The sequence below is a fragment of the Pseudomonas sp. IzPS59 genome (assembly GCF_014863505.1).
GTDB lineage: Bacteria > Pseudomonadota > Gammaproteobacteria > Pseudomonadales > Pseudomonadaceae > Aquipseudomonas > Aquipseudomonas kribbensis.
Map to the genome: position 1 here is coordinate 57672 of NZ_CP062251.1, position 54695 is coordinate 112366.

The 54695-nt window shown below is 61.2% G+C and carries 58 protein-coding genes (2 of these 58 cut by a window edge); 23 read left to right on the forward strand and 35 right to left on the reverse strand.

Annotated elements, in window-relative coordinates; all coding sequences use genetic code 11:
• The 7 genes from IF189_RS00260 to IF189_RS00290 all read right to left on the reverse strand — a co-directional run.
• On the reverse strand, nucleotides 1–527 hold the beginning of the coding sequence (locus IF189_RS00260) for an EAL domain-containing protein (RefSeq protein ID WP_085713050.1). The gene continues 1087 nt to the left of window position 1, outside the view; the window shows 527 of its 1614 coding nt (coding positions 1–527); the start codon lies at nucleotides 525–527; its stop codon lies beyond the left edge, outside the window.
• A 74-nt stretch (nucleotides 528–601) separates the two neighbouring features.
• On the reverse strand, nucleotides 602–1381 hold the full coding sequence (locus IF189_RS00265) for an N-acetylmuramoyl-L-alanine amidase (RefSeq protein WP_134828632.1): 780 nt from the start codon (nucleotides 1379–1381) through the stop codon (nucleotides 602–604).
• Nucleotides 1382–1476: 95 nt separating this feature from the next.
• Nucleotides 1477–3573 carry a diguanylate cyclase gene (locus IF189_RS00270; protein WP_134828633.1) on the reverse strand — a complete coding sequence of 699 codons (2097 nt, stop codon included), beginning with the start codon at nucleotides 3571–3573 and terminating at the stop codon, nucleotides 1477–1479.
• Complete coding sequence (locus tag IF189_RS00275) at nucleotides 3570–4448, reverse strand: endonuclease/exonuclease/phosphatase family protein (RefSeq protein ID WP_085713047.1); 879 nt, start codon at nucleotides 4446–4448, stop codon at nucleotides 3570–3572. Before IF189_RS00275 ends, IF189_RS00270 begins: the two co-directional genes overlap by 4 nt.
• 14 nt (nucleotides 4449–4462) lie before the next feature.
• Nucleotides 4463–5104 (reverse strand): thiol:disulfide interchange protein DsbA/DsbL, encoded by a 642-nt coding sequence (locus IF189_RS00280; RefSeq protein ID WP_085713046.1) that lies wholly within the window; start codon nucleotides 5102–5104, stop codon nucleotides 4463–4465.
• A gap of 211 nt (nucleotides 5105–5315) precedes the next feature.
• A complete protein-coding gene (locus IF189_RS00285) occupies nucleotides 5316–5927 on the reverse strand; it encodes a c-type cytochrome (protein ID WP_065260178.1) in 612 nt (203 codons plus the stop codon).
• 32 nt (nucleotides 5928–5959) lie between these two features.
• Nucleotides 5960–6265: a c-type cytochrome gene (locus tag IF189_RS00290; protein WP_085713044.1), complete on the reverse strand. Its 306-nt coding sequence runs from the start codon at nucleotides 6263–6265 to the stop codon at nucleotides 5960–5962.
• A 191-nt stretch (nucleotides 6266–6456) separates the two neighbouring features.
• Between IF189_RS00290 and yihA the strand changes: the two genes are divergently transcribed.
• Complete coding sequence (gene yihA, locus IF189_RS00295) at nucleotides 6457–7107, forward strand: ribosome biogenesis GTP-binding protein YihA/YsxC (RefSeq protein WP_134828635.1); 651 nt, start codon at nucleotides 6457–6459, stop codon at nucleotides 7105–7107.
• A gap of 412 nt (nucleotides 7108–7519) precedes the next feature.
• Here the strand turns inward: yihA and polA are convergent, their stop codons facing one another.
• Nucleotides 7520–10324 carry a DNA polymerase I gene (gene polA / locus IF189_RS00300; RefSeq protein ID WP_134828636.1) on the reverse strand — a complete coding sequence of 935 codons (2805 nt, stop codon included), beginning with the start codon at nucleotides 10322–10324 and terminating at the stop codon, nucleotides 7520–7522.
• Between the two features lie 74 nt (nucleotides 10325–10398).
• Here polA and IF189_RS00305 point away from each other — a divergent pair, with 74 nt between their 5' ends.
• Both IF189_RS00305 and IF189_RS00310 read left to right on the forward strand, forming a co-directional pair.
• Nucleotides 10399–10689 (forward strand): DUF2782 domain-containing protein, encoded by a 291-nt coding sequence (locus tag IF189_RS00305; RefSeq protein ID WP_114880887.1) that lies wholly within the window; start codon nucleotides 10399–10401, stop codon nucleotides 10687–10689.
• 60 nt (nucleotides 10690–10749) lie between these two features.
• A complete protein-coding gene (locus IF189_RS00310; protein ID WP_134828637.1) occupies nucleotides 10750–11703 on the forward strand; it encodes a homoserine kinase in 954 nt (317 codons plus the stop codon).
• Between the two features lie 42 nt (nucleotides 11704–11745).
• Here IF189_RS00310 and IF189_RS00315 read toward each other — a convergent pair whose 3' ends face one another.
• Nucleotides 11746–12675, reverse strand: a complete 930-nt coding sequence (locus IF189_RS00315; RefSeq protein ID WP_085713039.1) for a zinc ABC transporter substrate-binding protein ZnuA — start codon at nucleotides 12673–12675, stop codon at nucleotides 11746–11748.
• A 57-nt stretch (nucleotides 12676–12732) separates the two neighbouring features.
• Here IF189_RS00315 and zur point away from each other — a divergent pair, with 57 nt between their 5' ends.
• The 4 genes from zur to IF189_RS00335 are packed head-to-tail and all read left to right on the forward strand — an operon-like array spanning nucleotide 12733 to nucleotide 15532.
• Nucleotides 12733–13215: a zinc uptake transcriptional repressor Zur gene (zur, locus tag IF189_RS00320; protein WP_011331783.1), complete on the forward strand. Its 483-nt coding sequence runs from the start codon at nucleotides 12733–12735 to the stop codon at nucleotides 13213–13215.
• On the forward strand, nucleotides 13215–14000 hold the full coding sequence (gene znuC / locus IF189_RS00325; RefSeq protein ID WP_065260667.1) for a zinc ABC transporter ATP-binding protein ZnuC: 786 nt from the start codon (nucleotides 13215–13217) through the stop codon (nucleotides 13998–14000). Before zur ends, znuC begins: the two co-directional genes overlap by 1 nt.
• Nucleotides 13993–14781: a zinc ABC transporter permease subunit ZnuB gene (gene znuB / locus IF189_RS00330; RefSeq protein WP_065260666.1), complete on the forward strand. Its 789-nt coding sequence runs from the start codon at nucleotides 13993–13995 to the stop codon at nucleotides 14779–14781. The genes znuC and znuB overlap by 8 nt, the downstream gene beginning before the upstream one ends.
• A 37-nt stretch (nucleotides 14782–14818) precedes the next feature.
• Complete coding sequence (locus tag IF189_RS00335) at nucleotides 14819–15532, forward strand: PA5502 family lipoprotein (RefSeq protein ID WP_192552647.1); 714 nt, start codon at nucleotides 14819–14821, stop codon at nucleotides 15530–15532.
• A gap of 96 nt (nucleotides 15533–15628) precedes the next feature.
• Here IF189_RS00335 and katE read toward each other — a convergent pair whose 3' ends face one another.
• Entirely contained in the window at nucleotides 15629–17770 is a 2142-nt protein-coding gene (gene katE / locus IF189_RS00340) for a catalase HPII (protein ID WP_192552648.1), read from the reverse strand.
• A 260-nt stretch (nucleotides 17771–18030) separates the two neighbouring features.
• Here katE and IF189_RS00345 point away from each other — a divergent pair, with 260 nt between their 5' ends.
• The 3 genes from IF189_RS00345 to IF189_RS00355 all read left to right on the forward strand — a co-directional run bounded on the left by IF189_RS00345 (nucleotide 18031) and on the right by IF189_RS00355 (nucleotide 20560).
• Complete coding sequence (locus IF189_RS00345; protein WP_085713036.1) at nucleotides 18031–19038, forward strand: methionine ABC transporter ATP-binding protein; 1008 nt, start codon at nucleotides 18031–18033, stop codon at nucleotides 19036–19038.
• Entirely contained in the window at nucleotides 19038–19712 is a 675-nt protein-coding gene (locus IF189_RS00350) for a methionine ABC transporter permease (protein WP_065260662.1), read from the forward strand. The genes IF189_RS00345 and IF189_RS00350 overlap by 1 nt, the downstream gene beginning before the upstream one ends.
• A gap of 77 nt (nucleotides 19713–19789) precedes the next feature.
• Nucleotides 19790–20560 (forward strand): MetQ/NlpA family ABC transporter substrate-binding protein, encoded by a 771-nt coding sequence (locus IF189_RS00355; protein ID WP_192552649.1) that lies wholly within the window; start codon nucleotides 19790–19792, stop codon nucleotides 20558–20560.
• A gap of 306 nt (nucleotides 20561–20866) precedes the next feature.
• On the opposite strand, the gene IF189_RS00360 is transcribed toward IF189_RS00355, so the two are convergent.
• Genes IF189_RS00360 through IF189_RS00380 form a run of 5 tightly spaced genes read right to left on the reverse strand, consistent with a single transcriptional unit; the run spans nucleotide 20867 to nucleotide 24775 of the window.
• The gene (locus IF189_RS00360) at nucleotides 20867–21502 is read right to left on the reverse strand and encodes an SCO family protein (RefSeq protein ID WP_085733848.1); all 636 of its coding nucleotides are present in this window, start codon (nucleotides 21500–21502) and stop codon (nucleotides 20867–20869) included.
• Nucleotides 21499–22398, reverse strand: a complete 900-nt coding sequence (cyoE, locus tag IF189_RS00365; protein ID WP_192552650.1) for a heme o synthase — start codon at nucleotides 22396–22398, stop codon at nucleotides 21499–21501. Before cyoE ends, IF189_RS00360 begins: the two co-directional genes overlap by 4 nt.
• The gene (locus tag IF189_RS00370; protein ID WP_192552651.1) at nucleotides 22386–23465 is read right to left on the reverse strand and encodes a COX15/CtaA family protein; all 1080 of its coding nucleotides are present in this window, start codon (nucleotides 23463–23465) and stop codon (nucleotides 22386–22388) included. Before IF189_RS00370 ends, cyoE begins: the two co-directional genes overlap by 13 nt.
• A 10-nt stretch (nucleotides 23466–23475) precedes the next feature.
• On the reverse strand, nucleotides 23476–24069 hold the full coding sequence (locus IF189_RS00375) for a hypothetical protein (RefSeq protein WP_134828641.1): 594 nt from the start codon (nucleotides 24067–24069) through the stop codon (nucleotides 23476–23478).
• On the reverse strand, nucleotides 24035–24775 hold the full coding sequence (locus IF189_RS00380; protein ID WP_134828642.1) for an SURF1 family protein: 741 nt from the start codon (nucleotides 24773–24775) through the stop codon (nucleotides 24035–24037). The genes IF189_RS00375 and IF189_RS00380 overlap by 35 nt, the downstream gene beginning before the upstream one ends.
• A gap of 71 nt (nucleotides 24776–24846) precedes the next feature.
• Between IF189_RS00380 and IF189_RS00385 the strand changes: the two genes are divergently transcribed.
• Nucleotides 24847–25050, forward strand: coding sequence for a twin transmembrane helix small protein (locus IF189_RS00385; RefSeq protein ID WP_065260656.1), 204 nt, complete (start codon nucleotides 24847–24849; stop codon nucleotides 25048–25050).
• 9 nt (nucleotides 25051–25059) lie between these two features.
• On the opposite strand, the gene IF189_RS00390 is transcribed toward IF189_RS00385, so the two are convergent.
• From IF189_RS00390 to coxB, 4 genes are all read right to left on the reverse strand, one after another.
• Nucleotides 25060–25947: a cytochrome c oxidase subunit 3 gene (locus tag IF189_RS00390; RefSeq protein WP_085713030.1), complete on the reverse strand. Its 888-nt coding sequence runs from the start codon at nucleotides 25945–25947 to the stop codon at nucleotides 25060–25062.
• 25 nt (nucleotides 25948–25972) lie between these two features.
• Complete coding sequence (locus tag IF189_RS00395) at nucleotides 25973–26524, reverse strand: cytochrome c oxidase assembly protein (RefSeq protein ID WP_085713029.1); 552 nt, start codon at nucleotides 26522–26524, stop codon at nucleotides 25973–25975.
• A 27-nt stretch (nucleotides 26525–26551) separates the two neighbouring features.
• Complete coding sequence (ctaD, locus tag IF189_RS00400; protein WP_114880897.1) at nucleotides 26552–28138, reverse strand: cytochrome c oxidase subunit I; 1587 nt, start codon at nucleotides 28136–28138, stop codon at nucleotides 26552–26554.
• Nucleotides 28139–28220: 82 nt separating this feature from the next.
• Nucleotides 28221–29348 carry a cytochrome c oxidase subunit II gene (gene coxB / locus IF189_RS00405; protein ID WP_085713027.1) on the reverse strand — a complete coding sequence of 376 codons (1128 nt, stop codon included), beginning with the start codon at nucleotides 29346–29348 and terminating at the stop codon, nucleotides 28221–28223.
• A 369-nt stretch (nucleotides 29349–29717) separates the two neighbouring features.
• Here coxB and IF189_RS00410 point away from each other — a divergent pair, with 369 nt between their 5' ends.
• The gene (locus tag IF189_RS00410; RefSeq protein WP_065260651.1) at nucleotides 29718–30350 is read left to right on the forward strand and encodes a hypothetical protein; all 633 of its coding nucleotides are present in this window, start codon (nucleotides 29718–29720) and stop codon (nucleotides 30348–30350) included.
• A gap of 51 nt (nucleotides 30351–30401) precedes the next feature.
• Here the strand turns inward: IF189_RS00410 and IF189_RS00415 are convergent, their stop codons facing one another.
• From IF189_RS00415 to IF189_RS00425, 3 genes are all read right to left on the reverse strand, one after another.
• Nucleotides 30402–31928: a SulP family inorganic anion transporter gene (locus IF189_RS00415; RefSeq protein ID WP_192552652.1), complete on the reverse strand. Its 1527-nt coding sequence runs from the start codon at nucleotides 31926–31928 to the stop codon at nucleotides 30402–30404.
• Nucleotides 31929–32018: 90 nt separating this feature from the next.
• A complete protein-coding gene (locus IF189_RS00420; protein WP_114880899.1) occupies nucleotides 32019–32750 on the reverse strand; it encodes a carbonic anhydrase in 732 nt (243 codons plus the stop codon).
• A gap of 215 nt (nucleotides 32751–32965) precedes the next feature.
• A complete protein-coding gene (locus tag IF189_RS00425) occupies nucleotides 32966–34024 on the reverse strand; it encodes a PA0069 family radical SAM protein (RefSeq protein WP_134828644.1) in 1059 nt (352 codons plus the stop codon).
• 233 nt (nucleotides 34025–34257) lie between these two features.
• Here IF189_RS00425 and IF189_RS00430 point away from each other — a divergent pair, with 233 nt between their 5' ends.
• Nucleotides 34258–34560: a hypothetical protein gene (locus IF189_RS00430; protein WP_134828645.1), complete on the forward strand. Its 303-nt coding sequence runs from the start codon at nucleotides 34258–34260 to the stop codon at nucleotides 34558–34560.
• A 52-nt stretch (nucleotides 34561–34612) separates the two neighbouring features.
• Here the strand turns inward: IF189_RS00430 and IF189_RS00435 are convergent, their stop codons facing one another.
• The 3 genes from IF189_RS00435 to IF189_RS00445 are packed head-to-tail and all read right to left on the reverse strand — an operon-like array spanning nucleotide 34613 to nucleotide 38460.
• Nucleotides 34613–35914: a c-type cytochrome gene (locus IF189_RS00435; protein WP_192552653.1), complete on the reverse strand. Its 1302-nt coding sequence runs from the start codon at nucleotides 35912–35914 to the stop codon at nucleotides 34613–34615.
• 12 nt (nucleotides 35915–35926) lie between these two features.
• A complete protein-coding gene (locus IF189_RS00440; protein ID WP_192552654.1) occupies nucleotides 35927–37711 on the reverse strand; it encodes a GMC family oxidoreductase in 1785 nt (594 codons plus the stop codon).
• A 2-nt stretch (nucleotides 37712–37713) separates the two neighbouring features.
• Complete coding sequence (locus IF189_RS00445) at nucleotides 37714–38460, reverse strand: gluconate 2-dehydrogenase subunit 3 family protein (protein WP_192552655.1); 747 nt, start codon at nucleotides 38458–38460, stop codon at nucleotides 37714–37716.
• A 298-nt stretch (nucleotides 38461–38758) separates the two neighbouring features.
• Between IF189_RS00445 and IF189_RS00450 the strand changes: the two genes are divergently transcribed.
• Nucleotides 38759–39403: a dual specificity protein phosphatase family protein gene (locus IF189_RS00450; protein WP_085713019.1), complete on the forward strand. Its 645-nt coding sequence runs from the start codon at nucleotides 38759–38761 to the stop codon at nucleotides 39401–39403.
• On the opposite strand, the gene IF189_RS00455 is transcribed toward IF189_RS00450, so the two are convergent.
• The 3 genes from IF189_RS00455 to prlC all read right to left on the reverse strand — a co-directional run bounded on the left by IF189_RS00455 (nucleotide 39390) and on the right by prlC (nucleotide 43892).
• Complete coding sequence (locus tag IF189_RS00455) at nucleotides 39390–41441, reverse strand: M3 family metallopeptidase (RefSeq protein WP_192552656.1); 2052 nt, start codon at nucleotides 41439–41441, stop codon at nucleotides 39390–39392. The two genes, IF189_RS00450 and IF189_RS00455, sit on opposite strands and share 14 nt — an antisense overlap.
• Before the next feature lie 112 nt (nucleotides 41442–41553).
• The gene (locus IF189_RS00460; RefSeq protein WP_134828651.1) at nucleotides 41554–41844 is read right to left on the reverse strand and encodes a YheV family putative zinc ribbon protein; all 291 of its coding nucleotides are present in this window, start codon (nucleotides 41842–41844) and stop codon (nucleotides 41554–41556) included.
• Entirely contained in the window at nucleotides 41841–43892 is a 2052-nt protein-coding gene (gene prlC, locus IF189_RS00465; protein WP_134828652.1) for an oligopeptidase A, read from the reverse strand. The genes IF189_RS00460 and prlC overlap by 4 nt, the downstream gene beginning before the upstream one ends.
• A gap of 88 nt (nucleotides 43893–43980) precedes the next feature.
• Between prlC and IF189_RS00470 the strand changes: the two genes are divergently transcribed.
• A complete protein-coding gene (locus tag IF189_RS00470; protein WP_064379538.1) occupies nucleotides 43981–44526 on the forward strand; it encodes a gamma carbonic anhydrase family protein in 546 nt (181 codons plus the stop codon).
• A gap of 28 nt (nucleotides 44527–44554) precedes the next feature.
• Nucleotides 44555–45205 (forward strand): HAD family hydrolase, encoded by a 651-nt coding sequence (locus IF189_RS00475; protein WP_192552657.1) that lies wholly within the window; start codon nucleotides 44555–44557, stop codon nucleotides 45203–45205.
• A 3-nt stretch (nucleotides 45206–45208) separates the two neighbouring features.
• Here IF189_RS00475 and IF189_RS00480 read toward each other — a convergent pair whose 3' ends face one another.
• Nucleotides 45209–46294 (reverse strand): aminopeptidase, encoded by a 1086-nt coding sequence (locus IF189_RS00480; protein ID WP_192552658.1) that lies wholly within the window; start codon nucleotides 46292–46294, stop codon nucleotides 45209–45211.
• Nucleotides 46295–46353: 59 nt separating this feature from the next.
• On the opposite strand from IF189_RS00480, the gene IF189_RS00485 reads away from it, so the two are divergent.
• Together IF189_RS00485 and IF189_RS00490 are read left to right on the forward strand one after the other, a co-directional pair.
• Nucleotides 46354–46776 (forward strand): hypothetical protein, encoded by a 423-nt coding sequence (locus IF189_RS00485; protein ID WP_192552659.1) that lies wholly within the window; start codon nucleotides 46354–46356, stop codon nucleotides 46774–46776.
• Nucleotides 46777–46816: 40 nt separating this feature from the next.
• Nucleotides 46817–47236 carry a hypothetical protein gene (locus IF189_RS00490; protein WP_085713013.1) on the forward strand — a complete coding sequence of 140 codons (420 nt, stop codon included), beginning with the start codon at nucleotides 46817–46819 and terminating at the stop codon, nucleotides 47234–47236.
• A gap of 6 nt (nucleotides 47237–47242) precedes the next feature.
• Here IF189_RS00490 and IF189_RS00495 read toward each other — a convergent pair whose 3' ends face one another.
• The gene (locus tag IF189_RS00495; RefSeq protein ID WP_085713012.1) at nucleotides 47243–47482 is read right to left on the reverse strand and encodes a DUF1161 domain-containing protein; all 240 of its coding nucleotides are present in this window, start codon (nucleotides 47480–47482) and stop codon (nucleotides 47243–47245) included.
• Nucleotides 47483–47584: 102 nt separating this feature from the next.
• Nucleotides 47585–48016: an OsmC family protein gene (locus IF189_RS00500; protein WP_011331817.1), complete on the reverse strand. Its 432-nt coding sequence runs from the start codon at nucleotides 48014–48016 to the stop codon at nucleotides 47585–47587.
• A gap of 243 nt (nucleotides 48017–48259) precedes the next feature.
• Between IF189_RS00500 and IF189_RS00505 the strand changes: the two genes are divergently transcribed.
• Entirely contained in the window at nucleotides 48260–49261 is a 1002-nt protein-coding gene (locus IF189_RS00505) for an LLM class flavin-dependent oxidoreductase (protein WP_192552660.1), read from the forward strand.
• A gap of 77 nt (nucleotides 49262–49338) precedes the next feature.
• On the opposite strand, the gene IF189_RS00510 is transcribed toward IF189_RS00505, so the two are convergent.
• Nucleotides 49339–49563 carry a DUF1161 domain-containing protein gene (locus IF189_RS00510; protein ID WP_085713011.1) on the reverse strand — a complete coding sequence of 75 codons (225 nt, stop codon included), beginning with the start codon at nucleotides 49561–49563 and terminating at the stop codon, nucleotides 49339–49341.
• A gap of 125 nt (nucleotides 49564–49688) precedes the next feature.
• On the reverse strand, nucleotides 49689–49904 hold the full coding sequence (locus tag IF189_RS00515; RefSeq protein WP_003220389.1) for a dodecin: 216 nt from the start codon (nucleotides 49902–49904) through the stop codon (nucleotides 49689–49691).
• A 156-nt stretch (nucleotides 49905–50060) separates the two neighbouring features.
• Here IF189_RS00515 and IF189_RS00520 point away from each other — a divergent pair, with 156 nt between their 5' ends.
• Nucleotides 50061–50387: a DUF883 family protein gene (locus IF189_RS00520; protein ID WP_007953918.1), complete on the forward strand. Its 327-nt coding sequence runs from the start codon at nucleotides 50061–50063 to the stop codon at nucleotides 50385–50387.
• Here IF189_RS00520 and IF189_RS00525 read toward each other — a convergent pair.
• The gene (locus IF189_RS00525) at nucleotides 50360–51277 is read right to left on the reverse strand and encodes a LysR family transcriptional regulator (protein WP_192552661.1); all 918 of its coding nucleotides are present in this window, start codon (nucleotides 51275–51277) and stop codon (nucleotides 50360–50362) included. The two genes, IF189_RS00520 and IF189_RS00525, sit on opposite strands and share 28 nt — an antisense overlap.
• Nucleotides 51278–51389: 112 nt before the next feature.
• On the opposite strand from IF189_RS00525, the gene trpB reads away from it, so the two are divergent.
• The 3 genes from trpB to IF189_RS00540 all read left to right on the forward strand — a co-directional run bounded on the left by trpB (nucleotide 51390) and on the right by IF189_RS00540 (nucleotide 53998).
• Nucleotides 51390–52622, forward strand: a complete 1233-nt coding sequence (trpB, locus tag IF189_RS00530; protein ID WP_085713009.1) for a tryptophan synthase subunit beta — start codon at nucleotides 51390–51392, stop codon at nucleotides 52620–52622.
• Nucleotides 52622–53434, forward strand: a complete 813-nt coding sequence (trpA, locus tag IF189_RS00535; protein WP_192552662.1) for a tryptophan synthase subunit alpha — start codon at nucleotides 52622–52624, stop codon at nucleotides 53432–53434. Before trpB ends, trpA begins: the two co-directional genes overlap by 1 nt.
• A gap of 120 nt (nucleotides 53435–53554) precedes the next feature.
• Nucleotides 53555–53998, forward strand: coding sequence for an anti-virulence regulator CigR family protein (locus tag IF189_RS00540; protein WP_085713007.1), 444 nt, complete (start codon nucleotides 53555–53557; stop codon nucleotides 53996–53998).
• 70 nt (nucleotides 53999–54068) lie between these two features.
• Here IF189_RS00540 and IF189_RS00545 read toward each other — a convergent pair whose 3' ends face one another.
• Nucleotides 54069–54695 carry the 3' portion of a DUF4105 domain-containing protein gene (locus IF189_RS00545; protein ID WP_134828659.1) on the reverse strand. It continues 1335 nt past the right edge of the window, so only the last 627 of its 1962 coding nucleotides appear in the window; its start codon lies off the right edge, out of view — the gene reads right to left on this strand; it ends in the stop codon at nucleotides 54069–54071.

A 54695-nucleotide genomic window follows, 5' to 3' on the forward strand; every position in this document is an offset into this window, starting at 1 on the left:
GGAGACAGGTCGACCATGTCGGTCAGGTGTCCGCGAGAGGTGGCCACGCGAAAGTTGCCGCGGCCGAGCATCAGCGCCGCGCGGTTTTCATCGGGTTCGGTGGTGGTGTTCAGCCAGTAGCTGTAGGTCGGGCCCTTGATGTCCGGCGGGCGGACGACTGACAGTCCTTCCTGGCGCGGGCGGTTGGAGCAGATGCGCGAGGCATCCATATAGGCGGCTTCATAGACGAAGCGATAGTTGAAGGTCACTTGCTGCAGCGTGGCGATCATTTCGTCATCGCAACTGCGCAATGGCTGGGCTTCCAGATCGTCGAGGCTTTCACGCAACTGGCCGAACAATTGCTCCAGGCGAGCCAGGAAGCGCTCGCCCTGGGCATTCATTTCCTGACTTTCGCTTTGTTCAACCTGATGCATGGCTACGAACAGCCCGCCGGTGATCAACAGGCCTGCACTGAGGACAGCCGCCAGCATCGCCAGAAACCACGGACGATAAAACCAGCTACGCAGCGTCTCTCGGGTAGCAACCATATGGATATCCGAAGAATTACCAATGAGTTATAGCTGCTGATTGCGTTTTCGCCCTGACCGCTGGGCGGGCGTCATTATTTTGTCTGATTCAACACCAACAGCAACGCTGCCGTTTGCGCATCCGGAGCACCGTCGAAGCGGGAAGGGCGGAAGTGCATCTGGAAGGCTGCGAGGACATGGCGGGTCGCCACGTCCAGCTCGCCGTTCTGCGGCGTTGCGTAGCCCAGGCGCGCCAGTTGCGCCTGGAACCAGCTGATGCTCGGCAACTCGACGTCGAATCGCACCTGCTGGCGGGCAACGGCTTGCTCATCTGGCCACAAGCCAAGGCCTTCGGCAGCCAGGCGCTTCCACGGGAACAATGGACCCGGATCCAGCTTGCGCAGCGGTGCGATATCACTGTGACCGATGATGTGGTCCGGGCTGATGCCGTTGCGCTTGCTGATGTCCTTGAGCAGGACGATCAGCGACTGCACCTGGGCTTCGCTGTACGGATACCATACGCGCCCGGTCGGAGTGTCCTTGAAGCCCGGGTTGACGATTTCGATGCCGATGGAGCTTGAGTTGAGCCAGGTACGGCCTTGCCATTCGCTCTCTCCGGCATGCCAGGCACGCAGGTTTTCGTCCATCAGCTTGTAGATCGTGCCGTTCTTGTCGTCGCCGATCAGGTAGTGGCTGCTGACTTCACCGTGGGTCAGCAGTTGCAGTGAACGCTCAAGAGAGGCGGAGGTGTAATGCACGATCACGAATTGCGCGCGGCTGTCGTGATTGGCAGAAGGATGGCTGGTGTCGTAGCGCGGTCCGCTGGCACAACCGGCCAGAATGAGCAGCGACGTGATGAGGGCAAGGAATTTCATGGCAGTACACGCGAGTCAGTAATGCAACAGTGTAACGTACTGACTTGCGTGCGAACGGCGAAAGGGCTGATTTAAATGAAATGGAACAATTGTCTTCAGCCCAGTTCCACCCGGTTGCGACCTGCGTTTTTGGCCCGGTACAACGCCTGATCGGCTCTTTTGAGCACCAGATCGCTGTGTTCTCCCGGCCTGAATGCCGCCAGTCCCATGGAAATGGTGATCGTGACGCGCTCACCCTTGAAGTGGAACGGGCAGGCCTCGATGGACGCGCGCAGGGTTTCCAGCAGTTTGGCGCCGACGGCCGGCGGAGTCGCCGGTAGCAGCAGGACGAACTCCTCGCCGCCGAACCGGGCAATGAAATCGCTGCCGCGCAGGCGCTTGCGCAGCACCGTGGCGATGATCTTCAGCACTTTGTCGCCGGCCAGATGGCCGTAGTTGTCGTTGATCCGCTTGAAGTGATCGAGGTCGAGCATGGCCAGGCTCAGGGTGTTGCCGTGCTGCTGCCACTGGGCGATTTCGTGGTCGAGCCGCTCGCTCCAGGCAGCGCGGTTGGGCAGGCCGGTAAGCGGATCGATCAGGGCTTTCTGGCGCTGCTCTTCAAGGTGCTCGCGGTAGCCAAGGGCTTCCTGCTCCATATGCGCCACCCGTTCGGCCAGGCTCTTCAAGCGTCCGGCTACTTCCTGTTCCCGGGCGTCACGCTGCTTCTGGTGTTGGTCCATCGTGCCGAGCAGGCCTTCGAGGTGGTTTTCCAGAACCTGCTTGAGGTCTTCCAGATCCGCCGCTTCCTGCACGCTGGTCTGCAGGCCATCGACCTGTTCACGGATCTGCGTGTCCATCGCTCGCGCCGCCGAGCTGTTGTCGGCGTGACCTTCGCTGGCAGCCTGCAGGTTGCTCTGGAACGCTTCGAGGCGCTCGTTGAGCTGCTGCAGATAGGCTTCGAACTCGTGCTGACCGCTGTCGGTGATGGCCAGCATCAAGGTCGCCAGATCGTCGAGGATCGGTAGCAGTTCGTACCAGTTGAGGCCGTTTTTCAGCCGGTCGCGCATGGCTTCGGCTTGCGGGCGGTGGCGCTCAGGCAGGGTCAGGTCGTCCAGCAGGCCGATCAGCGTGTCTTCGATGTGCTTGGCCACCGAGCTGTAGGAGGGTTCGGGTGAATCCGGCAGGGCATAGAGAATGTCTTGCTCGGGGTGCTCCGGGTCGATGGCCGCCAGGGCCTGCGCGATGGGCTCGGGCAGGGGCAGGCTGTCGAGGAAGAGCGGAGGCGGGTTGTCGCCGGGGTGGATCAGTTCGTCAGGGTTGATGGCGATCGGTGTCGATGGCGCAAAGACCGGAGGCGGCGTGAAAGATTGCGGCTCGGGTTCTGGCCCGGAGAGTTCCGGTTCGTCGGGAGTCGTAACGACTTCTTTGATGATCCGGGCAGGCTCGAAGGCAGCCACTTCCGGCTCTGCAACAGGCTCGGGTGTTGCTATTGGTGCTGAAGCTTGCAGTGGCGCGACCAGCGGTGCGGCGACCGGTGCTTCACTGACGGCGGTAATGGCTGCCGGTTCGGCGATTGCGGCAGGCGCTTCTGGCATTGGCGCGCTTTCAGGCGCGGCGGGCGGTTGCTCTGGCTGAGCGGCTGGAGTGATCACGGCAGGCTGAGCTACAGGTGCAGGCGTTTCCTCGCTGTCGCGGCTGCCAAACAGGCGTTGTAACAACCCCGGGCGTCCCGGCTCCGCCGGCGTCTCCAGTTGGCTCAGGGCCTTGCCCTGCAAACCGCTGAGTTCGCTCAGCAATAACGGCATTTCCCGGGCCTGACTGACTCGCCCGTCGAGCTGCTTGGCGAATTTCTTCAACGGCTGGGCGACTTCCCGGGGTAGCGGCAGCGCTTGCAACTGAGTGACCAGCGAGTTCAGCGCGGTGCTGACCTGCTCGATCCGGGTTTCACGGCGCTGCTCGGAGTCGAGCACGGCTTTTTCAAGGCGCGGCAACAGGGCGGCAAGGCCGGCATCCATGTCGTCGGTGCGCACCACATCGCGCATTTCCTTCATGCACTGATCGACCACGCGATCGGTGCCTTCCGCCGCGAGCGTGCTACGCACCAGGCCGCGACGCAGCAGGTCGAGCCGGGCGTCCCATCGACGTTCGAGCTTTTCCTGTTGTTCGATGCTTTTGAGGTATTTCTCTTTCCAGCGCTGGGCTTCGTCGCTCATTCAGGCGTTCCGCGAGGGGCAGGACTCAACGCGGGCAATGCATCGGCCGTGAGCGAACCCGGCAGACGAATCTCTACCGCGACGGGCAGGTGATCGGAAATCGGTTGGGCCAGCACTTCGACCTTTTCCAGCGTCAGGGTCGGGCTGAGCAGAATATGGTCCAGGCAGCGCTGCGGGCGCCAGCTGGGGAATGTCGCTTCGAGTTGCGGGGCCAGCAGGCCGAGGTCGCGCAGGGGCGAGTGTTGCAGCAGGTCGCTGGCGTGGGTGTTCATGTCCCCCATCAGCACCTGATGCTTGTAGCCGCCGATCAGCTCGCGGATATAGGCCAGTTGCATGGTGCGTACCCGGGCGCCGAGCGCCAGGTGCATCATCACCACCACCAGCGCCTCGGGACCTTCGCCAAAGCGCACCAGGATCGCCCCGCGACCTTTCGGCCCCGGCAGCGGATGGTCCTCGATCGCCCACGGGCGCAGGCGACTGAGCACGCCGTTGCTGTGCTGGGCCAGTCGGCCGAGGTTGCGATTGAGTTGTTGATACCAGTAGGGGAAGGCGCCGAGATGGGCCAGGTGTTCGACCTGATTGACGTAGCCTGAGCGCAGGCTGCCGCCATCGGCTTCCTGCAGGGCGACCAGATCGAAGTCGCCGAGCAGATTGCCGATCTTCTGCAGATTGCCCGAGCGGCCGGGATGCGGCAGCAGATGCTGCCAGCTGCGGGTCAGGTAGTGCCGATAACGCTCGGTACTGATGCCGACCTGGATATTGAAGCTGAGCAAGCGCAAACGGCTGTCTGCGGGCAGGCCCGTGGATTCCAGGTGATGCTCGTTGACCTGCGGATCATGCAGGCCGACGAGACGTTCGGTTCCCCAGCGGCGCATGGCGATTGCCGCGCTTAGTTGGCGGCTGCCTTGTTGGCCGCTCGCTCTTTGGCGACCAGTTGGTCAGCCAGTTTCAGAGCCTCTTCGGCACCACCGGCAGAGCCGATGTCGAAACGGTATTTGCCGTTGACGATCATGGTTGGAACGCCGGAAATTTCATACTTCTTGGCCAGTTCGCGAGCCTTGACGATCTGGCCCTTGATGGCGAAGGAGTCGAAGGTGGCCAGGAACTTGTCCTTGTCCACGCCCTGGGTGGCGAGGAAGTCGGCCATGTCGTTCTTGTCGGTCAGCTTCTTGTGTTCTTTCTGGATCGCGTTGAACACGGCAGCGTGAACGCTGTGCTCGACGCCCATGGCTTCCAGAGTCAGGAACATCTGACCGTGTGCGTCCCAAGGGCCGCCGAACATGGCAGGAATGCGCACGAAGTTGACGTCGGAAGGCAGTTTTTCAACCCAAGGATTGATCACGGGTTCGAAGGCGTAGCAGTGCGGGCAGCCGTACCAGAACAGCTCCACCACTTCGATCTTGCCAGGCACGGCAACCGGAACCGGATTGCTCAGCTCGACGTACGGGGCAGCAGGTGCTTCGGCAGCCTGGGCGGTCACGCCGAACAGGCTGGCAGCGACGAGAGCGGCGCTGATGATCAGATTACGCATGCTTTACTCCTGGACAATTTTGTTCGCCTCGCGCGGGCTGTTTTCAGACAGATCCTGGCGGGCATGAGTTCTGTAGTGTAACGGCAGCGGCCACAAAAAAGGGCGGCCAAAGCCACCCTTTTTATACTTCATGCAACGGATTAATCGAGCGTTAACGTGGCGGGAGTTGTCCTTCGCGCGCAACGCTCGAATCACCATCGCAGGCCTGGCCTTAGTGCAGGCCTTGAATGTAGCTGGAGACCGCCGCGATGTCCTCGTCGCTCAGTTTGCGAGCGATGGTGCGCATGGTCATGGCATCGCCATCGTTGTTGCGACCGGCTTCTTCCTTGCGGAAGTCGGTCAGCTGTTTGGCGATGTATTGAGCGTGCTGGCCACCCAGGTGCGGGAAGCCGGCGGCGGCATTGCCCGCGCCGTTCGGCGAGTGGCAACCGGTGCAGGCTGGCAGGCCTTTTTCCAGGTTGCCGCCACGGAACAGGGCTTCACCGCGAGCGACGATCTTCGGATCGGCGGCGCCGACGCTGCCTTTCTGGCTGGCGAAATAGGCGGCGATGTCAGAGAGGTCCTGATCGCTCAGGTTGGTCAGCAGGCCGGTCATTTCCAGAACGGTGCGCTTGCCCGACTTGATGTCATGCAGTTGCTTGGTCAGGTAGCGTTCACCCTGGCCGGCCAGTTTCGGAAAGTTTGGCGCCATGCTGTTGCCATCCGGGCCATGGCAGGCCCCGCATACGGCAGCCTTCGCCTGGCCTGCGGCGGCATCGCCTGCAGCATGGGCGAAACCTGAGATTCCCACGGTCAACAGCAGACTCACGATCAGTTTGTTCATCAGCTAATCCAACTACGGCTAAGGGTTAAGAGTTATGGACCGGGTTTACTTCCGCTCATCCAGAGGATGATGGCCTGGTAATCCTCGGCACTGCAGTCCATGCACAAACCACGCGGCGGCATCGCCTTGAAACCCTGGGTTACGTGTTGCACCAGCGTCTCCATACCTTTCGCCAACCTCGGCGTCCAAGCTTCCTGATCGCCTCTTCTGGGCGCCATGGGTAGTTGGCCGGAATGACAGGCACCACAAACACGGTTGTACACGGCTTCCGGATCCTGTGTAGCCTGTGCGCTGTAAAGCGGCATCAGAACTCCGGCAGCCAGCAGCCATTTCGTCATAAAACGACCTTTTCAGGGTTGAGAGCGATCTGCGTTCTGTTGCGCAATCAATGTCTGTCGCTCTCGTGAACTTCATCCTTCGCTGGGACAAAGCACACACAAAATCTGCGGCATTATATACTGGCGTCACTGAAACGGAAGCGACACCGCGTTCCGCGCCCAATCCCGGCGCCGCCCACATCGGAAATCCCATGCAACTCAAGAATCCCATCCTCGGCCTGTGCCAACAGTCCACGTTCATGCTCAGTGCCGCCAAAGTCGATCAGTGCCCCGACGACGAAGGCTTCGAAGTGGCGTTCGCCGGTCGTTCCAACGCCGGTAAATCCAGCGCGCTGAACACCCTGACTCACGCCAGCCTGGCGCGCACCTCGAAAACCCCGGGTCGCACACAGCTGTTGAACTTCTTCAAGCTAGACGATGAACGGCGTCTGGTCGACCTGCCGGGCTACGGTTATGCAAAAGTCCCGATCCCGCTCAAGCAACACTGGCAGCGTCACCTCGAGGCTTACCTCGGTGGCCGCGAGAGTTTGAAGGGGCTGATTCTGATGATGGACATCCGTCATCCAATGACCGACTTCGACCTGCTGATGCTCGACTGGGCCGTTGCGGCCGGCATGCCGATGCACATCCTGCTGACCAAGGCCGACAAGCTGACCTACGGCGCAGCCAAGAACACGCTGCTCAAGGTGCAGTCGGAAATCCGCAAGGGGTGGGGCGATCTGGTGACGATCCAGCTGTTCTCCGCACCAAAACGCATGGGCCTGGAAGAGGCCTACACCAAGCTGGCGGGCTGGATGGAACTGGCAGACAAAGGCGCAGAAGTGGCGACCGAGGCAGAATAAGGGGATTTCAAAACTGTCTGTGGTGCTGCCAGGCAAGGCAAAAGCGGGGCTAAAAAGCGGAGTTTAGGGGACCTAAATGAGCATTTTTAGCCCCGCTTTTAACGCAGTCTGGCGGCGCCACAGCCAGTTTTGGGGCAAAAAAAAGCCCCGGACTTCATATGGGGAGGGAGAAGTTCCGGGGTTCAAGTTCCGAACCGCTAGGGCGGGGTTCAGATATCTGCCAACACTTAACACAACATAGGAGCATCGAAGGGCTTCACCAGCCATTCAGTATCTCTGAGTGGCCTGTCGCAAGATTAGTTCAGATTCTTTTCAAAAAACTTTGGAATAAGCTCAAGAACAATCAGAACTAAGCGCCATTCGATGCCTTTGCCGCGACGTCATGTCGCGGCAAAACCCCGTTCCAGAGGCCTCAGTGGGCCTCGTCCCAGTTGTTGCCAACTCCCACTTCCACCAGCAACGGCACATCCAGCTTCGCCGCTTCACTCATGTGGACGCGAATTTCGTCGCGAACCTGATCCACTAGATCCTCACGAACCTCCAGCACCAGTTCGTCGTGCACCTGCAGGATGACTTTGGCGTCCAGCCCGGAAGCACTCAGCCAGTTGTCCACCGCCACCATGGCTTTTTTGATGATGTCCGCTGCGGTGCCCTGCATCGGCGCGTTGATCGCCGTGCGTTCAGCGGCGGCACGTTCCTGTGGCTTGTTGGAGTTGATGTCCGGCAGGTACAGGCGACGACCGAAGATCGTTTCTACGTAGCCCTGATCCGCTGCCTGCGCGCGCGTGCGATCCATGTATTCGCGAACGCCCGGGTAGCGCGCGAAGTAGGTGTCGATGTAGGCCTTGGCGGTCTTGGTATCGACGCCGATGTCCTTGCCCAGCTTCTGCGCGCCCATGCCGTAGATCAGGCCGAAGTTGATCGCCTTGGCGCCGCGGCGCTGGTCAGACGTCACTTCGTTCAGTTCGACCTTGAATACTTCGGCGGCAGTTGCGGTATGCACGTCCAGATTGTTGCGGAAGGCGTTCATCAGGCCCTCGTCGCGGGACAGGTGGGCCATGATCCGCAGTTCGATCTGCGAGTAGTCCGCCGCCAGCAGTTTGTAGCCTTTCGGCGCGACGAACGCCTGACGGATGCGCCGGCCTTCGGCGGTGCGCACCGGGATGTTCTGCAGGTTCGGATCGCTCGACGACAAGCGGCCGGTCGACGCGACGGCCTGATGGTACGAAGTGTGGATACGCCCGGTGCGCGGGTTGATCTGCTCCGGCAGGCGATCGGTGTAGGTGCTTTTCAGCTTGCTCATGGAACGGTGTTCCATCAGCACTTTCGGCAGGCGGTGATCGTCTTCGGCCAGCTTCGCCAGCACTTCTTCGGCAGTGGACGGCTGGCCCTTGGCGGTCTTCTTCAGAACCGGCAGGCCAAGCTTTTCGTAGAGGATCACGCCCAGTTGTTTCGGCGAGCCCAGGTTGAATTCTTCACCGGCGATCTCGAAGGCTTCACGCTCCAGCGCGACCATCTTGTCGCCCAGCTCGATGCTCTGAACGCCCAGCAGCGCGGCATCGACGAATGCACCCTGACGCTCGATGCGGGCCAGTACCGGCACCAGCGGGATCTCGATGTCGGTCAGTACGCTGGCCAGGCTCGGGATGGCGCTCAGCTTCTCGAACAGCGTCTGATGCAGGCGCAGGGTCACGTCGGCATCTTCGGCGGCGTATGGGCCGGCCTGTTCCAGCGCGATCTGGTCGAAGGTCAGTTGCTTGGCGCCTTTGCCGGCGATGTCCTGGAAACTCACGGTGGTGTGATCCAGGTACTTCTGCGCCAGGCTGTCCATGTCGTGACGGGTGGCGGTGGAGTTGAGCACGTAGGACTCAAGCATCGTGTCGAAGGCGATACCGCGTACGGTGATGCCTTCGTTCTGGTCGCCACCGATGGCGCAGTTGGCCAGGATGTTCATGTCGAACTTGGCGTGCTGGCCGACCTTGAGTTTGTTCGGGTCTTCCAGAATCGGCTTGAGCGCGCGCAACACGGTGTCGCGATCCAGCTGCTCCGGCACGCCGATGTAGGAGTGGGTCAGCGGGATATAGGCCGCTTCGTTGGCCTGCACTGCGAAGGACAGACCGACCAGTTGCGCCTGTTGCGCGTCGACGCCGGTGGTTTCGGTGTCGAAGGCGAACAGCTTGGCGTTCTTCAGTTTTTCCAGCCAGACATCGAAACGGGCCTGATCGAGGATGGTTTCGTACGCGGCCTCGGCCGGAGCGACCGGTGCTTCTTCCGCAGGTGCGCTGAACAGGTCAACGGCTGGCTCAGGCGCAGCAGCGCTGCTCAGCTCCAGACGCTTGGCATCGCGCTCCAGATCGTTGATCCAGCTCTTGAACTCCAGCAGGGTGTAAAGCTCAAGCAGCTTGGCCGGATCTTCCGGGCCCATTTGCAGGTCGTCGAGGCCGATGTCCAGCGGCACGTCGACCTTGATGGTCGCCAGTTGATAGGAGAGGAACGCCATCTCCTTGTGCTCTTCGAGCTTGGCCGGCAGGGTCTTGGCTCCACGAATCGGCAGGGTCGGCACGATGTCGAGCTGCGCGTAGAGCTCGGTCAGGCCGCCGTTGACGCCGACCAGCAGGCCGGACGCGGTTTTCGGCCCGATGCCGGGAACGCCGGGGATGTTGTCGGAAGAATCGCCCATCAAGGCCAGATAATCGATGATCTGCTCCGGAGCGACGCCGAATTTCTCCTTCACGCCCTCCACGTCCATCGAACTACCGGACATGGTGTTGACCAAGGTAATGTGGCCGTCGACCAGTTGCGCCATGTCCTTGTCACCGGTGGAGATGATCACCGGGCGGTTGGCGGCCGCGCTACTGCGGGCCAGGGTGCCGATCACGTCATCGGCCTCGACGCCTTCGACGCACAGCAGCGGGAAACCGAGGGCTTTCACGCTCTGGTGCAGCGGCTCGATCTGCAGGCGCATGTCGTCGGGCATGCTCGGGCGGTTGGCCTTGTATTCGGCGTACATCTCATCGCGAAATGTCCCGCCCTTGGCGTCGAACACCACAGCGAAGGGGCTGTCCGGATACTGCTTGCGCAGGCTCTTGAGCATGTTCAGCACGCCCTTGACCGCACCGGTCGGCAGGCCTTTGGACGTGGTCAGCGGTGGCAGCGCGTGAAAGGCGCGGTACAGGTAAGACGAACCGTCCACCAGGACGAGGGGGGCTTGGCTCATGAGCAGGATCAACCTTTTCGGCGGGTCCGGCGCTAGAATAGCGGGACCGTTGACGACAAAGGGACAAGGTTATCATGCGTACGTTAAATCGCTTGCTGCTGGTCAGTTTGATTGCTGTCTCACCGTTGCCTGCGATCGCGGCGGATGATGCGCCGTCAGCGGAGCCGGAAGTTACCATCCGCACCGAGGGTGACAAAACCATCCAGGAGTACCGGCAGAACGGTTTCCTGTACGCGATCAAGGTGACCAAGAAGGGTTTCCCGCCCTATTTTCTGGTGCGTGCGGACGGTACTGATGCAAACTTCATCCGCTCGGACCAGCCGGATATGCTGATCCCGGCGTGGAAGATTTTCGAGTGGAAGTAGTTTCTTAATTTCAACCGGCGCCGGCTCGATGGCGGCGCCAGAACTGAGCAGTTTTTAACCATGTCTGTGTTCACCCCCCTGGCTCGGCCCGAGCTGGAAACCTTTCTCGCCCCATACGGGCTCGGCCGTCTGCTCGATTTCCAGGGGATCGCCGCCGGCAGCGAAAACACCAACTTCTTCATCAGCATGGAAAAGGGCGAGTTCGTCCTGACCCTGGTCGAGCGCGGCCCGGTGCAGGAAATGCCGTTCTTCATCGACCTGCTCGACGTCCTCCACGAAGCCGACCTGCCGGTGCCCTACGCGCTGCGCACCACCGATGGCGTGGCCCTGCGCGAGCTGAAAGGCAAACCGGCGCTGCTGCAGCCGCGTCTGGCCGGCAAGCACATCAAACAAGCCAACGCCCAGCATTGCGCGCAGGTCGGTGACTTGCAGGCGCACCTGCACCTGGCGACCCAGGGCGGCAACATGATCAAGCGCAAGACCGATCGTGGCCTGGACTGGATGTTGGAAGAGGGGACCGAGTTTCTCTCGCACCTGAGCGACGAGCCGCGTGTGCTGCTGCAAAAGGCGCTGGAAGAAATCACCCAGCAGAAAGAAAAAATTCTCGCGCTGCCGCGGGCGAATATCCACGCCGACCTGTTCCGCGACAATGCCATGTTCGAAGGCACGCACCTGACCGGGCTGATCGACTTCTACAACGCCTGTTCCGGACCGATGCTCTACGACGTGGCGATTGCCTTGAACGATTGGTGTTCGGACGATGACGGCCTGATCGACGGCCCTCGTGCGCGGGCCTTCCTGGGTGCCTATGCGGCACTGCGTCCGTTCACGGCGGCGGAGGCCGAACTGTGGCCGACCATGCTGCGCGTGGCGTGCGTACGGTTCTGGCTGTCGCGGTTGATCGCGGCGGAATCGTTCGCCGGGCAGGACGTGCTGATTCACGATCCGAAAGAGTTCGAACAGCGCCTGGCGCAGCGTCAGCAGGTCAACACACCGCTGCCATTTGCCCTGTAAAAGAAAAAAACCGCAGCCTGTGCAGGCTGCGGTTTTTTTGTATCAGAGCGATTCCAGGCAACCCGCCAGATCATTCCCCAGCTTCTCCAGCACTTGCTCATAACCCTGAGCCGTCGCCGGCGTGTACCCGCCCAACGCATCCAGTTCCGCCAGCTTCACCGGCAGGCCCGCCACCAGGGTTTCCGCCAGGCGTGGGCGCAATGGCGGCTCGCTGAACACGCAGGTCTTGCCGACCTCCTGCAACCGCGCGCGCATTGCCGCGACATGCTGAGCGCCCGGCTGCACTTCCGCCGCCACGCTGAATACACCGGTGTGTTTCAGGCCGTAGGCATCTTCGAAGTAGTCGAAGGCTTCGTGGAAGACGAAGTAGGGTTTGCCTTCAACGCTGGCCAGACGCTTCTTCAAGCGTTGATCCAGTGCATCCAGACGCTCATCGAACGCCTTGGCGTTGCTCTGGTAGCGCTCGGCATTGGCCGGGTCGGCAGCGCTCAGGTCAGCGGCCATTTTGTCGGCAATCACCCGCGCGTTTACTGGCGATAGCCACAAATGCGCGTCGAGGGTGCCTGGGCGGTGATCGTGATCATGCTCGTCGGCGTCTTCGGCGTGGGAGTGGCTGTCTTCGGCGAAGCGGCGCAGCTTCATGCCCGGCAGGTCCTGCACGGCGACGCTCGGCAGCGTACGACCATTCAGCACGCGAGGCAGGAAACCTTCCATGTCCGGGCCGATCCAGTACAAGAGATCCACCGATTGCACCTTGCGCACGTCGGACGGGCGCAACGCATAGTTATGCGGCGAAGCCCCCGGCGGCAGCAACACTTCCGGAATCGCCACGCCGTCCTGCACCGCAGCGGCAATCAGTTGCAGCGGCTTGATGCTGGTGAGGACTCTGACTTCGGCCTGAGCCGAACCGATCAGCAGAAAACTGGCGACAAAGGCCACAAAAACAGAAAAAAGTCGGGACACGATGACCACTCAAGGAGGCGAGAACGGGTAACATAATAACGTCTCTAACCAAACTCGTCGCCGCTCATGCCTATTACCCCGATTGCCAGCCGTCCCCACGACCACTCTCATTGCGTCCACAGCGCCCTGTCCGAGGCCGATGCCTTGTGTGCACAGAAAGGCCTGCGCCTGACCGCATTGCGTCGGCGGGTGCTGGAACTGGTCTGGCAGAGCCACAAGCCACTGGGTGCCTACGACATCCTCGCGGTGCTCAGCGAGCAGGACGGGCGCCGCGCCGCGCCGCCGACCGTATACCGGGCGCTGGATTTCCTGCTGGAAAACGGCCTGGTGCACCGCATCTCCTCGCTGAACGCCTTTGTCGGCTGCGTTCATCCGAAGCATTCGCACCAGGGCCAGTTCCTGATCTGCCGTGAATGCCACGCCGCCATCGAACTCGAGCAAAAAACCATCAGCGACGCCATCGTCCACAGCGCCAAGGACGTCGGCTTCATCGTCGAGGCCCAGACTGTCGAAGTGGTCGGCCTCTGCTCCGGCTGCCGGGGGGCTTGATGAGCGATGCGTTGATCCGTCTTGAGCAGGTGGCTGTCCGGTTTGCCGGGCAGAACGTGCTGGACAACATTCACCTGAGCGTCGAGCCGGGGCAGATCGTCACCCTGATCGGCCCCAACGGCGCCGGCAAGACCACGCTGGTGCGCGCCGTGCTCGGGCTGCTGAAACCCGACAGCGGCAGCGTCTGGCGCAAGCCGAAACTGCGCGTCGGTTACATGCCGCAAAAACTGCACGTCGATCCGACCCTGCCGCTGTCCGTCCTGCGCTTCCTGCGGCTGGTGCCGGGCGTTGATCGCCCGCGTGCGCTGGCGGCACTCAAGGAAGTCGGCGCCGAACACGTCATCGACAGCCCGGTGCAAAGTGTTTCCGGCGGTGAAATGCAGCGCGTACTGCTGGCCCGAGCGCTGTTGCGCGAGCCGGAACTGCTGGTGCTCGACGAGCCGGTGCAAGGCGTCGATGTCGCCGGGCAGGCCGAGTTGTACAGCCTGATCACCCGGCTGCGCGACCGTCATGGTTGCGGCGTATTGATGGTCTCCCACGACCTGCATCTGGTGATGAGCACTACAGATCAGGTGGTATGCCTAAACCGTCACGTCTGCTGTTCCGGGCATCCCGAGCAGGTCAGTGGCGATCCGGCTTTCGTCGAGCTGTTCGGCAACCACGCGCCGAGCCTCGCGGTCTATCACCACCATCACGACCACGCCCACGACCTGCACGGTTCGGTGGTCAAAGGGCCTGTGAAAGGCCAACCTCACGTTCACGGAGATAGCTGCAAGCATGGCTGATTTTCTGTTCTACGCCCTGCTTGCAGGTCTGGCGCTGGCGGTGGTCGCGGGGCCGCTGGGCTCGTTCGTGGTCTGGCGGCGCATGGCGTATTTCGGCGACACCCTGTCCCACGCCGCGCTGCTCGGCGTGGCGCTGGGCTTTCTGCTGGATGTCAGCCCGACCGTCGCGGTCACCGTAGGCTGCCTGCTGCTGGCGGTGCTGCTGGTGACCCTGCAACAGCGCCAGCCGCTGGCGTCCGACACGTTGCTGGGCATTCTTGCGCCGAGCACGCTCTCTCTCGGCCTGGTGGTACTAAGCTTCATGCATGAAGTGCGGATCGACCTGATGGCCTATCTGTTCGGCGACCTGCTGGCGATCAGTCCGACCGATCTGGCGTGGATCCTCGGCGGCAGCGCGGCGGTGCTGGTGTTGCTGGTGACGCTGTGGCGGCCGCTGCTGGCGATCACTGTGCACGAAGAGCTGGCCCGGGTCGAAGGCCTGCCGGTGGCCGGTTTGCGTATGGCGCTGATGCTGTTGATCGCGGTGGTGATCGCGGTGGCGATGAAAATCGTTGGTGTGTTGCTGATTACGTCGCTGTTGATCATCCCGGCAGCTGCGGCACAACGTCACGCCCGTTCGCCGGAGCAAATGGCACTGGGCGCGAGCCTGCTGGGCATGCTCGCCGTGTGTGGCGGGCTGGCGCTGTCCTGGTTCAAGGACACCCCGGCCGGCCCGTCAATCGTTGTGACGGCGGCCGCACTGTTTCTGCTGAGTTTTGTTCTGCCCCGTCGAGGGGTGTAGACTTGCTCGTTTTTTGCGCAAATAGAGAGTCGCAGGAATGAAGCCGTTCGCCTCCCGTTATCTGCTCCTTGTCGCATTTTCAGTGCTGCTGGGCGCCTGCCAAAGCACGCCGCCGGTGGCCGAAGCCCCCGATGCGCGGGCCACGGCCATCGCACAGCTGGAGCAAAGCCTGGCCAGCAGCGAACTGGCCACTGCCGAAGACCAGTTGGCAGCCTTGCAGGCCGAAACGCCCAACGATCAGTCCCTTGAGCAATACCAGCGCCAGTTGGCCGAAGCCTATCTGCGCCGCAGCCAGATCGTCCTGCAGAAGGGCGATGTGAATGCTGCCGCAACCGCTCTGGCCCGGGCTCGCGCGCTGATGCCCAAGGCTCCGGCGCTGACTGGTGGCGTCAACGGCGCCATCACCGAGGCGCGCAAGGCTGAGCTGGAAAAAGCCGAAGCAGCGCTCCTGGCCGCCGAAGCCAAGCCGAAAGCCAAGGTGATCGATCCGACCGCCGAGAGCACCACGGTTGCGCTGAATATCAACGATAGTCGCAAACTTCGCCGTCAACTCGACGCGATCGCCGCCGATGTGGTGAATTACGACTGTGCCGTGAGCATTCAGGCGCCGCGTACCAATGATTATCCATGGCTGGCGACATTGATCACCAAGCGTGTGAAGAAGCTTGATCCGGAATTCGATCTGCAGATCGAGAAGCAGATCTTGCGCACAGTCCCGGCACAGATGGTTCTGAGCCCGCGTAAACCTTAAAAAGCATCGCGGGCAAGCCCGCTCCCACAGGTACAGCGTGATCCTTGTGGGAGCGGGCTTGCCCGCGATGACTATTTATCAAACGCTACATAACCATCAGGCCGGAATCGTTTTGGCCTTCGCCTCCCGATCCCAGACCCGATGCTGCCCGATCGCCGCAAAGAACGGCTTGGTCAGCGCTTTCACATCCTTGCCTTCGATCAATCCGGCATCCGCCTCCAGCTTCAACACCCCCAGCAACTGTTTGGCCTCGCCTTGCAGGGCAATCGCCTTCAGGTGCTTGTACGCTTCCAGCAGGTAATGCAGCGCCACGCCATCACCGCTCAACGCCTTGACCGACGCTGCGCCGCCTGGCACGAACACCGCGTCGAACGCCACCGAAGGCAAACCTTCCATCGACGCATCCACCGCCAGGCTTTTGCCATCGGCTGTCTTCACCGGCGCCGATGTCGGGCCGAGCAGTTTGGCATGCGCGCCTTCCGCCGCCAGAGCCTTCTTCATCGCATCAATCGCGGCACCATCGACGCCGTTGGCTGCCAGAATCGCCACTTTTCGCGTCTTGATGTTCTCCGGCAACAGGTTGGCCTGACTCAGGGACGGTGAGTGGTCGAGAGATGTCTTGCGCACCTCGACCGTCCCTTTGGCTGGCTCCGGCAACCCAAGGTTGTGTGCCACGCGCTTGGCCAGTTCCAGGTCGATATTGGCCAGAATCTCGTTCACTTCCCGGGCCCGAATGTGCTCGCGCTCAACCTTGCCCAGTTCGAAGCTGTAAGCCGAGATGATGTGTTCCTGCTCGTGCTTGCTCATGCTCTTGAAGAACAGCCGCGCCTGGGAAAAGTGATCGCTGAACGACTCGCTGCGCTGACGGATCTTGTTGGCGTCGATGCGCTCCGCATAGCTCTCGAACCCGCCGTCTTGCGCGGCCGGTGGTGTTTCTTTCGGCCAACCGCCATCGATGGAATTCGGCTCGTAGGACGCACGGCCCTTGTCGATCACCGTACGGTGCTGGGCATCGCGCTGGCCGTTGTGGAAGGGCGCGACCGGGCGATTGATCGGTAGCTCGTGAAAATTTGGCCCGCCGAGTCGGCTGATCTGCGTGTCGGTGTAGGAAAACAGCCGACCTTGCAGCAGCGGGTCATTGGAGAAGTCGATACCCGGCACGATATGGCCGGGGCAGAACGCGACCTGCTCGGTTTCGGCGAAGAAATTGTCCGGGTTGCGGTTGAGGGTCATCTTGCCCAGCGGTGTGATCGGGACGATTTCCTCGGGAATCAGCTTGGTCGGGTCAAGGATGTCGAAATCGAAGTTGTGCTCGTTTTCCTCCTCGATGACTTGAACGCCAAGTTCCCATTCCGGGTAGTCCCCGGTCTCGATGGCCTCCCAGAGATCGCGCCGATGGTAGTCGGTGTCTTTACCGGCAAGCTTCTGCGCTTCGTCCCACACCAGCGAACAGGTGCCGGCGGTGGGGCGCCAATGGAATTTGACGAAGCGCGATTTGCCCTCGGCGTTGATCAGCCGGAAGGTGTGCACGCCGAACCCCTGCATGCTGCGCAAGCTTTTCGGGATGGCCCGGTCGGACATGGCCCAGATGACCATGTGCGCCGATTCCGGCACCAGCGACACGAAGTCCCAGAACGTGTCGTGGGCCGAACCCCCGGTAGGCATTTCGTTGTGCGGTTCGGGTTTTACCGCGTGGACGAAGTCGGGAAACTTGATCGCGTCCTGGATGAAGAACACCGGCATGTTGTTGCCGACCAGGTCGAAGTTGCCTTCGTCGGTGAAGAATTTCACGGCAAAACCGCGTACGTCACGCACGGTATCGCCGGAGCCCCGTGGCCCCTGCACCGTGGAAAAGCGTACGAACACCGGCGTTTTCTTCCCCGGATCCCGCAGGAAACCGGCCTTGGTCAGCGCCGAATGATTCTCGTAGGTCTGAAAGAAACCATGGGCGCCGGTACCGCGGGCATGGACGATGCGCTCGGGAATCCGCTCATGGTCAAAGTGCGTGATTTTCTCACGCATGATGAAGTCTTCCAGCAGCGACGGCCCGCGCGGCCCGGCCTTGAGGGTGTTCTGGTTGTCCGCGACCTTCACGCCCTGATTGGTGCGCAGGGCCTGGCCGGTGGCGTCGGAACGGAATTTTTCCAGGCTGTCGAGCTTGGCGTTGGTGTTGGCTCGATCCGGGGTGTCGGTGCCGGCCATCTGGCTTTTGTCTGTGGCAGGTTTTTTCGTACTCATCAGTCGTGAACTCCTGTCTGCCCCGGCGTTGCGCCGGGACGCTCGAGTGGTTCCCGGGCACGGCACCCAGGGTTTTCAAGTCGCTTACCTAGTGACTGACGAGGGTTTTGGGCGTTCCTTTTTTATGACCTTTGATCCTGTTATTGCCAAATCGAAGGTTAATTGCGAAATAAATGCTAAGAACCTCTATACGGACAGGCTAAAATGCGCGCCCGGCTAACCGCTGATCCTTTTCCAACGCGCCCCACAAGGTTCGCTACGTGATCGAGTTTCAAAACGTCCATAAGACTTACCGCGTCGCCGGTAAGGACATCACCGCGCTGCATCCGACCAGTCTCTCCATCGAGAACGGTCAGGTGTTCGGCCTGATTGGCCATTCCGGCGCGGGAAAAAGTACCCTGCTGCGTCTGATCAATCGCCTGGAAGATTCCAGTGGCGGCAAGATCATCGTCGACGGCGAAGAAGTCACCGCGCTGGACGCCAACGGCCTGCGCCGTTTCCGTCAGCAGGTCGGCATGATTTTCCAGCACTTCAACCTACTGGCGTCCAAGACCGTGGCCGACAACGTCGCGCTGCCGCTGACCCTGGCCGGTGAACTGTCCCGCGCCGAGATCGACCAGCGTGTAGCCGAATTGCTGGCGCGGGTCGGGCTGTCCGATCACGCGAAGAAGTACCCGGCGCAGTTGTCCGGTGGTCAGAAACAGCGCGTCGGCATTGCCCGCGCCCTGGCGACCAAGCCGAAAATCCTGCTTTGCGACGAAGCCACCAGCGCCCTCGATCCGCAGACCACCGCTTCGGTCCTGCAACTGCTGGCCGAGATCAACCGCGAGCTGAAACTGACCATCGTGCTGATCACCCACGAGATGGACGTGATCCGCCGTGTCTGTGATCAGGTGGCGGTGATGGACGCCGGCGTGATCGTCGAACAAGGTTCGGTGGCCGAGGTGTTCCTGCATCCGAAGCACCCGACCACCAAGCGTTTCGTGCAGGAAGACGAGCAGATCGACGAAAGCGAGCAGCGCGATGACTTCGCTCACGTGCCGGGCCGCATCGTGCGTCTGACCTTCCAGGGCGAAGCGACCTACGCGCCGTTGCTGGGCACCGTCGCCCGGGAAACCGGCGTGGACTACAGCATCCTGGCCGGTCGCATCGACCGCATCAAAGACATTCCTTACGGGCAATTGACCCTCGCCGTCACCGGTGGCGATATGGAAGCGGCCTTTGCCCGCTTCACCGCCGCTGACGTTCACATGGAGGTGTTGCGCTAATGGCAGACCTGATGAGTTTCTTCACCAATATCGACTGGTACGAAATCTGGCTGGCCACCGGCGACACCATGATGATGCTTGGCGGTTCGCTGCTGTTCACCGTGTTGCTCGGCCTGCCGCTGGGCGTGCTGTTGTTCCTCTGCAGCCCGCGTCAGTTGCTCGAAGCCAAAGGCGTGTACGCCTTGCTGTCGCTGGTGGTGAATATCCTGCGTTCGTTGCCTTTCATCATTCTGTTGATCGTGATGATCCCGTTCACCGTGCTGATCACCGGCACCTCGCTGGGCGTGGCCGGTGCAATTCCGCCGTTGGTGGTGGGTGCGACGCCGTTCTTCGCGCGTCTGGTGGAAACCGCCCTGCGTGAAGTCGATCGCGGCATCATCGAGGCGACCCAGTCCATGGGCGCGACCACTCGCCAGATCATCATGAACGCCTTGCTGCCGGAGGCTCGTCCGGGCATTTTCGCAGCGATTACGGTGACGGCGATTACACTGGTTTCCTACACGGCGATGGCCGGTGTGGTTGGCGCCGGTGGTCTGGGTGACCTGGCGATCCGTTTCGGTTACCAGCGTTTCCAGACCGACGTGATGATCGTCACCGTGGTGTTGCTGCTGATTCTGGTGCAAGTGCTGCAAATGGTCGGCGACCGACTGGTCGTGCATTTCTCGCGCAAATAACCCGGTTTGGTAATCAAAAAATGAGCCGGCCATTCGCTGGCAGGTGCCACACGGGCACCTCAAAAGGAGTTAGCTGAATGAAAAAACTGATCGCTGCTTTCGCTGCCGTAGCCGCTTTTTCGGCTCACGCTGAAACCCTGACCGTTGCTGCCACCCCGGTGCCGCACGCGGAAATCCTCGAATTCGTGAAGCCTGTCCTGGCCAAAGAAGGCGTGGATCTGAAGGTCAAAGTCTTCACCGACTACATCCAGCCGAACGTGCAGGTGGCCGAGAAGCGTCTGGACGCCAACTTCTTCCAGCACCAGCCGTACCTCGATGAGTTCAACAAGGCCAAGGGCACCAGCCTGGTCGCCGTGACCGGTGTGCACCTGGAGCCGCTGGGCGCCTACTCGAGCAAGATCAAGAAAATCGAAGACCTGCCAGGCGGCGCCAACGTGGTGATCCCGAACGACGCCACCAACGGCGGCCGTGCGCTGTTGCTGCTGGACAAGGCGGGCGTGATCAAGCTGAAGGATTCGAAAAACATCCTGTCGACTGTCAAAGACATCGCCGAGAACCCGAAAGACCTGAAGATCCGTGAACTGGAAGCTGCGACCATCCCGCGCGTGCTGACCCAGGTCGATCTGGCGCTGATCAACACCAACTACGCGCTGGAAGCCAAGCTGGATCCGTCCAAGGACGCGCTGGTCATCGAAGGCAACGACTCGCCTTACGTGAACATCCTGGTGTCCCGTGCGGACAACAAGGACAGCGACGCCATGCAGAAACTGGCCGCTGCACTGCACAGCCCGGAAGTGAAGAAATTCATCACCGAGAAGTACAAAGGTGCGGTGTTGCCGGCGTTCTGATTCAGATAGCTGCAATGAAAAGGGGGACGCCATTGGCGTCCCCTTTTTTGTGGCCGAGAGTTCGGCTTTGGACCTGCGGTGAGCTCTCCCCTCATCGGAACGCCGCCCGCCCAGCCCTCTCCCCCAGGAGAGGGAGCCGACCGAGGTGTCTTGAGCCTTACATCGACCTGAAAGATTGAGTCGATTATGGATTCCAAGCAGCAATTTCACGTCGGCGTAATTCTTTAATATCACTCGGTCAGTCCCCTCTCCCTCCGGGCGGTCCGACGTTTCGGGAGGGTTAGGGTGAGGGCGCTTTTGATCTTCTTACTTGCGGTTCAGCATCACCGGCAACTGCGCAACCAACTTGGCATTATTCAAAGGCGCCCGAATAAACCCACGCTGCGTCCCGTCCGGCCCGATCACCGCCAGATTCCCGCTGTGATCCACCGTGTAATTCGGTTTGCTGGTATCCGCCGGAATGAACGGAATGCTCACCGCGTTCGCCACCTTCTGCAGCTCCTCGATCGACTTCGGCGTCAGACCAATGAATTGCGGGTCGAAGTAGCCCAGGTACTGCTTCAACTGCGCAGGGTTGTCGCGGTTCGGGTCGACGCTGACCAGCACGATCTGCAATTTATCCACAGCATCCTTCGGCAGTTCGCTCTTGATCTGGCGCAGCTGGGCGAGGGTGGTCGGGCAGATGTCCGGGCAGAAGGTGTAGCCGAAGAACAGCAGGCTCCACTTGCCCTTGAGCTCGTTGACCGTGACCGGCTGGCCGTCCTGGTTGGTCATCGTCACGTCCGGCAGGTTGCGGCTTTGCGGCAACAGGATGATGCCGGCGTCGATCAGCGCGGTCGGGTCGCCCTGGCCCTTGCCGCTCAGCACTTTGTTGACGGTCAGGCCGAGGATCAGCGCGATCACGGCCACGAGGATGAAGACGGTTTTCTGGGTTCGAGTCATAGGTTCAACAGTAAGTAGTGGTCTACGAGCAGGGCGATGAACAGCAGAAACAGGTACCAGATAGAGTACTTGAAGGTGTTGATCGCCGCGTGCGGCCGAGTGCCACGGTACAGCACCACGGCCCATTGCAGAAACCTCGCGCCCAGCCCGAGGGCGCAGATCAGGTACAGCGCGCCGCTCATGTGGATTACATACGGCAGCAGGCTGACCGCCAGCAGGGCGAAGGTGTACAGCAGAATATGCACCTTGGTGTAGTGCTCGCCGTGGGTGACCGGCAGCATCGGGATGTCGGCCTTGGCGTATTCCTCCTTGCGGTGGATCGCCAGCGCCCAGAAGTGCGGCGGGGTCCAGGCGAAGATGATCAGCACCAGCAGCAGTGGTTCGGCACCGATATGGCCGGTGGCGGCGGTCCAGCCGAGCAGCGGCGGTGCGGCGCCGGCGAGACCACCGATGACGATGTTTTGTGGCGTCGCGCGTTTGAGAAAACCGGTGTAGATCACCGCGTAGCCGAGCAGCGAGGCCAGGGTCAGCCACGCGGTCAGCGGATTGGTGAAGGTCAGCAGCAAGGCCTGGCCGAGCAGCGCCAGCACCAGTGCAAAGGTCAGTGCCGCCGTGGGCGAGACCCGGCCCTCGGCCAGCGGCCGTTTGTGGGTGCGCGCCATGACGGCGTCGATGCGCCGATCCACCACGTGATTGACCGCCGCCGCACCACCGGCACACAGCGCGATCCCCAGGTTGCCGAACACCAACACCGTCCACGGCACGCCAGCGCGGGTCGCGAGGAACATGCCGACCAGCGAGGTGATCAGCATCAGCACCACAACTTTCGGTTTGGTCAGCTCCAGGTAATCTCGCCACAACGCCTGTGCGGGACGTTCGCCGATCAGAATCGCCATGGCGTCTCTCCTTTTAGGGTGATGGGCGCCGCCGAGGGTTTACGCGGGCTCAGGCGCCAGCGCGCGAGCATCGGTTGCTTGACCCGGACCAGACTGGTTCGCGCGTGATAGTTGACCAGCACCATGGTCAGCAGCAGCGCTGCGCCGCCGGCGTTGTGCGCCACGGCCACCGGCAGCGGCAGGTGAAACAGCACGTTGCTGATGCCGAGGGTGATCTGCACGCCGAGGGCGATCAGCACCAGCCCGGCCAGTCGTGTCATGCCCACGACTTTCAGTTGCCAGGCCAGACCTAGCAGGACAATCGTCACCAGCAGGGCGCCGATGCGGTGGGTCAGGTGAATCGCCGTGCGCGCATCGCTGTCGAGTTGCCCGCCGAGGTAATTGGGGCCGATGTGCTGGGTCAGGTGAAAGCCGTTGGCGAAGTCCGCCGGCGGCAGCCATTGGCCGTGGCAGGTCGGGAAGTCGATACAGGCCACCGCCGCATAGTTGGAACTGACCCAGCCACCGAGGGCGATCTGGCCGATCACCAGCAGCAGTCCGGCGGTGGCCCAATATTGCAGACGCTTGGGCACGGTCAGCGCCGGCAGCACGCCAGACAGCCTCAGCGTCAGCAGAAACAGCAGGCTCAAGGTCGCGAAGCCACCGAGCAAATGCCCGGTCACCACTTGCGGCCAGAGCTTGAGCGTCACCGTCCACATGCCGAACGCAGCCTGGGCGAACACCACCGCCAGCAGAAACAGTGGCAGTTTCAACGGTTGTCCGGGATGACGACGATTGACCCACGCACGCCCGGCCAGAATCGAAATCAGCATGCCCAGGGTGCCGGCGAAGTAGCGGTGGATCATCTCGTTCCAGCCTTTGTGCGCCTCCACCGGCGAGTCCGGGTAATGCAGTTCGGCATGGGCCAGTTGGGCTTCGCTTTTCGGCACGCTGATAAACCCGTAGCAGCCGGGCCAGTCCGGGCAGCCGAGGCCTGCGTGGGTCAGGCGGGTGTAGGCGCCGAGCAGCACCACGATCAGTGCCAGCAGGGTGGCAAACAGCGCGAGGCGAAATCCAGGTTTGGCCATGACGATGCCCTTATCCGATGTTCGACAGTTTCAGCAGGTGGCGCAGGTCGTTGAGCAGATCCTTGCCCTTCACACTCGGGTCGTAGCGCAATACGAGATTGCCGTGGGGATCGATGATCCACAGCTGCGGCGTGGCCTTGTCGCCGGTGGCCTTGCTGAATGCGGCGGCGTCCAGCGGATAGCGTTGCAGTTGCGGATATTCGCGAGTGAGTTTGGCTTCGTAGTCGGCGCTCAACGGTTGTGCGGCGGCGAGGGCGTGGCTGGCGCGGCCGGCATCGCGGCCGAGGCCGATCTGGATCTGCCGCGCCAGGTACACCAGTTGCTGGCAGTCCACTGCGCAGTCTTTCGGCGCGGTCACCAGCATTTGCCAGCGTTCTTCGTCAGCCTTCACGCCGAGGTCGGCGCGGCTCTGGCCGTTGCCGATCAGTTCGCCGTGATAACTGCGACCTTCCGGGACCCAGAACTGCAACTTGTACATGCCGGTGGCGAGGATCATCGGGCCGATCACGCCGAGCAGGATCAACAGCAGTTGAATGCGCCCGCGGCGGCGCCCGGCCGGGGCCTTGGCTTCAGACATGCTGGGTGGATTCATGGCCGCTCCCATGGTGTTTCTCCTTCGCGTTGTGCAATCCGAGGTAGATGTAGAGACCGAACAGGGCGGTGGCCATGGCGAACCACTGCACGGCGTAGCCGAGGTGTTTTTCCGGGCCCATGGCGACTACCGGCCAGTCGGCCTGATAGCTGGCGGGACCGGGTTCTGCGCGCAATTCATAGGCGAAGCCGTCGCGCTCGAGGGTTTTCCACAATTTGGCCGGTTCGACGGCGGTGACGGTTTGCGGCCAGGTGCTGCTGACCGGGTCGGCGTGCAACTGGAAGGTCGCTCCGGGGGCGACGTACACCCAGGCATCGACATTCACGGCATCGGCCGGTGTCTTGAATTGCGGGGTTACGCGGCGGTCCGGCCACGGCAGCCAGCCGCGATTGACCAGCAGCCACAAGCCGGTGCGCTGATCCTGAAACGGTTGCAGCAATTCGACGCCGACCTTGCCGTTCCGCTGCCGGTTGTCCAGCAGCAGGCTGTGCGCCGCATCGAACTGGCCATGCAGATGCACCCGGCGAAAGGCCGGATCGGCACTGTGCAGCAACTCGGTGCTGGCCATCGGCTCGGCGGCCCGGCGCTCGGCGTAACTGGCGAGCAGGGCGGTTTTTTCCGCGCCCCGGCCCAGTTGCCAGAAGCCCAGCGAAATCAGCAGCGGCAGCAGCAAGGCGACCACCAGCGTCGGCACGACGCCCGGCCGGAAGCGCTTCATGGCCGCGCCAGAAAAGCAGTGAATGCGACCGCTATACTTGATTGCATCGCCTGTACCCCCGGAGTCTTCCCATGCTCAAAGCAGCTATCGTCCTGATGCTGATTGCCACGGTGATCAGCCTGTTCAGCGGCCTGTTTTTCCTGGTCAAGGACGACAGCAGTTCAAATCGCCTGGTCATCGCCTTGAGTGTTCGGGTGGCATTGGCCGCTTGCACCGTCGGCTTGATTGCCTGGGGTTTCTACAGCGGCCAACTGGTGTCGCACGCGCCCTGGTAGCTCTGTCCTTCAGAGCACGTAAACGAAGATGAACAAGCCGATCCACACCACATCGACGAAGTGCCAGTACCAGCTCGCGGCTTCGAAGCCGAACTGGTGCTCGTTGTCGAAGTGGCCCTTCATGATGCGCATCAGCATCACGAACAGGATGATCGTGCCGATGGTCACGTGGGCGCCGTGGAACCCGGTGAGCATGAAGAACGTCGCGCCGTAGATCCCTGAACCGAGGGTCAGGCCCAGTTCGTGATAGGCGTGCATGTACTCCTCGGCCTGTAAGGCGAGAAAGCCGCAACCCAGCAGCACGGTAATCGCCAGCCAGATTTTCAGCGCCCCGCGATGGCCTTTCTTCAGCGCATGGTGGGCGATGGTGATGGTTACGCTGGAACTCACCAGCAGAATCGTGTTGACCAGCGGCAGGCCCCAAGGGCTGATGACTTCCTTGGGCGGCGGGAACAGTTTCGGATCCGGCGTGTGCAATAGCGGCCAGGTGAACTGGAAGTTCGGCCAGAGCATATGCGCAATGCCCTTGGTGCCTTCGCCGCCCAGCGCCGGGCCGGAAATGTGCCGCACGTAGAACAGCGCGCCGAAGAAGGCGATGAAGAACATCACCTCGGAGAAAATGAACCAGCTCATGCCCCAGCGGAACGAGCGATCCAGCTGCGGGCTGTACAACCCCGCACGGCTTTCCTTGATCACCGCGCCGAACCAGCCGAACAGCATGTACGCCAGCAACAGCCCGCCGACGAAAAAGATGTACGGGCCGTGGGATTCCGGGCGTGCCGCCTTCAGATCGTTGAACCAGGTGGCCAGGCCGTAAACGGTGATGACCATGCCGAAGGTGGCGATGATCGGCCACTTGCTCTGGGCCGGTACGTAATAGTGCTCATGAGTTGCCATTTATTGTTCTCCTTATCGGGCACGCTTAACCGCCAGTGTTTGCAGCCACCGGAGGGTGTCGGGCGGTGATATCGAACAGCGTGTAGGACAGCGTCAGGTGCTTCACGTCCTTGGGCATGTCGCGGTCAACGATGAAGCGCACCGGCATCTCGATCTGCTGACCGGGCTGCAGCACCTGCTGGGTAAAGCAAAAGCATTCGGTCTTGTGGAAATACGCCGCCGCTTCGCTCGGGGCGATGCTCGGCACGGCCTGGGCGCTCATCGGTTTGTCGGTGGGATTGCGGGCGATGAAGATCATCTCGTTCACCCCACCCGGATGGGCGACCAGCTCTTCGCCTTTGGGGTAGAACTCCCAGGGCATGTCGGCGTTGTTCATCGACAGGAACTGCACCCGCACCTGTCGCGAGTTATCCACAACCTGCTCGCCCTCGTACTGCCCGGCAGTCTTGCCGTTGATGCCGAACGCCTTGCACATCACGTCGTAGATCGGCACCAAAGCAAAACCGAAAACAAACATCGCCACCACCACGCCCAGCAGTCGGGTCACCAGTTTCTTCAGCGAAATCGAGTCAGCCATGGCGGCGGCCCTCAAGGGCTACAGGGTTCATTTCACTTCCGGCGGCGTGGTGAAGGTGTGATACGGCGCCGGCGACGGCACGCTCCACTCCAGACCTTCGGCCCCATCCCACGGTTTGGCCGGTGCCGGCTCTCCGCCACGAATGGTCTTGATCACGATGAACAGGAAGAAGATCTGCGTGGCGCCGAACATGAACGCGCCGATCGACGAGACCATGTTGAAGTCGGCGAACTGCAGGTTGTAGTCCGGAATCCGCCGTGGCATCCCCGCCAGTCCCACGAAGTGCATCGGGAAGAAGGTCAGGTTCATGCCGACGAAGGACAGCCAGAAATGCAGCTTGCCCAGGGTTTCGTCGTACATGTGGCCGGTCCATTTCGGCAGCCAGTAGTAGGCCGAGGCGAAGATCCCGAAGATCGCCCCCGGTACCAGCACGTAGTGGAAGTGCGCCACCACGAAGTAGGTGTCCTGGTACTGGAAGTCCGCCGGGGCGATGGCCAGCATCAGCCCGGAGAAACCGCCGATGGAGAACAGGATCACGAACGCCACGGCAAACAGCATCGGCGTTTCGAAGGTCAGCGAGCCTTGCCACATGGTGCTGGCCCAGTTGAACACCTTCACCCCGGTCGGCACCGCAATGAGCATCGTCGCGTACATGAAGAACAACTCGCCCACCAGCGGAATGCCCACCACGAACATGTGGTGCGCCCAGACGATGAACGACAGGAACGCGATGCTCGCCGTGGCGTAGACCATCGAGGTGTAGCCGAACAGCGGTTTGCGCGAGAAGGTCGGGATGATCTGGCTGACGGCACCGAAGGCCGGCAGGATCATGATGTACACCTCGGGGTGGCCGAAGAACCAGAACACGTGCTGGAACAGCACCGGGTCACCGCCACCGGCGGCACTGAAGAAACTGGTGCCGAAGTGGATGTCCATCAGCATCATCGTCACGCACCCGGCCAGCACCGGCATCACCGCGATCAGCAGGAACGCGGTGATCAGCCAGGTCCAGACGAACAACGGCATTTTCATCAACGTCATGCCGGGGGCGCGCAGGTTGAGGATGGTGGCGATCACGTTGATCGCGCCCATGATCGAGCTGATCCCCATCAAGTGGATGGCGAAGATGAAGTAGGTCACGCTTTCCGGTGCGTAGGTGGTGGATAGCGGCGCGTAGAAGGTCCAGCCGAAGTTCGGCCCGCCACCGGGGGTGAACAGGGTCGACACCAGCAACAGGAACGCCGCCGGCAGCAGCCAGAAGCTGAAGTTGTTCATCCGTGGCAGAGCCATGTCCGGCGCGCCGATCATCAACGGGATCATCCAGTTGGCGAGGCCGACGAACGCCGGCATCACCGCACCGAACACCATCACCAGACCGTGCATGGTGGTCATCTGGTTGAAGAACGCCGGTTCGACGATCTGCAGGCCGGGCTGGAACAGCTCGGCACGGATCACCATGGCGAACGAGCCGCCGAGCAGGAACATGCAGAACGCGAACCACAGGTACAGCGTGCCGATGTCCTTGTGGTTGGTGGTCAGCACCCAGCGCATCAGGCCTTTGGCGGGGCCGTGGGCGTGGTCGGCATGACCGTGGTCATCGATGACAGCGCTCATGGCCGGTCTCCTTCAAGTGAGTGGACTTGGCAGGCCGGGGCAAGGCGCCCCGGCCGGTTCACGAAGTACGCAATAGACCGGCTCATTTGCTTTCCGCCTGTTTCAGCTCCAGCACTTCTTTTGGCGTGACCATGTCGCCCTTGTTGTTGCCCCAGGCGTTACGTTCGTAGGTCACGACCGCTGCGATATCGACTTCCGAGAGTTGCTTGCCGAACGCCGCCATGGCGGTGCCCGGTTTGCCGAAGTACACGCGGTGCAGGTGATCGGCTTTCGGCCCGGTGGCAATCGGCGAGCCCTTGAGTGCCGGGAACATCGGCGGCAGGCCCTGGCCTTCGGCCTGGTGACAGGCCACGCAGGTGGTGTGGTAGATCTTGTCGCCGCGTTCCTTGAGCTCGTCGAGGGTCCATTCCTTGCTGGTCAGCTCCTTGAGCTGCGCAGCCTCGGCCTTGCGGTCGGCCAGCCATTTTTCGTAGTCGGCCTTTTCCTTGACGTCGACCACGATCGGCATGAAGCCGTGATCCTTGCCGCACAGCTCGGCGCACTGGCCACGGTAGATGCCGGGCTTGTCGATGCGCGTCCAGGCTTCGTTGACGAACCCGGGAATCGCATCGCGCTTGACCGCGAAGGCCGGCACCCACCAGGAGTGGATCACGTCGGCGGAAGTAACGAGGAAGCGCACCTTGGCGCCGATCGGCAGCACCAATGGCTTGTCGACCTCGAGCAGGTAATGCTCGCCCTTGGCTTCCTTGTTGTGGATCTGTTCGGCGGGGGTGGCCAGGTTGCTGAAGAACTCGACGTCCTGGCCCAGGTATTTGTAGTGCCACTTCCACTGGTAGCCGGTGATCTGGATATCGATGTCCGGCTCACTGGTGTCGTACATGCGGATCAGCGTGGCGGTCGCCGGAACGGCCATCGCCACCAGGATCAGCAGCGGGACGACGGTCCAGAGAATTTCGACGGTGGTGCTTTCGTGGAATTTTGCGGCGACCTGCCCGGTAGAACGGCGGTGCACCATCATCGACCAGAACATGGCGCCGAAGACGATGATCCCGATCACCACACAGATCCAGAAAATGGTCATGTGCAGGTCGAATACTGCGTGACTGATTTCAGTCGCTCCAGGCGCCATATTCACAGTCCAGGCGGCGTTGGCCTGGCTGAAAATCGACCACAACAGGAGGCCCATCCAGACGTGTGGATGTCGCATCATTGCGGGTTCCCCTTATCGTTCTTGTTATCCCGCCGGCTTTCGCCTGCGGCAAGGGAGCGGCTGCATCAGACTACGAACTTGAATCGCCGGGCCTTGCTGCGGGTGCAGTCGGGCGTCATCAGCTAACTCCATTCAATGGCGAGTATAGACAGCGGCGGAAAAATGCAATGTGCGGACGTAAATCGAATGAAACAGCTGGCACTTGCGTTCCAGGGCACGAATGGAGAAGGATGCAGACGAGTGGTGGCAAACCGATATAACGCAGGTGTATCAAGGATGAAATAATTATGACAAATGCGTCTTAGCATTTTTCGTAAGCCAGCTAAGTTATGTCTTCCCTATTTCATTGCCTTGTTCCCTGGAGTTTTCATGAACACCGCCGCATTGCGCGAGCAGATCCACATAGCCCGACAACACGAGATCGAAACCGGAAAGCTGACCCGTCAGCTCGAAAATCAACTGCAACACCTGCATCCGGCGATCCAGTTGCCGGAAACCGACGCCAACGGCGTGCTGACGCGTTTTGTCGCCGCCTACATCGATGAAGTGCCAGACCTGCTGGATGCAGCCAATGAAGTCGCCAGGGAAGCGGGAATCGAGTCACAGATCAAACCGGTGCTGAAAATCGCCGAACAGTACTTTCTCCAGCCGCCGGTCGGCCTGGACAGTCTGCTGGACGAGGCCTATCTGGCCCACCGTTTTGTCGAAGAGGTCAACGACCTGTACATCAAGCATTTCGGCCAGCCACTGATCCCCCTGGACATGACGGTCGCCAATCTGATTGCTCACCAGTTGCTCGGTGAGGAATTTGCCAATCAACTTGATGAAGTGGTCCACCACGCAGTGGACAGCATGCTCGACGACGACAGCTTTGCGCTGGAGTCGGTGGAAGCCTACCGCGAGAAACTCAGCAGCCCGGACACCGGTGCGGCGTGGAAACGCTGGCCGTGCATGAGCCGCCGTCTGGGCGTGGGTCTGGAGCTGGATCAGCCTGCGGCTTGATCTCGGCGCAAACGATTGGGGGAACAGATTGCTCTGTTCCCCCAGGTTTTTTCAGCCTGCCGCACCGATGCCGGTGGTGGTGCGGATTCTCCCCTCAAGCCTGCGTTTCAGTCCGCGCGACTCGATCAACAGCTTCGAACCCTTGGCCGCATTGGCCCGGCCCCACTCCTCCAGCAATTCCAGACAGGAATGGTCGATGTAGCTCAGGTTGTTGAGCGGCACATGTACCGTCGTGCCCGGCGGAATGCTGCCCAGCACCTGCGTCAGCGCCGGTACCTTGAGGAATGTCGCCGCGCCCACCAGGCGCAATTCCATTTCCCCGTCCTGCGGCAGATCGATCAGGCTGATCTTCAGTCGCGAAGCCTTGAACGCCAGTTTCACCAGGGTCAGACCGAAACCGATCAGCACGCCGGTCAACAGGTCAGTGAAAATGATCGCCAGCGCTGTCGCCGCGTAGGTGAACATCGGCATCCGGCCATAACGCCCCAGACCACGAAACGCCTTGAGATCTACCAGTTTGAAACCGGTGTAGACCAACACCCCGGCCAGACTCGCCACCGGAATGCTTTGCAGCAGACTCGACAGCAACAGCACGAAGGCCAGCAGCCACAGACCATGGAAAATCGTCGAGTAGCGCGTGGTCGCGCCGGCCTGGACGTTGGCCGAACTGCGTACGATCACCCCGGTCATCGGCAACGCGCCGACCAGCCCGCAGAGCATGTTGCCGACTCCTTGCGCCGACAGTTCACGGTCGAAGTCCGAACGCGGGCCGCTGTGCATGCGATCCACCGCCGCGGCGGACAGCAGGGTTTCGGCGCTGGCGATGAAGGCCACGGCGAACGCGGCGATCAGCAGCGTCGGGTCGGCCAGGCTCAGCAGATCCGTCGGCTTCAGCCAGTCGATGGCTTCGGCCAGATTCGCCGGTACTTCAACCCGTTTGACCTGCAATGCCAGCAGCAGACTGGCGCCGGTTGCCAGCCCGACACCGAGCAGCGCACCGGGAATGAAACGCAGCGAGTGCGGACGGAATTTCTCCCACAGCCACATCACGGCGATGGTCGACAGCCCGAGCAACCCGGCCTGCCAGCCAAAGGACGGCAAGGCCTGCGCCACTGCGCCGGGGAACGCCGTCAGGTTGTCCAGCCCGGAGGGTTTCGGCGCGGCATCCAGCATCACGTGCACTTGCGAGAGCACGATCAGCACGCCGATCCCCGCGAGCATGCCGTAGACCACCGCTGGCGCCGTGACCCGGAACCAGCAACCGAGCTTCAGACGCCCGGCCAGCAGTTGCAGAAAGCCCGCCAGCAGCAAAATCGGCCCGAGCATCTCGATCCCGTGCTGGCGCACCAGTTCGAACACCAGCACCGCCAGCCCCGCCGCCGGCCCGCTGACCTGCAGCGGCGACCCCGCCAGCCAACCCACCACCAGTCCACCGATAATCCCGGTAATCAGGCCTTTGGCCGGCGGCAACCCTGAAGCAATCGCAATGCCCATGCACAGTGGCAGGGCGACCAGAAACACAACCACCGAAGCCAGCAGCTCCCGTGGCAACACCGCTTTCAATTGAGCCGCACGCATGATGACTCTCCCGAAGTTTTCTTCAGGCGTGGCGAAGCCGGGTCGCTTGAACAGCGACCGGCGTCAGACCACACGGATTTTTAGGAGGATTCAGAAGCGCGCTTTGGGCGTCGCCACCGGAATCGGATGGCTGCCGTCGAGCGGCAGGAAGCGTCCCTGATCCGCGTCGTAAGCTTTGATTTCGCTGGTTTCGATGTTGTAGACCCAGCCATGGATGAACAGATGACCGTTCGCCATGCGCGAGGCTACCGAAGGATGGGTACGCAAGTGCTGCAGTTGGGCGATGACGTTTTCCTCGGTGAGGATCGGCATGCTTTCTTTTTCGTCGGTGCAGTTGCAGTTGTCATGCACCATGGTTTTCGCGACTTCGGCGTGGCGCAGCCAGGCTTTGACCGTCGGCATCTTTTCCAGGCTGCCCGGATTGAGCACTGCGCGCATGGCGCCGCAGTCGGAATGGCCGCAAATGATGATGTGTTGCACGCCAAGCGCCAGTACCGCGTATTCGATGGCGGTGGAAACGCCGCCGTTCATCTGGCCGTAGGGGGGAACCACGTTGCCGACGTTACGGGTCACGAACAGATCGCCTGGGGAGCTCTGGGTGATCAGTTCGGGAACGATGCGCGAGTCGGCGCAGGTGATGAACATCGCCCGTGGCGACTGGGCCGTGGCGAGTTTCTTGAAGAGTTCTTCCTGCTGCGGGAAGACCTCATGATGAAAATGCAAAAAGCCGTCAACGATATGTCGCAGTGCTGCATCGGCGGAAACCGCCCCGGGGACGGCTTGCGCCGACGCAGCCAACGGCTGTTTATCCTTGTCACTCATGATTCATCCTCTTTGACGGATTCGGGGAGTCATTCCCGTGTATTCCGGTATGAAGCCAGTGGCTGTTTCAAACATCCGGGCCGTCCTGACCCGTCAGTCACTCGATGAACAAGGTAACTGCCGAAACTTAACTCAAACTGAATCAAAGGCTCTAGAACGTGTGTTCCAGGTCACAAAAAACGTGACTGGGGTGAACCTGGTCAGTGATTTCCTCTTTAAATCAGTGCCATCTGGCGACCCGGCGGGCAAAAGGCTGTGCAGTCGAGATTGAAACCTTCGCGGTGATTGAGTCCCAGGCGTTTCAACGCCTTGGCGAATCGCTGGGCGAGCAGGTCGGCGAACGGCCCTTCACCGCGCATGCGTGCGCCAAAACGGCTGTCGTACAGCTCGCCACCACGGCTCTGGCGGATCAGGCTCAACACGTGGGCGGCGCGCTGCGGGTAATGCGCCCCGAGCCATTCCTCGAACAGCGGCGCCACTTCCAGCGGCAGGCGCAGCATCATGTAGGCCGCGCTCTGGGCACCGGCGGCGTGGGCTTCGGTCAGCAAGCTTTCGATTTCGCTGTCGTTGATCATCGGAATCATCGGCGAACACAGCACGCCGACCGGAATCCCCGCCTCGCGCATCACCCGGATCGCCCGCAACCGGGCCTTGGGCGCGGCGGCCCGGGGTTCGAGGATGCGTTTGAGCTCATCGTCCAGGGTGGTCAGGCTGATCATCACCGCCACCAGCCGTTGCTGCGCCAGTTCGGTGAGCAGGTCGAGGTCGCGCAGGATCAGCGAGCCCTTGGTGACGATGGTCACCGGGTGTCGATAACGCAGCAGCACTTCGAGGGTCTGGCGGGTGATTTTGTGTTCACGTTCGATCGGTTGATACGGGTCGGTGTTTGAGCCGAGATTGATCGGTGCACATTGATAGCCTTTCTTGCCAAGCTGTTCCTCCAGCACTTGGGCGGCATTGGTCTTGGCGATCAGCTTCGTTTCGAAATCCAGCCCCGGCGACATGTCCCAATAGGCGTGGCTCGGTCGTGCATAGCAATAGATGCAGCCATGCTCGCATCCGCGATAGGGATTGATCGAGCGGTCGAAGGGCAGGTCCGGCGAGGTGTTGCGGGTGATGATGGTTTTCGCCGTCTCGAAACTGACTTCGGTGCCCTGGGTCAGGGGCACTTCCTGAAACCAGCCGTCGTCCTCGGCCACCGAGCGACTCGGCGCGAAGCGGTTATGCGGATTGGTGGCGGTGCCGCGGCCGCGCGGGGGCAAGGGGCTGGTCATCACGGGTGTCCTTTGTCTGTATATGCATACAGTATCTGCAAGGTTGCGGATGATCCACTACCGTTCGGCCGTCCATCAATAAAATGCGCGGTTAGTTATAAGTTTGTTTAGATGTTAAGTTGTAGTGGTGCAAATTAAAGAAACATAAGTCGGCTGTTCGTTTGCTATTCAAGTTCGTAGTATTCATCTCGCTTCACAGCACTTGAATATATAAAAGACAAAAGGAATTGATGATGTCGTTTTTTAATTCGCGCGGTATTTTTCTGCAACTGATGCAGCCCGGCCCGTCGGAACCCAATACACTGGTTTCCATGCAACTTGCACGTAAGGAAATGGGCTGGGATGCCGAGGCCGGCGAGCAGACTGAAAGGCTGGTTGACCCGATTTTTGTAACCGCAACCTCCAGGGATGGTGGCCATACCTTCAGCATTGGCCGTCTGGAGCACGATGTGGATCGTGACGGTGAAATCGGTGAGCAGGATCGGGCCAAACTGGTTGCCCTGGCCAAAGCCTATGCCAGTATTACCAATCCGTAACAACTATTAATGAATAACCCCTGCATGACTGATCATGCAGGGGTTAATGCGTTTAGTTGTGACTTGTTACTTGTCCAAGGTCACCGGCTGATGTTGTAGTCATATCGTCGGTACGTAACCTGGCAACATCTTTCGCAGTGACGGCGGAGCCCTTGTTACCCCAACTTCCACGAATAAAGCTCACCACATCCGCCACTTCCCGATCCGACAGACGCCAGGCGAAACCCGGCATGGTGAAGGTGGACGGTGCCGTGTGCGTCGCGGGCAATGTGCCGCCCTTAAGCACGATGTGGATGAGCGACGTCGGATCTTCCGATTGCAGCACCGGATTACCCGCCAACGCCGGGAACACCCGGGTGTAGCCATGGCCGTCGGTGCGGTGGCAGGCCGCGCAGTTGTCGATGTACACCGAGGCACCGCGCTGGCTGTCGTCACCGTTCCACAAGGCCTTGGCAGCTTTCTCGTCGTACTGATGCGGCTGGTCGGCAGGATCGTTGGCCGGCAGCGATTTCAGGTAACGGGCAATCGCGGTCAGGTCGGCATCGGTCATGTACTGCATGCTGTGGGTGACCACGTCGCTCATGCCGCCGAACACCGCGCTGCGGTCACTGCGGCCGGTCTTGAGGAACTGCACCAGTTGCTCTTCGCTCCAGCTGCCGAGGCCGTCCTTGTGGTCGCCGCGCAGGCTCTTGGCGATCCAGCCTTCCAGCGGTGCACTGCCCGACAGAAAACTGCTGCCTTCGGCCGCACTCAGGGATTTTTCCTGCATGGTCAGGGCCCGTGGTGTATGGCAGGCGCCGCAATGTCCGAGGCCTTCCACCAGATACGCCCCTCGGCTGACGACGGCATCGTCCGACGCGGGTTTGTAGTCCTCGACCTTCGGCGCGAACAGCCAGCGCCAACCCATCAGCGGCCAGCGCATGCTCAACGGCCATGGGATGTCGCTGGCCTTGTTTTCCTGTGCCACCGGTTCAACGCCGTGCATGAAGTAGGCATACAGTGCCTGCATGTCATCCTGACTGACGCGGGCGTAGGACGGGTATGGCATCGCCGGGTACAAGGTACTACCGTTTTTGGCGACACCATGACGCACGGCCTGGTCGAACTCCTCGAAGCTGTAGCCTCCCAGCCCGGTGTTGTCCGGGGTGATGTTGGTCGAATAGATCGTGCCGATCGGGGTCTCCATCGGCAGGCCGCCGGCGAACGGCTTGCCGTCCTTGGCCGTGTGGCAAGCCACACAGTCCCCGGCGCGGGCGAGGTATTCGCCTTTTTTGATCAAGGATTGATCAACTTCGGCACTGTGAGCGGCAACGCTGCCAAGCAGCGCCAGGGTCGCGATAACGAAAGTCTTCATGGTCATCGCTCCTTAAGCCTGAACCAGCGGGCCGGGGTTTTTCAGGTATTGCTCGCGGATCGCTTTCGCCGACCAGTAGGTCAGTGCAGCAACCAGCCCGGTCGGGTTGTAACCCAGCCCCTGCGGGAATGCCGACGCACCCGGAACGAACACGTTATGCACATCCCAGCTCTGCAGGTAGCGATTCAGCGCGCTGGTCTTCGGATCAGTACCCATGATCGCGCCACCGTTGAGGTGGGTGGTCTGGTAGGACGCCGTGTTGAAGTGTTCGCCGACTTTCTTGCCAAGCACGGCAATGGCTTTCGGGCCCATGGCTTGCGCGACCTTGCCCATTTTCTCGACCATGAAGCGGTTCATCTTGATGTCGTTTTCCTGCCAGTCGAACGTCATCCGCAGCAGCGGCAGGCCGTAGGCATCGCGGTACACCGGGTCCAGATCGAGGTAGTTGCCACGGTAGGACTGATGCGCACCGTGGGCGTCCATCGACACCTGGTGGGTGTAGTAATCGGCGGTCGCGCGTTTCCACGCACTGCCCCAGGCCGGTGTGCCCGGCGGGTTGGAGGTGCCGGCAATCGGTCGGCTGCCGGCCTGGTTGACCCACATCGGCGAGCCGCCGACGAAGCCGTGCGGCCCGTGATCGAAGTTGTCGGCGTTGAAGTCGTCCAGCGCCACACCGTTGCCGCCGGCGCCGATGAAGTTGTTGGTGTGGGTGTCCTTGTCGAAGAACGCCTTGATGGTCGCCATGTTCTGGTAGGCGAAGTTACGCCCGACCACACCTTCACCGCTGATCGGGTCATACGGCTTGCCGATGCCGGAGAGCAGCATCAGGCGCACGTTGTGCAACTGGAACGCACCGAGAATCACCAGATCCGCCGGTTGTTCGATCTCGCGGCCCTGGCCGTCGATGTAGGTGACGCCGGTGGCTTTGGTTTTCGTACTGTCGAGGTTGACCCGCAGGACGTGGGCGTTGGGCCGCAGTTCGAAATTCGGCAGCGGTTTCAGCGCCGGCAGAATGTTCACGTTCGGCGAGGCCTTGGAATACATGTAGCAAACGTAGCCGCTGCAGAAACCACAGAAGTTGCACGGGCCCATTTGTGCGCCGTAAGGGTTGGTGTACGGCCCTGACGTATTTGCGGAAGGCAGGTTGTAGGGTTTGTAACCGACCTCTGTGGCCGCTTTGCCGAACAGCTGTGCGGAAACCGTGTTCTTCTGCGCTTCCAGCGGGAACGGGTTCGAGCGATCCGGCGCGTACGGGTTGCCGCCCTTGCCCTGACCGACCAGTTGACCCTTCACGGTCCAGGCCTGGCCGGAGGTGCCGAAGACTTTTTCGGCGAAATCGAAGAACGGTTCCAGTTCTTCATAGCTGACGCCGAAGTCCTGGATGGTCATGTCCTTGGGGATGAAGCTTTTGCCGTAGCGCTCTTCGTAGTGGCTGCGCATGCGCAACTCGATCGGGTCGACACGAAAGTGCACGCCCGACCAGTGCAGGCCGGCGCCGCCCACGCCGTTGCCCGGCAGGAACGCGCCCAACTGGCGGTTCGGCAGAGCAATATCGTTGACGCTGTGACGAATGGTGACGGTCTCTTTGGAGATGTCCTGGAAGAGTTTTTTCCGCACGCTGTAGGTGAGTTCGTCGATCACCTGGGGGTAGTTGCCGTCAGGGTAGGTGTCCTGCATCGGCCCGCGCTCCAGCGCCAGCACGTTGAGGCCAGCCTCGGTCAGTTCCTTGGCCATGATTGCGCCTGTCCAGCCGAAACCGACGATCACCGCGTCGACCTTCTTCATTACCGTTGCCATGCTCACGCCCTCTCGCCGCGAATCGAAACTGCCGGGAAGGGGTATTGCTCGTTGCGTTCCACCCAATCCATGAAATCGGCGCGGGCGCCGGGGAAGCCGATCATGGTCCAGCCGACCATGCCTTTATTGCCACCGTGGATCGGGTCGCAGAAGAACCCTTCCTTGGTGTTTTGCAGCAGCAGGCTGAAGAAAATCTTCGCCGGAACACTGTCGAATTGCGGTTTTCCGGCTTCAAGCTGCTTGAGCAGATCGTCTCGGGTAGCGCTGTCTTGCTCGGCAAATGTTTTACCGTTGAGGGATTTTGTCCACTGATCCGTGGCGGCGATGCCGAGGCGATAGATTTCTTTTGGCACCAGTTTGCTCTGCCAGCCCATCTCGGGTGCAGCGTCAGCGTTGAACGGGCCTTGCATGTACCACAGGGCTCCAGAGGCGTACGGCGTATTCATCTGACGGTCGATGTATTCCGGCACACCAGCTTCCAGAGCGCCGGGGCCCTGGGCATCGTTGGGGATCAACTGCGCGACGGCGGCATTGATGAATGCCCACTCTTCGGCGGTGAAGTAGCTCGGCTGGTAGGCGCTGGTATCTGCGGCAATCGCTTTGGCAGGGGCCGGGGCTGGCGAGCTTTCGGGAGCCGCTTGCAGCACGCTGCTGCCCAGGCCGGTGCCGGCGAGGGTGACCACCGGGATCAGGGTCAGGGATTTGCGCAAGAACTCACGCCGCGGGTTGTCTCGATCTTGATCAGACATGGGGTGCACCTCATCTGGCATTGATGGTTATCAGCCGTTTCTGGGGACGGCTTTGGAGTGGTCGGTTGCGACGTGGCGAGAAATGACCCGGAAAAGGGGGACGCGTCTGCAACATGATGTGACAAATGGTAGCAGCCTAACCAACCGGATGAATCGATTCAGCCGAAAAAAAGCCCAGGATTGCGACGAAGGAACTCTCCGGCTTCACGTTTCTTTGACAATCGCCTCACAGGGATTTGACTGGACAACCCGCAAGCTGCCGCCCTCACTGACGAATCCCATACGGTCACCGCACAGCATGTCCTTGAAGCGTTTTTCCTCTGCGATCTGTTTCTCGCTGTTTGCCCTGCTTGGCTCGATCTCGGCCCACGCCGCAGACGCGCCGGTTTCTCGCCCTCCGGAGTGGGCCCAACCGGTCGAAATGAAATACAACTTCTTCCAGATGTCGCCCACGCTCTATCGCAGTGCGCTGCCTGACGCCGGTGCCGTGCCGTTGCTGCAAAACCTGAAAGTGGCCACGGTCATCAACTTCCTGCCGGAAGCGGACTCGAGCTGGCTGAAAACCCCGGGCATCAACCAGGTGCAATTGCCGTATCGCACCAATCATGTCGATGACGCCGATGTCCTCAAGACCCTGCGTGCGATCCAGACCGCCGAAGCCAACGGCCCGGTGTTGATGCATTGCAAGCACGGCTCCGACCGCACCGGCCTGATGGCCGCGATGTACCGCATCGTGGTGCAGGGCTGGAGCAAGGAAGACGCCCTGAACGAAATGACCCAGGGCGGTTTCGGTGAAAGCGGCCACTTCAAGGACGGCGTGCGCTACGTGATGCAGGCCGACGTCGACAAGCTGCGTACCGCGCTGGCCAATGGCGATTGCAGCACCAGTGCGTTCGCTACCTGCTCGATGAAGAGCTGGTTCCAGACGGTCAATCTGAAGTAACCCGCCGGTTGATCGGCCGGTCGGGGCGCAGCTCTTCGCTGACCGACCGGCCAACGAACGCCTCCACCGCTTCCAGCAACGGGCGCCCGGCTCCGGGTGCAAAGAACGTTTCCCGGAACGCCCGGCCGGTCTGCGCGTTGAACACCCAGTCACGACTGAAGCGCTTGAACGCTTCCTGAGCCAGCACCCCCGACCAGACATAGGCGTAAACCGAGGCGTCGTACTGGGTCACCAAGTAATCGAAACCATTGGCGAACCGGTGACTGTCGGGCAGTTGCAGGTGAGCCATTGTGCGCTGCACGTCGGCGCAAACCTCTTCGATAGATCGCCCGTCGCCGTGGGTGGCGTGCAGTTCGAAATCGATGATCGCTCCCATCAGTATCAAGGCCTGTTGCCGACTGGAGTGGGCCTCGGTGGCCGAGAGTGCCGCATCGACCCGTGCAGCGCTCAAGCGCTCGCCAGTCTGGAAATGCGCACCGAGCCACAGCACGAACTCCCGCGACTGACACCACTGCTCGAACAATTGCCCGGAAAACTCCGCCGCCTCATGCCCCAACTGCTGGATGCCGGACAGGGTGTGATGGGGCGAGCGCGTCAATACGTGCTGAAGGCAGTGGCCGAATTCATGAAAAAGTACCCGCAACTCACTGAGTTCGAGGCGGCAAGGATGGCCGTCGGTGGCTGGTGTGAAATTGCTGTACAGCACGGCAATGGGTAGAGCCGGTCGGCCTTCGGCATTGATCCGACGATTGCGCAGTGTGGATGTTCCGGCGAAATCAGCAGCGTTATCGCGATGAAACGGGTCGAGGTAGATGTAACCGATGACCTGCTCATGCTCGCTGATTTCCAGCAGCCGCACATCGTCATGCCAGTGTTTCCCACCGACCTGTTCGACGATACGGATCCCGAACATGCGTTCGCAGAACAGACAGAGCCGGCGCAGGGTGCCATCGAACGCGAAGTAGTCGCGCAGGTTATCCAGGGCTCCGGGGAACTGTTGCTGCCGCCATTGCTCGGCGAGAAATTCTTCATCCCATGGTTGGACCCGGTCGATTCCCTGTTGCCGGGCGAAGGCAGCCAGTTGTTTTGCGTCCTGCTCCAGGATAGAGGTCAATTGCGCAACCTGGCACTCGAGAAAATCCCTGACCCACGCTGTCGTTCCGGCCCTGCTTTTTGCCAGACTGAGTTGCGCGGCGTTTTCGTGGCCAAGCAAGCGGGCTTTCTGTTGGCGCAAGGCAAGCAGCTTCGTCAGCACCGGACCGTTGTCGAAGCGCCCGGCCAGTGGCCCCTGATCGGAAGCGCGGGTCGCGTACGCCACGCAGCATTCCTCGCGCAACGTACGATTTTCGGCGTATTTGAGGATGTGCTGGCAGGTGTTCTGGTCCAGGCGAATCAGCCAGCCATCATGCCCGGCCACGCGTGCGGCGCGCGCCAGGCGATCTATCATCGACGGGGACAGACCCGCAAGCTGTGCAATATCGTCGACCCGTTTGCTCCAGGTCTCGGTCCAGTGTTCGAGGTGGGTCAAGAACCTGGATTCAAGTCCGCCGATCTCAAGGTTCAACCGGGCCAGTTCCTGTTGTTGTGCGGTGGGAAGCTCGATGCCCGACTGCCTGAATTTGTGCAGTATCCGCGCCAGCACGGTCTTGCGTGATTCATCGAAACTGGCCGCAATCGAGCTCTGCGACAATCGCTGATACGTTTCGTACAACGGGCGATTGCGGCTTTTTTCGGAGCGGTACTGGTTGATCGAGAGCTGAGCCTTGGCGCTTTCCACGAGCCAGTCGGCATCCTCGGATCTGACCATGGACAGTGTTTCGAGAATTGACCGGAATTCACCGATGCGGGCATCGGCTTCGTCGATGCTCAGTACCAGATCGTCCCAGCCGGGATGCTCCAGCTGAGTGGCGAGCACTTGCGCAATGATTCGTCGGTGGTCGTCGATGATGCTGTTGATCGCCGGCAGCAAATGCTCGGCGCGAATCGCCGGCCAGGGCGGCAGGGTCCAGTGTTGCAGGAGGGGATTGGAGTCAGGCATGGCAACTTCCTTCGAGGCATGGCGGAAACGGCCAGCCTACGAAGCAAGTGCAGGGGACAGGTGTTAAGCCAATACCACCTTCCACCGGAAATCGGTGGAAGGTGGTGCCGGATCAGTGTTGCTCGTCGGGCTTTTTCTTCAGCTTCGGGTTCGGGAAGAACTGCACCGCCTGAACCGTCTTGTCCGGAACAGGCTTGAGCGCGCTGGTGTTGACGCGCGTGCCCAGTTCCTTCGGGACCGACAGCCCTTGAGCATTGAGCGTATCGCTGTAGCCGCACGCCACGCATTCGCGGTGCGGAACATCGTCCTCGCTCCACATCATCAGCTTGTCCGGCTCGCTGCACGCCGGGCAGACCGCCCCGGCGATAAAGCGTTTTTTCGTTTTCACAGGTGCCTCACTCATGCTGCTGCGTCCTCACTCAGGCCGCTGTGGCGCAAGAGTGCGTCAATCGATGGCTCACGACCACGGAAGTCGACGAACAGCACCATCGGCTCCTGCGAGCCGCCACGGGCCAGGATCGCTTCGCGGAAGGCGCGACCGGTGTCGGCATTGAGTACGCCATCTTCTTCGAACTTGGAGAAGGCATCCGCCGACAGCACCTCCGCCCACTTGTAGCTGTAGTAACCCGCCGCGTAACCGCCGGCGAAGATGTGCGCGAAGCTGTTCGGGAAACGGTTGTAGGCCGGAGGACGCATCACCGAGACTTCATCCCGAACGCCTTCCAGAACCTGCGCGACACTGCGGCCGTCACCGTGAGTGGCGTGCAGTTCGAAGTCGAACAGCGAGAATTCCAGCTGACGGACCATCATCAGGCCGGACTGGAAGTTCTTCGCCGCTAGCATTTTTTCCAGCAGATCCTGCGGCAGCGGCTCGCCGGTTTCGTAGTGGCCGGAAATCAGCGCCAGGCCTTCCGGCTCCCAGCACCAGTTTTCCATGAACTGGCTCGGCAGCTCGACCGCGTCCCACGCTACGCCGTTGATGCCGGATACGCCGGCATGTTCAACGCGGGTCAGCAGGTGATGCAGGCCATGACCGAATTCGTGGAACAGGGTGGTCACTTCATCGTGGGTCAACAGCGCAGGCTTGCCGCTGTCGGCCGGGGTGAAGTTGCACACCAGGTTGGCCACCGGGCTTTGCAGCACGCCGTCGCGGGTGCGGCGACGGTCGCGGGCGCCGTCCATCCAGGCACCGCCGCGCTTGTTGGCGCGGGCGTACAGGTCGAAGAAGAAGCGGCCGACGTGCTGGCCGTTTTCCTTGATCTCGAACAGGCGTACGTCCGGATGCCAGGTATCGAAGCCTTTCAGTTCGGCGATTTCGATGCCGTACAGACGCTGAACGATGGCGAACAGGCCGCCCAGCACTTTGTCGATCGGGAAGTAGGCGCGCAGGGTTTCCTGGGCGACGCTGTAGCGTTGTTCACGGAGTTTTTCCCCGTAGAAACCGCTGTCCCAGCTTTGCAGATCGGCGCAGCCCTGTTCGGCGGCGTACGCCTTGAGCTGTTGCAGGTCCTGGGCGGCAAACGGTTTGCTGCGCTTGGCCAGATCACGCAGGAAACTCAGCACCTGATCGCTGGACTCGGCCATTTTGGTCGCCAGGCTCAGCTCGGAGAAGCTGGAGAAGCCCAGCAGCTTGGCCAGCTCCTGACGCAGGTCGAGGATTTCGCCCATCACCGGGCCGTTGTCGTTCTGGCCGGCGTTCGGGCCTTGATCCGACGCACGGGTGCAGTAGGCGGCGTAGACTTCTTCACGCAGCGCACGGTCCTGGGCGTAGGTCATCACCGCATAGTAGCTCGGGAATTCCAGAGTGATCAGCCAGCCGTCGAGGCCTTTGGCCTGTGCGGCGGCAGCCATTTGCGCCTTGGCCGAATCGGTCAGGCCGGCGAGGGCGGCTTCGTCGGTCAGGTGCTTGGTCCACGCCTGAGTGGCGTCGAGCAATTGGTTGGAGAAGCGGCTGCCCAGCTCGGACAGCTTGCTCTGCACTTCGGCGTAGCGCTTCTGCTCGGCTTCCGGCAGGTCGATACCCGACAGGCGGAAGTCACGCAGGGCGTGTTCCAGAATGGTTTTCTGCGCCACGTCGAAACCGGCGGCTTCCGGGCTGTTGGCCAGGGCTTCATAGGCCTGGAACAGCTCGCGGTTCTGGCCCATCTCGGTGGAGTAGGCGCTCAAGGCCGGCAGGCACGACTCGTAGGCTTCGCGCAGTTCGGCGCTGTTGCACACGGCATTGAGGTGGCTGACCGGGCTCCAGGCAGCGCCCAGGCGATCATTGAGTTCGTCCATCGCCAGCACCAGCCCGGCCCACGTCGGGTTCTGGCCCTGGGTCTTGAGGATCTCGGCGATGGCGGCGCGGTTGTCGGCCAGGATGGTGTCGATGGCCGGCTGCACGTGTTCGGCACGGATCGCGGAGAACGGCGGCAGGTCGTAGGACTGCAGAAGAGGGTTGTTCACGCTCACGGTTGCACCTTGGCTGGAAGAAACATGCGCCCATCTTAATTACAATCGACACCCACCGCAGCTATCGGCGACAGAGAGAGAACTAATCGTGTCCCTTCGCAAGTACCAGAATCACACCCCACGCTTGAGCCAAGGCGCTTTTGTCGACGGCTCCGCGGTGGTGATCGGCGACGTCGAAATCGGCGAAGACAGCTCCGTGTGGCCGCTGACGGTGATCCGCGGCGACATGCACCGCATCCGCATCGGTGCGCGCACCAGCGTGCAGGATGGCTGCGTGTTGCACATCACCCACGCCGGCCCGTTCAACCCGGACGGCTTCCCGCTGCTGATCGGTGACGACGTGACCATCGCCCACAAGGTCATGCTGCATGGCTGCACCGTCGGCAGCCGCGTGCTGATCGGCATGGGCAGCATCGTCATGGACGGCGCGGTGGTCGAGGATGACGTGATCATCGGCGCCGGCAGCCTGGTGCCACCGGGCAAGCGCCTGGAAAGCGGTTTCCTGTACGTGGGCAGCCCGGTGAAACAGGTTCGCCCGCTGACCGACAAGGAAAACGCCTTCTTCACCTACAGCGCGGCGAATTACGTGAAGCTCAAGGACCTGCATCTGGCCGAAGGCTACGACCAGCTCTGACTTTTCTCTCTATTGCCCGGGATTTTTCATGCATTACCAGACCGTACTGTTCGACCTCGATGGCACCCTGACCGACCCGCGTGAGGGCATCACCCGTTCCATCCAGTTCGCCTTGGCCAAACTCGGCATTGATGAGCCGGACCTGACCAAACTCGAACACTTCATCGGCCCGCCGCTGTTGCAGGCGTTCATGCAGTTCTATGGTTTCGATGAAGCCAAGGCGTGGGAGGCGGTGAATTTCTATCGCGAGCGCTTCAAGGTCACCGGTCTTTACGAGAACCGGGTGTTCGAGGGCGTCACGCCGTTGCTGGAAGCCCTGAATGGCCAGGGCCGGCAGCTGTACATCGCGACGTCGAAGCCGTGGGTGTTCGCCCGGGAAATCGCCCGGCACTTCGATTTCGCCAAACACTTCAAGGTGATCTACGGCAGCGAACTGGACGGTACCCGCACCAACAAGGTCGAGCTGATTGCCCACCTGATCGCCGAAGAAGGGCTGGATCCGGCTACCACGCTGATGATCGGTGACCGTAAACACGACCTGATCGGCGCCCGCAGCAACGGTCTGGATGCGGCAGCCGTGGGTTATGGCTTCGGTAGTCATGAAGAGCTGAGCGCCGAGGCGCCGGTTTATCATTTTGAAACCCTGGCTGAGTTGCATCAGGCGTTTTTGCAGCGCTGATCGTCAATCGGAGCGAAGGGCGGCCAGCTCACGCAGCGCTGCCTTTCGCTTTTCCGTCGGCAATCCACCCAGTTGTTCAACCCGTGAATAAAACTGCGGCCAATCTCCCTTCACTTGCCTGAACAGGGCAGCAAACGCCGGCACCCACTGGTCATACAGCCCGAACGGCAACAATCGCGCATTGTTCAACGGCGCATTGACCCAGGCGTCATAACGCTTGTCCCCGGCCCACTGGCTGTCGCGCATCTCCCGATAATCCCGGCGAAACCGTTCGAACTCGGCGGCCTTGCGTTCGCGCATCTGCTCGACGGGCATCTGTTGTGTGTACAGCTTTTCGAGCCGGGCGCGGGTATCGAGGATCAGTTGAATGAACTGGTCGCGACGTTTGATCTGGGCATCGTTCTCTGGCGGCAGGCCACGAAACGCCCGCCACTGCCGGGTGCCTTCCTGCTCGACAAACGTGGCGTAGGACTCGTTGAACTCGGTGTCGTCCTTCACATAGAAACGTTGGTGGCCCAGCTCATGGAAGATCAGCGTGGCCAACCGTTCATCGCCCCAGCCCATCATCGAATTGAGGATCGGGTCGTTGAACCAGCCCAGGGTCGAATAGGCCTCGACGCCGCCAATCGACACATCCATGCCTTGCAGGCGCTGAATTGCCGCCTCACCCCGCGCGGCGCTCTGGCTGTAGTAGCCGCGATAGGCCACGCACCCGGCAATCGGGAAGCAGTGGTTCTGTGGGCTCAGGGAAAACTCCGGGGTGGCGAACACGTTCCACACCACGTACGGCCGGTGGATGTCGGCGTACAGGCGATAACTCTGGTTATCCGGCAGGTGCAGGTGTTGGCTGGCGAAATCCCGAGCCTTTTGCGATTGGGCCAGGTGGGTGCGCAGCGTTGCGTCGCGGTTCGGGTCGGCAATCACCTTGGCCACCGGCTCCCGCGCCCGCAGCAATTGCAGCTGACCGCTGGCCAGCTGGCTGTAATAGCTGACGCTGGAACAACCGTTGAGCAACAAAAACAACACACCCGGAAACAAAACCCGCAAAACGCGATCAAGTAACCCAAGGCTTGGAAACGGCCTGATCACAATAAGAACATCCCTGGAAAGTCTGATCGCAAGACTATCCCGCCCATTGGAGCTTCGCCATGCGCATCTTGATACTGACGGGAGGCCTGCTGACGCTGGCCGGTTGTGCCGGATTCGGAATGCCTTCGCCAGACCCCACACAAGCCTGGATCGATCTGGACGCCCGGCAACAGGACACGGCGCTGCAAGCGCTGGAAGTCGACAGGAAGGCCGCCGTCGACAAACGTTACTTCGAGGTACAGCCCGGCAGTCATGAACTGAAGGTGCGCTACCAGTTTCCGGTGGAGGCGAGCAACATCGGTCCGGACGCCGAGCCCCTGTGGCGCGATTGCCAGTTGAGCCTGAAATTCACGGACTTCAACGCCGGCCAGCGCTATCAGCTCCAGGCGGGCTATATCGGATTCCGGCCGTGGGCCAAGCTCTATGACCAGCAGAAAAATGTAGTCGGCCAGGGCAAACCGGCAGGCTGTCAGCGCACCTGATCGGCGTTATGCTGGATGTCCGAATCCACGGACATTCATCATGCGCAAGTCAATGCTGTTGCTGGTTGCCGGTGTGCTCGCCGGTTGTCAGACGCCGATGCCCCCGGTCGACCCCAACATGGCCTGGGTCGAGTTCTCGACGCCGACCCCGGGCGGAAAACTGCTGATGGCCGAACGTCTCGACAAGCAGCGCCTGACTGACGGACGTTTTTTCCAGGTAACGCCCGGCAGCCATGAGTTGCTGGTGCGTTTCGATTTCGAGGCACCCGGTGGAGGAGCTGGCATGTTGAACGACCCTGTGGAGCGCCTGTGCTACCTGACCATCCGCTTCGACCATTTCGAAGCGGGTCAGCGGTACGTGCTGGAGGGTCGCTCCCTGATGTTTACGCCCAGTGCCCGGCTGTATAACGCCAAGCGGGAAATCGTCGCCGAGGATCGCGACACCTATTGCGCCATCTAGCCTGAATCAGCTGTCGTTCTTCTGGTAGATGATGGCCTTGGTGCCGTTCTCGCAAGTGCCGACGATCATGGCGACGTCGTGCTTTTCGGCTTCCTCTTTGGAGACTATCTCCAGCGTGTAGGAAGGCACGGCATTCGCCTGAATCTTGATTTCGATCTCTTTCCTGAGTTCTTCGCAATCTTTGGGTGCCGCAAAGGCCGAAGTTGCCAGCACGCCACAGATAACCGCCAAAGCAAAACGTTTCATGGTTGAAGCTCCTGGGAGCAGTGCGCACGACGATGCGCGAAAGCTGCTGTCATTTATTCGACCACATTTTTGCCTGGCGGGTTCTGATTCTGCTCAAGTCGATCAGCTGACCAGCGACGCATCCAGACTGATCTTCGCATTCAAGACCTTCGACACCGGACACCCTTCCTTGGCCTTGTTGCTCAGTTCTTCGAACTGCGCCTGAGTGGCGCCCGGAATCTTCGCCTTGAGAATCAGCTTCACTGCAGTGATCGCGAAACCGCCGTCAACCTGATCGAGGGTGACTTCGGCCTGGGTATCGATGCTGTCGGCCTTCAGCCCGGCGTCGCCGAGGATCATCGAGAATGCCATGGAGAAACAGCCGGCATGGGCCGCGCCGATCAGTTCTTCCGGGTTGGTGCCCTTGCCGCCCTCGAAGCGGGCCTTGAAGCCGTACGGCGCTTCCCGCAGGACGCCGGTTTCGGTGGAGATTGAGCCGATGCCGGTTTTCAGGTCACCTTCCCAGTGTGCGGATGCCTTCTTCACGATAGCCATGTGTGCCTCCTTCAATTCGGGCGCGAAACGCCGCGCCGTCGTGGTTTTTGCCTGCAAGGCTTCTGAGGATAGACGCCGGAACAAAGTTCAGCCCGGCTGAATCGTTGACTTTTTTAGTAGGAAATTTCGGATCGGCTATTGAAACTCGGGTATATGCCCTTATTGCAGAGAACACGCTTATGAATTGGGCAGGTTTGCGTTCGTCAGGAACAAACCGGCGCCCTCAATCGGAGATGCAGGTTCATGAAGCAACTGTCCGACGTAAAGTTTTCCACCCTCGATCTGGTGCCGGTGCGCGAGAACGGCAGCCCGGCCCAGTCGCTGCACAACTCGCTGGACCTGGCGCAGCATGTCGAGAAGTTCGGCTACACCCGGTTCTGGGTCGCCGAGCACCACAACATGGATGGCATCGCCAGTTCGGCCACTTCAGTGTTGCTGGGCTATCTGGCCGGCGGTACGTCGACCATCCGTGTCGGCTCTGGCGGCGTGATGTTGCCCAACCACGCGCCGCTGGTGATTGCCGAGCAGTTCGGCACCCTTGAAAGCCTGTATCCGGGGCGGATCGACCTAGGCCTGGGCCGTGCGCCCGGCTCCGATCAGATGACCGCCCGCGCCCTGCGCCGTGAGCGCTCCGGCAGCGCCGACGATTTCCCGGAAGACGTGGCCGAACTGGTGCGCTTCCTTGGCCCGCGTACACCGGATCAACGGGTGATCGCGATGCCAGGCACTGGCACCAATGTGCCGATCTGGCTGCTCGGCTCCAGTCTGTTCAGTGCACAACTGGCCGGCGAGCGCGGTTTGCCCTACGCCTTTGCCTCGCATTTCGCACCGCGCTTCATGCACGAGGCGATCCGCGTCTATCGCAATCACTTCAAGCCTTCGGCGGTGCTCGACAAGCCGTACGTGATGCTCGGCGTGCCGCTGGTGGCCGCCGACACCGACGAGCAGGCCGACTACCTGGCGACCTCGGTGTACCAGCGAATTCTCGCGTTGATGCGTGGGCAAAGTCTGGTGCAGCGTCCGCCGGTGAAAACCATGGACGGACTGTGGCTGCCACACGAACGTGAGGCGGTGGGCGATTTCCTCGGTCTGGCGATGGTCGGCAGCCCGCAGAAAATCCGCGCGAAGCTGGAAGTGCTGGTCGAACAGACCCAGGCTGATGAGCTGATTTTTACCTGCGATCTGTACGAACACGCCGATCGCCTGCATTCCTACGAATTGCTGGCACAGGTGATGAAGGGCTGAGGTCTGATAGTTGTGTAAAAGATAGCCGGGTACAAAAAAGCCGACGCATTGCGTCGGCTTTTGCATTTCAGGCGCGATCAACCGCGTTTGTAGACGATTTCCTTGGTGCCGCCCTCGCACTTGCCGACGACCTTGCCGCCCGCTGCTGCACCTTTATCGACGATTTCCAGTGAATAACCGGAGACGTGTTTCGCGTCCAGTTTCGCCGCGATCTCGGCTTTCACTTCTTCGCAAGGCTTGCCGGCAGCAAACGCACCACCCGCAAGGCTCAACAAACCTACTGCCAATATGAACTTCTTCATCGGTCGCACTCCCTGGTCGGATTAAAAGAGGCGGGCATCGAGTTCACTCGATGCGTCCACCCTGTAGCGCTTTGCCATTCCTATGGCATTCGGCCAGCGCGCAAGTTCAGAAGCGTAGCCCAAACTCAGCTGCTGGCAATCCGGAACCCGACTTTCAGGGTCACTTGAAAGTGGGCAGCCTTGCCGTCCTTGATGTGGCCGCGGGTATCGACCACTTCAAACCATTCCAGATGCTTGATGCTCTTGTTGGCCTCGGCCAACGCGTTATTGATGGCGTCTTCGATGCTGCTGGTGGACGAACCGACCAACTCGACTTTCTTGTAGGTGTGATGGTCACTCATGGCGATCTCCTTGACGTGTGGAATTGAGCCTAGCAGCGATTTGCGCTGTTGATTTCGGTCGCCGGGAGAAAGTCGAGTTCAGATTTTCTGCACTTTCCAGAACCGGTGAAGTCCCAAACAACACACGCCACTCATCACCAATGCAGGAGAGCCACCATGGCCAACACCTCGTTACGCAAAGCCTCGTTGCAAAGCATGGAAGCGGAGATCGAGAGTCTGCTCAAGTCGTTGGAAAGCCTGAAAGACGACGCTTCGGACGAGTCGCGCAAGACCCTCAAGGCGCTCAAGGGCAACGCCGAAAGTGCACTGAAACATTCGCGCAGCCTGCTCAGCGATGCCTACGAAGAAGTCAAAGTCAAAACCCGCGAGACCGGGATCGCCACCCGTGACTACGCGCAGGAACATCCGTGGACGACCGCCGGTGTGGCGGTCGGTGCGCTGGGTCTGCTGGCCGCTTACTTGCTGTTCAAGCGCGGCGAGTGATCTGCCTGGCGCAGCTCGTTCCTGAGCCACTGCGCCAATTGCCGGGCGCGCCCGTCGGCGGCGCGCTTGGGTAGCCACAACGCCAGTTGCGCCGGGGTTTCGCAAAAGCCCCATGGCGCGACCAGGCGCCCGGCCTTCAAGTCTTCAGCCACCAATGGCTCCGGCGCAATCGCCACTCCCAAACCGGCGACAGCCGCTTCCAGCAAGTAATACAAATGCTCGAAACCTTGCCCCAGCTTCAACGCCTTGGCGTCGAGGCCGCTTTGCTGCGCCCAGCTCGGCCAGGCTTGTGGGCGCGAAGTCGTGTGCAGCACGGGCTCGTCGAGCAGGGCAGCGGGCGGTGCTGATTTCAGGCGCTCGTAACCACTGAACAATGGGCTCATGACCGGCCCGATTCGCTCGCTGGCCAGCTCGTACACCTGCATGTCGGCCGGCCATGGCGGTTCGGCGAACAGCAGCAGCGCATCCAGTCCGGGGCGGCGCGGATCGAGATCACCTTCACCGGCCGACAGGTGCAGACGCAAGTCCGGCAGATCGGCATTCAGCCTTCCCAGTCGCGGAATGAACCAGCGCGCCAGCAGGCTGCCGGAGCAGCCGAGCACGAACGGCGCGTCGGCGGTGCTTTGGGTCAGCTCGGCGCAGACGCTGCGCAAGCGGTCGAACGCCTCGCCGCTGGCGTCCCGCAGACGGATTCCGGCATCTGTGAGTTTCAAGCCGCGACCATCCTTGACGAACAGGCTGACACCGAGGTGCTCTTCCAGCACCTTGAGCTGGCGGCTGACCGCGCCGTGAGTGACGTGCAGCTGCTCGGCAGCCTGACTGACGCTGTTCAGTCGGGCGGTGGCTTCGAAGGCACGCAGGGCGTTCAGCGGAGGAAGGTCATGGCTCATGATATCTGTGAGTTTTCCTGACAGGTTGTGGCGATCTTATCGGTTTTCAGTCTGGAAGGTCAGGGGTAGAGTGAACGCCATTGTCTTCTCGTGAAATCCGCTGGAGCGAACCATGACCCAGACTTCGAACACCTCCGATCTGCGTAACGGCCCTGACGCCAACGGCCTGTTTGGCTCGTTCGGCGGCCGTTACGTCGCCGAAACCCTGATGCCGTTGATCCTCGATCTGGCCCGCGAATACGAAGCGGCCAAGGAAGATCCGGCGTTCAAAGAGGAACTGGCCTACTTCCAGCGCGACTACGTCGGCCGTCCGAGCCCGCTGTATTTCGCCGAGCGCCTGACCGAGTTCTGCGGTGGCGCCAAGATCTACCTCAAGCGCGAAGAGCTGAACCACACCGGCGCGCACAAGATCAACAACTGCATCGGCCAGATCCTGCTGGCGCGGCGCATGGGCAAAAAACGCATCATCGCCGAGACTGGCGCCGGCATGCACGGCGTGGCCACCGCCACCGTAGCCGCGCGTTTCGGCCTGGATTGCGTGATCTACATGGGCACCACTGACATCGAGCGTCAGCAGGCCAACGTGTTCCGCATGAAACTGCTAGGCGCCGAAGTGATCCCGGTGGTCGCCGGCACCGGCACCCTGAAGGACGCGATGAACGAAGCGCTGCGTGACTGGGTGACCAACGTCGACAGCACCTTCTACCTGATCGGCACCGTGGCCGGCCCGCACCCTTATCCCGCGATGGTTCGCGACTTCCAGGCGGTGATCGGCAAGGAAACCCGCGAGCAGCTGCAAGCCCAGGAAGGTCGCCTGCCGGACAGCCTGGTGGCGTGCATCGGCGGCGGCTCCAACGCGATGGGCCTGTTCCACCCGTTCCTCGACGACAAGAGCGTGGAAATCATCGGCGTCGAAGCCGCCGGTTACGGCATCGAGACCGGCAAACACGCGGCCAGCCTCAACGGCGGCGTACCGGGTGTACTGCATGGCAACCGCACCTTCCTGCTGCAGGACGACGATGGCCAGATCATCGACGCCCACTCGATTTCCGCCGGCCTCGACTATCCGGGCATCGGTCCCGAGCACGCGTGGTTGCATGACATCGGCCGCGTCCAGTACACCTCGGTGACCGACGACGAAGCCCTCGCTGCGTTCCACCAGTGCTGCCGCCTCGAAGGCATCATCCCGGCACTGGAAAGCGCCCATGCCCTGGCCGAAGTATTCAAACGCGCACCGAAGCTGCCGAAGGATCACCTGATGGTGGTCAACCTGTCCGGCCGCGGTGACAAAGACATGCAGACCGTCATGCACCACATGGAAACCTCCAAGCAGGAGAAACACTGATGAGCCGCCTGCAAACCCGCTTTGCCGAACTCAAGGAACAGAACCGCGCCGCCCTGGTGACCTTTGTCACTGCCGGTGACCCGGACTACGACACTTCGCTGGCAATTCTCAAAGGCTTGCCGAAAGCCGGCGCCGACGTGATTGAACTGGGCATGCCGTTCACCGACCCGATGGCCGACGGCCCGGCGATTCAGCTGGCGAACATCCGTGCCTTGGGTGCCAAGCAGAACCTGATCAAAACCCTGCAAATGGTTCGCGAGTTCCGCAAGGACAACAGCGACACGCCGCTGGTGCTGATGGGCTACTTCAACCCGATCCACAAGTTCGGCGTCGAGCGTTTCATCGCCGAAGCCAAAGAAGCCGGCGTTGATGGCCTGATCGTGGTCGACATGCCACCGGAGCACAACTCGGAGCTGTGCGACCCGGCCCAGGCTGCAGGCATCGACTTCATCCGCCTGACCACGCCGACCACCGATGATGTGCGTCTGCCGAAAGTACTGAACGGCAGCTCCGGCTTCGTTTACTACGTGTCGGTCGCCGGTGTGACCGGTGCCGGTGCGGCGACTCTGGAACACGTCGAGGAAGCGGTGGCGCGTCTGCGTCGTCATACCGACCTGCCGATCAGCATCGGTTTCGGTATCCGTACGCCGGAGCAGGCTGCGTCCATCGCGCGTCTGGCCGATGGCGTGGTGGTGGGGTCGGCGCTGATCGATCACATCGCCAATGCGACAACTCCGGACCAGGCCATCGACGGCGTGCTGAGCCTGTGCTCGGCGTTGTCCGAAGGCGTGCGTAAGGCCCGCGTCAGCTGAAGGTAAAGTTCCTGATACAGAGGAATTAGCGCCTCGCGGCACAGACTAATTCAGCAAGACCGAGGGATTCAGGACCACGTTCTGAATCCCTTTTTGCTGTCAGTGCAGTGAGGAAAACCCATGAAAATGCCGAAACGTCTGATTGCCAGTCTGGGCGTGCTGATGATCAGCGCCACGCCGCTGCTGGCCAGCGCCGACCCACGCGACGATCACGACCACGGCGGCCCGCAACAGGGCCACTACGACGATCGCGGTGGCGACCACCATGATTGGCAAAGCAGCCATCGGGGCGGCCCGCCACCTCGAGACTTCGGGCCGGTGCGTCAGGTGATCCGTGACAATCACGGCTACTTCGTTCGCGGTGCACCGCCACCGCCGGGCATTCGCCTGGAACGCGGTCGGCCGTTGCCCCACGGCTACTATGGCGAGCGGCTGGATCCCCGGGCGTTGGGGCGCTTGCCGGTGTATCCGGGCTATGAGTGGCGTCGAGCCGGTGGCGATATCGTGTTGATCGCAGTGGGTACCGGGATCGTCTACGAAATTCTGGATGGCGTTCTGTACTGATTTACAGGCAATAAAAAAGACCGCAGCCTTGCACAGGCTGCGGTCTTTTGTTTTTCAGGGCCGTTGTTTTTCAGGGCAACTCCAGGCCGCCCGAAGCTTTGTGCAGTTTGCGCAAATGCTCGCCGATCTGCTTCACGTTGGCCTCGTTGGCGGCAATCTCTGCCGCTCGCTTCGGTTCCAGCAGCGCACGCACTTCCTTGTCCAGATCACCGCTCAGCACCAAAAGCTGTTTCTGGCGCTGGCTGCTTTCGGCTTCCAGCCGGCTGAATTCGCTGGGTTGCGGCAGGCCGTAACCACGAGAATCGAGCAGTTCTGCCGGGCGACTGAGGAAGCCGCTGTTGGCGAGGATTTGCTGCAAGGTCGCGTTGGCTTTATCCATTCCGCCGTTTTCCAGCTCCCGGGCACCGAGGTAGCGTTGCTTGACCTCATCCTGGGCCAGCAGCAACTGGCGACGGAAACTCGCCTGCTCCAACAACAGCAACGCAGCGCTGGTACGCAGGTCCGCGCGTTCGAACCAGGGCCGTCGTTCTTCTGCCGACAGCGACAGCCATTCCTCGACGCTGGTCTGCTTGATCGGCAACTGCTTCTTCAGCACATCAAACATTGCCTGATAACGATCGCGGAACGAGTCGAAACGATACCCCAGACGCAACGCCTCTTTGGGGTTGTCCAGCACGCTGGTATCCGCCAGGCCCCG

Bases quoted from the DNA above. Each gene is read 5' to 3' on its own strand.
- IF189_RS00265 (WP_134828632.1), bottom strand. From the start codon at position 1,381: ATGAAATTCCTTGCCCTCATCACGTCGCTGCTCATTCTGGCCGGTTGT.
- IF189_RS00270 (WP_134828633.1), bottom strand. From the start codon at position 3,573: ATGAGCGACGAAGCCCAGCGCTGGAAAGAGAAATACCTCAAAAGCATC.
- IF189_RS00275 (WP_085713047.1), bottom strand. From the start codon at position 4,448: ATGCGCCGCTGGGGAACCGAACGTCTCGTCGGCCTGCATGATCCGCAG.
- IF189_RS00280 (WP_085713046.1), bottom strand. From the start codon at position 5,104: ATGCGTAATCTGATCATCAGCGCCGCTCTCGTCGCTGCCAGCCTGTTC.
- IF189_RS00285 (WP_065260178.1), bottom strand. From the start codon at position 5,927: ATGAACAAACTGATCGTGAGTCTGCTGTTGACCGTGGGAATCTCAGGT.
- IF189_RS00290 (WP_085713044.1), bottom strand. From the start codon at position 6,265: ATGACGAAATGGCTGCTGGCTGCCGGAGTTCTGATGCCGCTTTACAGC.
- yihA (WP_134828635.1), top strand. From the start codon at position 6,457: ATGCAACTCAAGAATCCCATCCTCGGCCTGTGCCAACAGTCCACGTTC.
- polA (WP_134828636.1), bottom strand. From the start codon at position 10,324: ATGAGCCAAGCCCCCCTCGTCCTGGTGGACGGTTCGTCTTACCTGTAC.
- IF189_RS00305 (WP_114880887.1), top strand. From the start codon at position 10,399: ATGCGTACGTTAAATCGCTTGCTGCTGGTCAGTTTGATTGCTGTCTCA.
- IF189_RS00310 (WP_134828637.1), top strand. From the start codon at position 10,750: ATGTCTGTGTTCACCCCCCTGGCTCGGCCCGAGCTGGAAACCTTTCTC.
- zur (WP_011331783.1), top strand. From the start codon at position 12,733: ATGCCTATTACCCCGATTGCCAGCCGTCCCCACGACCACTCTCATTGC.
- znuC (WP_065260667.1), top strand. From the start codon at position 13,215: ATGAGCGATGCGTTGATCCGTCTTGAGCAGGTGGCTGTCCGGTTTGCC.
- znuB (WP_065260666.1), top strand. From the start codon at position 13,993: ATGGCTGATTTTCTGTTCTACGCCCTGCTTGCAGGTCTGGCGCTGGCG.
- IF189_RS00335 (WP_192552647.1), top strand. From the start codon at position 14,819: ATGAAGCCGTTCGCCTCCCGTTATCTGCTCCTTGTCGCATTTTCAGTG.
- katE (WP_192552648.1), bottom strand. From the start codon at position 17,770: ATGAGTACGAAAAAACCTGCCACAGACAAAAGCCAGATGGCCGGCACC.
- IF189_RS00350 (WP_065260662.1), top strand. From the start codon at position 19,038: ATGGCAGACCTGATGAGTTTCTTCACCAATATCGACTGGTACGAAATC.
- IF189_RS00355 (WP_192552649.1), top strand. From the start codon at position 19,790: ATGAAAAAACTGATCGCTGCTTTCGCTGCCGTAGCCGCTTTTTCGGCT.
- IF189_RS00360 (WP_085733848.1), bottom strand. From the start codon at position 21,502: ATGACTCGAACCCAGAAAACCGTCTTCATCCTCGTGGCCGTGATCGCG.
- cyoE (WP_192552650.1), bottom strand. From the start codon at position 22,398: ATGGCGATTCTGATCGGCGAACGTCCCGCACAGGCGTTGTGGCGAGAT.
- IF189_RS00370 (WP_192552651.1), bottom strand. From the start codon at position 23,465: ATGGCCAAACCTGGATTTCGCCTCGCGCTGTTTGCCACCCTGCTGGCA.
- IF189_RS00375 (WP_134828641.1), bottom strand. From the start codon at position 24,069: ATGGGAGCGGCCATGAATCCACCCAGCATGTCTGAAGCCAAGGCCCCG.
- IF189_RS00380 (WP_134828642.1), bottom strand. From the start codon at position 24,775: ATGAAGCGCTTCCGGCCGGGCGTCGTGCCGACGCTGGTGGTCGCCTTG.
- IF189_RS00385 (WP_065260656.1), top strand. From the start codon at position 24,847: ATGCTCAAAGCAGCTATCGTCCTGATGCTGATTGCCACGGTGATCAGC.
- IF189_RS00390 (WP_085713030.1), bottom strand. From the start codon at position 25,947: ATGGCAACTCATGAGCACTATTACGTACCGGCCCAGAGCAAGTGGCCG.
- IF189_RS00395 (WP_085713029.1), bottom strand. From the start codon at position 26,524: ATGGCTGACTCGATTTCGCTGAAGAAACTGGTGACCCGACTGCTGGGC.
- ctaD (WP_114880897.1), bottom strand. From the start codon at position 28,138: ATGAGCGCTGTCATCGATGACCACGGTCATGCCGACCACGCCCACGGC.
- coxB (WP_085713027.1), bottom strand. From the start codon at position 29,348: ATGATGCGACATCCACACGTCTGGATGGGCCTCCTGTTGTGGTCGATT.
- IF189_RS00410 (WP_065260651.1), top strand. From the start codon at position 29,718: ATGAACACCGCCGCATTGCGCGAGCAGATCCACATAGCCCGACAACAC.
- IF189_RS00415 (WP_192552652.1), bottom strand. From the start codon at position 31,928: ATGCGTGCGGCTCAATTGAAAGCGGTGTTGCCACGGGAGCTGCTGGCT.
- IF189_RS00420 (WP_114880899.1), bottom strand. From the start codon at position 32,750: ATGAGTGACAAGGATAAACAGCCGTTGGCTGCGTCGGCGCAAGCCGTC.
- IF189_RS00425 (WP_134828644.1), bottom strand. From the start codon at position 34,024: ATGACCAGCCCCTTGCCCCCGCGCGGCCGCGGCACCGCCACCAATCCG.
- IF189_RS00430 (WP_134828645.1), top strand. From the start codon at position 34,258: ATGTCGTTTTTTAATTCGCGCGGTATTTTTCTGCAACTGATGCAGCCC.
- IF189_RS00435 (WP_192552653.1), bottom strand. From the start codon at position 35,914: ATGAAGACTTTCGTTATCGCGACCCTGGCGCTGCTTGGCAGCGTTGCC.
- IF189_RS00440 (WP_192552654.1), bottom strand. From the start codon at position 37,711: ATGGCAACGGTAATGAAGAAGGTCGACGCGGTGATCGTCGGTTTCGGC.
- IF189_RS00445 (WP_192552655.1), bottom strand. From the start codon at position 38,460: ATGTCTGATCAAGATCGAGACAACCCGCGGCGTGAGTTCTTGCGCAAA.
- IF189_RS00450 (WP_085713019.1), top strand. From the start codon at position 38,759: ATGTCCTTGAAGCGTTTTTCCTCTGCGATCTGTTTCTCGCTGTTTGCC.
- IF189_RS00455 (WP_192552656.1), bottom strand. From the start codon at position 41,441: ATGCCTGACTCCAATCCCCTCCTGCAACACTGGACCCTGCCGCCCTGG.
- IF189_RS00460 (WP_134828651.1), bottom strand. From the start codon at position 41,844: ATGAGTGAGGCACCTGTGAAAACGAAAAAACGCTTTATCGCCGGGGCG.
- IF189_RS00475 (WP_192552657.1), top strand. From the start codon at position 44,555: ATGCATTACCAGACCGTACTGTTCGACCTCGATGGCACCCTGACCGAC.
- IF189_RS00485 (WP_192552659.1), top strand. From the start codon at position 46,354: ATGCGCATCTTGATACTGACGGGAGGCCTGCTGACGCTGGCCGGTTGT.
- IF189_RS00490 (WP_085713013.1), top strand. From the start codon at position 46,817: ATGCGCAAGTCAATGCTGTTGCTGGTTGCCGGTGTGCTCGCCGGTTGT.
- IF189_RS00495 (WP_085713012.1), bottom strand. From the start codon at position 47,482: ATGAAACGTTTTGCTTTGGCGGTTATCTGTGGCGTGCTGGCAACTTCG.
- IF189_RS00500 (WP_011331817.1), bottom strand. From the start codon at position 48,016: ATGGCTATCGTGAAGAAGGCATCCGCACACTGGGAAGGTGACCTGAAA.
- IF189_RS00505 (WP_192552660.1), top strand. From the start codon at position 48,260: ATGAAGCAACTGTCCGACGTAAAGTTTTCCACCCTCGATCTGGTGCCG.
- IF189_RS00510 (WP_085713011.1), bottom strand. From the start codon at position 49,563: ATGAAGAAGTTCATATTGGCAGTAGGTTTGTTGAGCCTTGCGGGTGGT.
- IF189_RS00515 (WP_003220389.1), bottom strand. From the start codon at position 49,904: ATGAGTGACCATCACACCTACAAGAAAGTCGAGTTGGTCGGTTCGTCC.
- IF189_RS00520 (WP_007953918.1), top strand. From the start codon at position 50,061: ATGGCCAACACCTCGTTACGCAAAGCCTCGTTGCAAAGCATGGAAGCG.
- IF189_RS00525 (WP_192552661.1), bottom strand. From the start codon at position 51,277: ATGAGCCATGACCTTCCTCCGCTGAACGCCCTGCGTGCCTTCGAAGCC.
- trpB (WP_085713009.1), top strand. From the start codon at position 51,390: ATGACCCAGACTTCGAACACCTCCGATCTGCGTAACGGCCCTGACGCC.
- trpA (WP_192552662.1), top strand. From the start codon at position 52,622: ATGAGCCGCCTGCAAACCCGCTTTGCCGAACTCAAGGAACAGAACCGC.
- IF189_RS00540 (WP_085713007.1), top strand. From the start codon at position 53,555: ATGAAAATGCCGAAACGTCTGATTGCCAGTCTGGGCGTGCTGATGATC.